We start from the raw sequence: 57671 nt of genomic DNA on the forward strand, positions 1-57671 counted from the left end.
AGCCATTTGTTGATCTGAATGCGCCAACGCCGTCCGAGTTGCGGGACGATGCTCAGTTTGCGCCAGCCGATCCTTCCAGGGTTTGCTCAGACACCTACGCTGGTCTTGAGCCATTTGTTGATCTGAATGCGCCAACGCCGTCCGAGTTGCGGGACGATGCTCACTTTGCGCCAGCTGATCCTGCCAGGGTTCGCTCAGACACCTACGCTGGTCTTGAGCCATTTGTTGATCTGAATGCGCCAACGCCGTCCGAGTTGCGCGACGATGCTCACTTTGCGCCAGCTGATCCTGCCAGGGTTCGCTCAGACACCTACGCTGGTTCTGTATCATTTGTTGGTCGGGATGCGCCCAGACCGCAGGTGATTGATCTAAATCCGCCCACGCTGCCGGAGCTGCGTGATGATGCTCGTTCTGCGCCTTTCCCGCGCACATCCGCCGATGCTCAAATCGGGGCTATGGATCCGACAGCCTCCTCCTACGGCCGCAGTAGACTAGAGCTCGGTGCCAAGGAATGGCTGGGCGACAAGCATATCAACAGGGATTACGAGCTCCTAGCGGAGGAGTTGCGGCGGAGCCGTCCGGAACTCGCCGCCCTGACGCAGTTCGTGGACCCCCTGATAGCTCACTATCGACTGCGCTTCGGCGCCGAGCCCGACATGCTCCGCGCGTTGAAGCGCATCGGCTACGATCCAAATGGTAATGGTCCCGACTTCCTGTTCCTGCCAGTGAACGACGCTATGGATCCTAATCGCCCCGGCACGCATTGGTCGCTGCTGCTCCTTGATTGCCACACGCAAGGAGAGCCGGTTGCCTATCACTACGACTCCGTCCGGGGACACAACCACGAGGCGGCAGCGCAGCTCGCACGACGGCTGCGTGCCCGCCTGGAGTCACCCAGCATGGCCCAGCAGCGGAACAGCTATGATTGCGGCGTCTTTGTGGTGGACGGCACGCGGGCGCTGGTTCGACGATTGGCCCAAGGAGAGCGGCCAGCGCACGAGCCGCTGCACCTTGACAACCTCGTCGCCAATCGGCGGTCCCTCCAGATTCGACTGGCTCATCCCGGCTTGGGCTAATGGAGCTGGCTGGAGTGGCTCTCCCGGACACTACACCGGGGGGCTCGCCCAAGCGAGCCGCCTGTTTGGCCGCGGAAGCCGAAGCCCAGGGGGCCTTGCTGATCGAGAAGCTCAAACTCACGATCAAGAAGCTCCGCCACGAGCAGTTCGGACAGTCCTCCGAGCGACGCGCATTGCTGGAGCAGCTCGAGCTAAAGCTCGCCAAGGTGGAGGAGACCGCGGCGCAAGCTAGAGCATTCGCCGATCATGTTGCAGCGTATCCTGCGGCGATGAAGTAGTTGCGGCATTCGGTTGCTGTGAAGCGATCAATGATGCCACCTTCGCGGTCCAGAGGCCTTCGACGGTTCGTTTTGCGCCCTGACGCAAGAGCGCTTTGAGCTTGGCGAAGGCATTCTCGATCGGATTGAAGTCAGACGTACGCATCCGGCGACGGCCCTGGTCAGGTCGCTTTGGGCGGATCGCCGATTGCGATTAGGCGGCGTGAGCGATGCGCGGAGGGCGCCAGTTCCAAGGCAGGAGTTCGTGGATATGCCTGGAGGGATGATCTGGCAGGCGGGCCAGTAGGGAATCGAACCTTTGACGGCGGTCTGAGGCCTCTATCAAGGTCCATCTCCCCGTGCGGAACTCACAGCCGCCTTGATCGCGCTTGCGACACGCGCCACATCGGTGCGCTTCAAGCCGGCGACGTTGATGCGGCCAGATGTCGGCATGTAGATGCCGTGCTTTTCCCTTAGTTTCAGCACCTCGGTCTGTGAGAGGGGCAGAATGGAAAACATGCCCTCTTGCGAGCCGATGGCGACGGCATTCGACCATCTTCCTCCCAATGCGTCGACGAAAGATTTTCGCAACGCGAGGAGGCGATGACGCATCGATTCCAACTCTTCACGCCAGTCCCGGCATAGTTCGGGGGAGCTGAGGATGGTCTTCACGATTGCGGCGCCGTGATCGGGCGGCATTGAGTAGCTGGCGCGGGCGATAGCAACAAGATTGGACCGAGCAGTCTCTGAAGCTGATTGCAAAGACGCGACCGCAAACACCGCACCCGTACGCTCGCGATATAGTCCAAATGATTTCGAGCAGGACACCGCGACAAGCGCCTCTGGAACGGCAGAAATTGTCGAACGAAGCGCGGCGACGTCTCCGTCGAGCCCAGCACCGAAACCCTGATAGGCAAGATCAATCAACGGCGTAAGTCCGCGCGCAGCGATCATCGCGGTGATCCGACGCCAGTCGTCCGCCGTCAGCACAGCGCCGCTCGGGTTGTGACAACAAGCATGGAGCAAAACTGCGTCGCCGGGCTCGGCCTGGTGTAGTGCATTCATCATGCTGTCAACTAGAATGGTCTGCGAGGCAACATCAAAGAATGGATAAGTCTCGACCGAGAGACCGGCACCCGAGAAAATTCCTGCATGATTTGGCCAACTCGGTTGACCTAGCCAGATCTTACCCTGTCCGGTCCCGCGAATCAGATCGGCAGCGAGCCGCAAAGCACCCGAGCCACCGGGTGTCTGCACACCAGAGGCGTGGATGGTTGCCGTATGCCCGCCAACCAACGACCACAGCAAATCAAGGAATGTTTGATCACCCTCCGGCGCCACGTACGCCTTAGTGTTCTGGGTCTCGCAAATCAGGTGCTCCGCAGCCTTTACGGCACGAAAGATCGGCGAATGACCGGCCTCGTCGCGATAGACGCCGACCCCAAGGTCGATCTTGTCTGGTCGGGGATCTGCGTCAAAGAGCCCAATCAGCGCAAGCAGGGGATCGTTGGGTTTACGGCTTAATGTTTCAAACATTGTCGGCTTTCTTGATCGAGCGGAAACCGGCCGCATTTGACCGGATGGTTGGCTGCGTTCAGAAGTCAGAGAGTCGCGGCGCAAAGTCACGCGTCATAGTCGCGCGTACTCCTTGGCGCGACGTCCGTTTTGCAGGACGAAGTTTTCGAGTTCTGGCCGCCCAGCGCCCGCGCACGACAACGGTCCCGGCTTGCGACGGGCTGGGTCGCGATGGCCCACCACGCATCAGTTCGGGTTCAAGGTGTTGCCAAATCGAATCGCTGCCGAAATCGGAAGCTTCCGCAGCTCGGGATGGCTCTGCCCGCGATGGCGCGGGTGCGATCTCCTGCCAAATCCGATCCTGGTCGTAATCGGGGGCTTCGGCCAGCGCCTGCAATGCGCTCGGCTCATGCTCAAAGCCCGCTGAATCGGAGGACCGTGGTGCGTCGGGCCGTGGGCTCGTGTTCGCTGGGTCTGTTGGGTTGAAATCCATGCTGTCTATCCTCTCAAATGACTGAGCCGCGCGAGCCCTCGTTCGACGAAGGTCGTTCGCGTTGCGACCTGCGGAAAACTATTTCAAAGGCTCGCGTTGAGCGCCGGCCTCCGAGTTACGGCCAAATGGTGCCAAGCACGCTTCCGGTCGAGCATCGAGTACCCCGAAAGGTGCACGTCCACTGCGTTCACTGGACGGCATCGCCGTCTAGGCATCCGCGCTTTCATGGTGTGGCGCTCAGCTTTCCAGAAGCTGACGGGCAGATGGATTTAGGCCGATAGGACAAGACTGATTTTCGTCGTAAACTGCGCAGTGCCACGGTGAGTAGGCCGGGGAACTCTTGCCACCGGCACCGGGTCACCGGAGGCGGTCGTCCCGCCCCCGGTTTCCAGAACGTGGCGTATGGATTTACCGTACCGACGCTCTTCGACAGTTGGGTCACAGCACTGCAAGCGCCTGCAGCTCCCCACAAGGGAGGCGTAGCCTTCCGCCACTGGCATGCACGGCGCCGATATCAGTATGCTGCACTCGATCGATTGTAAGAATCGATTTGTTGCACACTTCAATCCCTGATCGCCGCGTAACTAGCCTCGGCATCCTAGAAGAGGTGCCGTTCGCGTTTTAGATTTCATTTCGCGGAGGTTGCGCCTCCTCGTAATCACCGATCTTGCGTAGCCCAGAGTGCCTTCCAAAAGCAAAGCCGGAGTGTCAAACGCCATCCGGAACTGCTCCCTCATATTGCCTTAGATGAGAATGTTACCGAAGCGCACCCTGGTGTCTTCTGGATCGCGTGACGCGAGTCGGAGCAAGCCGCTCGCGAAGCGCGCCCTCCAGATCGCCCGGAGCGAGCGGCTTGCGGTGATTCGGCGAAAGAACCTGTCGGCATTAGATAGTAAGAGACGAAGCTTGGACCGATAGTTTGATCTCTGTGCTGCTGATGAGCTGTCGAGCGGAATTTGATCGCCAGTTCTTCACCAATCGCTGCACCGTACGCCGCTGATGGCGGCCGAACCGACCGGGCGCATGCGCTTGCAGGCGGGTGAGAAGATCGACCGCGGACAAGTGCGGAGCCGCGGTGAGCCATTCCTCAATGATGGGAATGTAGGGGTCGAGCATCGATGGCCGACGTGGCACAGGTTTGCGCCGCACGTAGCGGCGCCGATGAATACCCCGCTGCTCACCCTGTTTCCAACATCGCCGAGCTCGCGGGCAAAGCCCGCCAAGTCGCTTTGCACCGGCGCGACAGCCATCGTTAGCTTTCCAGCCCGCTGATCAACGCGCTTGCGCGGCTCATTTTGAGCATCCCGCGTCTGTGCCAGCAATGCCACCGGATCAGGCGTGCGGTAAATTTCCCGCAGCCGACGTTTGAGTGCCTCATCGAGCCGCGGGTGGACCAATGCTCCCTATGGGAGTCGAATCGGTTGATGTTGGATGACGTCGCCTCTTCAAGACCTCTTACAAATAGAATATCAAAGGCCTTCTCGAATTGCTCTTCTTGCCCGGTGGCTTGCTCGTCATACTGAATGTGAGGTGCGGGTACTTCTTTCATCTTCGCATCATCCGCTTGAAAAGATCGGCCGCGAGACGTCGGAAGATGCTAGATATGCACGAAATACCTCGCGCGAACGCGACTTGTATGATGGCTATCAGATCCTGCAGTATCATCTCAAGCAAATACGGTACAGATCGTACGTAGATCCATCTGGCTCAACGGGACCGAGTCTTCTCTGAGAAGCTCCAACGATACGCCTGCGCTATCAAGATCGACCTTTGAGCTGTCGATTCCGCGTATATTTATTTCTTGCAGGCTAAGTGGACTTCGCAGTGCCGTTGCCCTCGGCGCTGCTGCCTTGGCGGCGGCCCTGTCGTGCTCTCTACACAGCAGGCCGCTCGCCTACTCGACGCCGATGCTGAAGGGGCAGATTGGCGGGAAGTTGCGCGCGTTGTTCGCCGCGAGCCTCACAGCGGCGCGCAGCGCCCGCAGGACCGTCGCCACGCACCACTTCGGCCACGTCGTCCGGTTCGCGCTGGCGAAATTCTTCGCGATCACCACGCCACCCAATTCGATGTCGCGCTGGGCGATACGCGGAATGGAGCTGAACATCGCGGGCGCGTCGCACGGCTTTTTTGCCGCTGTCGCGCCTGGACGGACTCAAAGAAAACGGCCCCGGCGGGGCGGGCCAGGGCCGTCAACTTGGAAGGTGCGTCAGCCAAGTGGGGTCAAGGAAGACGCGAAAACAGTTGTAGCGATCAACCGACCTCATGTTCAACTATATCAAGGTTTAGAGCTGGTGTAGAGCCGTAAGCCTCCTGTGCCGGCCGGCCTGCCGTCCTTCCTCAGGCGGCGTGATGGAGAGCCCTGTCGACGTGCTTCTTGACTTGCCCGCGCATGTCTGTCGTAGCCCTCTGGCCGAGCTCCCACAATTCCTTGTTCTGGTCGAAGGCCTTGCGGGCTCGCTCGGTGGACAAGGTCAAGACCTCGGACGCCGATCCGCTGCCAAGCAGATGGGCGAACAAATCGAACGCGAAGGCGGTATTGGCGTGAGAGATTTCGAGCACCTTGAGCCCGTAATCGGTCGCGACGCCCGCGTTGCGCGAGTACGTTTCGCTCAACGCCTCGGTCATCTGTTCAGAGGCTGTGCGCGCTCGAGCAAAGCTCTCCACAGCTAGATCGCCGACCACTCCGGGCAATGCGATCTTCGAGAAACCCAACAACGGCATTCCGAAGATGTTCGTGCCGTTCACCGTGACTTTCATTTCACTTTCACTCAAGGCGCAGTCCCCTTCTCGCGCGAAAGCATTCCTCGCAACGCTTGCATGCGTCACGACAGCGCTGACGCTCCGTGTTCGATTCTGAGTTTCGGGTGAGCTTCGATCCCGCCCCGACACTACTCTGCGGGACGAAGGCGCCACTGTCGGTTCGGTTTGCGACTCTCGCGGACAATTTTTTGAAATTGTCAAATCAAGCCAACGTATATTTATGGAGAGTGTTGTGCATAACGTGCGTGCTGTGAGCAGCGGAAGGCTCCTGTATCGGCGTGAGGTTGTGCGAAGCATCATCGGCATTGGCTGCGCGACGCAGAGGACCTCGGGCAGTTTGCGCGCAAACAAAAACCCTGGCATCGCTGCCGGGGTTTTGCATTTCTTGGATCGCTTGAGCGCGGACTTTAGAAGTCCATGCCGCCCATGCCGCCGCCCGGAGGCATCGCGGGGCCGCCGGCGTTCTTCTTCGGCAGCTCGGCAACCATCGCTTCCGTGGTGATCAGGAGCGCGGCCACGGAGGCGGCGTTCTGGATCGCGGTGCGCACGACCTTGGTCGGATCGATGATGCCCTTGCTGACGAGATTGACGTACTCGCCGGTCTGACTGTCGAAGCCGAACGCGTACTGATCCTTCTCCAAGATCTTGCCGACGATGACGGAACCATCCTCGCCCGCGTTGATCGCGATCTGGCGGGCCGGAGCCGACAGCGCCTTGCGCACGATCTCGACGCCGGTCTTCTGGTCGTCGTTCTTGGTGCGGATGCCCTTGAGGTGCTCGGAGGCCCGGAGCAGCGCGACGCCGCCGCCCGGCAGGATGCCTTCCTCGACAGCCGCACGGGTCGCGTGCATCGCGTCATCAACGCGATCCTTGCGCTCCTTCACCTCGACCTCGGTCGCGCCGCCGACGCGGATCACCGCGACGCCGCCTGCGAGCTTGGCAAGACGCTCCTGCAGCTTCTCACGGTCGTAGTCCGAGGTGGTCTCCTCGATCTGCGCCTTGATCTGGGCAACGCGGGCGTCGATGTCGGCCTTCTTGCCGGCGCCGTTGACGATCGTGGTGTTCTCCTTGTCGATCATCACCTTCTTGGCGCGACCGAGCATCTGCAGCGTGACGTTCTCGAGCTTGATGCCGAGGTCTTCCGAGATGGCCTGGCCGCCGGTCAGGATCGCGATGTCCTGCAGCATGGCCTTGCGGCGATCGCCGAAGCCCGGAGCCTTGACGGCCGCGACCTTCAGGCCGCCACGCAGGCGGTTGACGACGAGGGTGGCGAGGGCTTCGCCTTCGACGTCTTCGGCGACGATGACCAGCGGCTTGCCGGTCTGCACCACGGCCTCGAGCAGCGGCAGCAGCTCGTTCAGCGACGAGAGCTTCTTCTCGTTGATGAGGATGTAGGCGTCGTCCATCTCAACGCGCATCTTGTCGGCGTTGGTCACGAAGTAGGGCGAGATGTAGCCGCGGTCGAACTGCATGCCCTCGACGACGTCGAGTTCGGTCTCGAGCGACTTGGCTTCCTCGACCGTGATCACGCCCTCATTGCCGACCTTCTTCATGGCGTCGGCGAGGAACTTGCCGATCTCGGCATCGCCGTTGGCGGAAATGGTCCCGACCTGGGCGATTTCCTCGTTCGAGGTCACCTTCTTGGAGTTTTTTTCTAGATCCGAGACAACGGCCTCGACTGCGAGATCGATACCGCGCTTCAGGTCCATCGGGTTCATGCCGGCGGCGACCGACTTGGCGCCTTCACGGACGATCGCCGCAGCCAGCACGGTCGCGGTGGTGGTGCCGTCGCCGGCAGCATCCGCCGCCTTCGACGCCACCTCCCGCACCATCTGGGCGCCCATGTTCTCGAACTTGTCCTCGAGCTCGATCTCCTTGGCGACCGCAACGCCGTCCTTGGTGATGCGGGGCGCGCCGAACGACTTCTCGAGCACCACGTTGCGGCCCTTCGGACCGAGGGTGACCTTCACCGCATTGGCAAGGATGTCTACGCCACGCAGCATGCGATCGCGGGCATCGACGCCCAGTTTGACCTCTTTAGCTGACATATTTTCCTCCTTGAGTTGAGATTCGTCTCTCACCTGCGAGGCAGGGATGAGCGTTTGTGGCGGTCAGCGTTAGGCCGCCTTCTTGGAGCCGGCGACCCCGGTGAGAACGCCCATGATGTCGCTCTCCTTCATGATCAGAAGCTCCTGGCCTCGATCTTGACCTCGGTGCCCGACCACTTGCCGAACAGGACCCGGTCGCCGACCTTGACGTCGATGGGGATCAGCTTGGCGGCTTCATCGCGGCCGCCCGGGCCAACGGCGATGACTTCGCCCTGCGAGGGCTTTTCCTTGGCACTGTCCGGAATGATGATGCCGCCACGCAGTCTTCTCTTCGGCGTCGATACGCTTGACCACGACGCGGTCGTGAAGCGGACGGAATTTCATGCGATCCTCCTTGGCTTTTGTGATTATTGTTGGATTGGCAGTCGCAATAAGCGAGTGCTCACCGCTTCTCACATAAGTCTGTGACATTCCGGCGCAAGAGCTTGGACCATGTCGCCTGTTCGCCCTTGGTGTCTGAACCGTGCCCCTCACTTTGCCGGGGCTGTTTTGGGCAGGATCGGACGTGGCTGCGGGCATACTAAATCGACGCACCAACGCGGAAGTAGGTCCTAGCCCAGCACAGGCCCAATATGCTTTGGTGCGCCGGTTGGGACTGAGACGCATGGGTGGCTGATGTACATCTTCATTCGAAAGTACACCAAGGTTCGTTCGGTTGCGGATGCTGCTCGCCGCGCCAAAAGCGGCATCGGTCAGATCCTAAGGGAATCGCACGGATTCAGATCTTATTACGTATTGGATGGGGGCGATGGCGTCGGTGTCGCTGTGATGATATTCGAGGACCGCGAAAGCGCCAATGCTGCGAACGATAAAGTGCTGGATTTCGTTCAAGCAAGCCTGCATGACCTTAATCTTGGAGACCCCGAAATCATCGCCGGGGAAGTTTTGGTGAAGATAGATGCGTAAGTCTTTCGCGTGTCGGTTGTCGCGGGAGGACCAAAAGGATCGCCGCTACGTCGGCGGCTGTCCCGGACTGCTTCACCTGTTCCAGCGCTCTTCCAACCTAGGGCGTCCTATCCATGCCCTGTTCAGGCACCGGGTTGTCCAGCCCAGCTGCGGCGTTCCCTGCAGTCGCGCTTGAGCTTCCTGGTAGGGGCCGACGTAGCGAAGCTGGGTCGGTATTTTGGATGCGACGTATTCGTGCAAGGGCACGTTCTGCGGCCTTCCTATCGCACTCGTCAAAGGCAAATCCGAAGCCGGTGCGCAATCGGTCCGGCAGCAGCTCGGCACTCAGGGTTTGATACCAGCGCGGCGGCCGCAACAATGGTCGCCCGCCGGCGAAGATCTGTCGGGCCACCTCGCGCGCGGCCGTGCTGACCGACAATGTATCCGATTGCATCACCGCCGCGGTGTAGGCGGCGAACGCGTCCCAATCCGCCGGCAAGTCGCTCGACGTCAGCCCGAACAATGCCCCAAACAGCCGGCTCTCGGCCCAATAGCGCTCGCGCTCTTCGACCGTGAACGGAGGCAGGATCAGGTCGTGGACGGCCAGAGCAGTGTCGACGAGGGTCGCGTGGACCCAGCGCAACGCTGCGACCTCGTTGGCGCGGTAGGGCGAGCCGCTCTCGAACGGACCGATTGCTTCGGGCAGGCGGCCGACGATCATCGCATCGAGCGAGCCGAACACCATCGTAAACACTACGTCAAAGGTTCGATGGAAGCGACCGATCGGATCCGCGAAGGTTCGCGAGTGCTCGGCCACGGCGGCGGCGACCCAGGGATGCGCCAGCTGAAGCAGCAAGGCACGACCGGCGCCCAAAAAGGTGATGGCTTCTCGGTCGATCCGCCAGGTCATCGACCCGGGACCAAAAATGCCCTCGACCGGTCCGGCGGCCCGAGCCCGGACGAAATCAAGAGCGAGCTCAAGGTCGCTTTCGGAGACCAAATGCGCACCTTCCGAAGCAGACGGGGGCATTCCACTGGTCCGTGCAGTCTATCGCAATTCAGCAAGCCATAGCTCTCTCAACGTTGTCGCATGATGTCCACCCGCGCGGAATACGGCGGCCTGAGATTTGGTCGAATCCCATGCGGGTAAGACTGAGCCGGATGCAGCGGCTGCTACGGCACCGTTTGCTGAAGAAACTGCCCCGCCGCCGCCGTCTTTCATACTTCCTCTCGAAAGCTTATTGTTTCGGTCGAACGAGCTCACTTGGCAGCGCTGTCGTTCAGAGTATCTTATTCTGCGATTCAAGAACTCCCGAAACGAAACGCGAGGAACGCTCATGACCGTTGCTGGTTAAAACATTACCGCGCGCTCGAGAGCGTTTTTGATCTGCTCGACGCGATTGGCGGTCAGGCCGTATAGCAGGTTGATTGCTGCGAGTGTCGCGGGAAGCTGCCGCAGGTAAGTGGCCGGCGCGCCAACTTGGCTTGCAAGCTGGCCGAAGCTCCAGTGGGTCGGGACGAGCGGCGTGTCCGAGCCGGGCAGCATCAAGGCCAGGGGCTCAGGATCAGTACCGCTCGCCTCGACATGGATGAGCGCGCTGTCGACCACGCGCGTCCGGCTGCGGTCCGGGCAATCGCGCATCGTGCAGGCCAATTCGTTGAGTGACAGATAACTCATCCGCCGGACGACAGAACCACTCCGAGGACACCCGACCAACGCGCTCGCCGCGGCTCACATCCACCCTGTAACCGAAACTGGGGGGCGGCTGGCATCAACAATCTGCGTATTCATGGGAGCAATCTCCATGACGGGCGCCGGAAGACTCTTCTCCGACCCTCAACCCGTCACGGCCAAGGCCGCTCCCCTCTGCCTCCCTGTATCGTCGGTCGGCAACGCCAACGCCCAAAACGTGCGACCAAGGCCTTCGAGCAAGACCCGCGACGGCGACTCACGATATCCGCCGCGCCGGAGTTTCCGTCAGGAATGGAAGCCGAAGGGTGAAAACCCGGCGCAAGCCGGGATTTCAGCGCCAGCCGACAGCCCGGTCCTGCAGGGAGACGGCAATAAAATCAGCCAACGCTTGACAAGACATTTAACCGGCATCGTAGAAGGCGGCTTGATAAAGCTCCTCGACTTCGTGACTTCGTCTGGCGTCAACTGGGAGAATTCGTTGCCGCGGGCGCGCTTTGACAGTCGCCCTTTATTCTGTTGCGAGAATCCAAGCAGTCTGGTGAGGGGCCGCTGCGCCATGCGATCATGTTTTCGACGCCCGAGCGGAATGAATTGAAGCTCTGCAAGAACCGGGCTTTACTCGGAAGATCCTGGTCGATGGAAGCGGCATGGCGGAGGACGAGGGGCTCTCGTTTCGAATCTGAACTGACAGCTAGCTTATATTCCGGAGCGATACGGCGGGCCGCTGATGAAGCCCGCGAATTCTTGCTGAAGTATGGCCGCGAGTATTTAGCGCTAGATGTTAACTATCGAGCCGCAAAATTCTGTGAGCGCAAAAATTGTTGGCCGTAGCTTTTCCGAAGAGACCTACTTCCGGATTCTAGGCTGCCCGGTGTCGGCCGAAATGGCTCCATCATTAGCGTAACGCATGGTTTGAATCTCAAAATGGTCTCGCCTCTCGCGCGAATTTCCTCTGTTCCTAGGCTCTTCGCCGCCGCCTTCGGGGAGACAGGCGGTCTTGACCCGCCCGATCACTGGTTTGTTGGCGTGGCAAGCGCTTGCTGAGGATCGAGCGTGAATCGGCGTGCTCGCAATGCCGGCGACCATAGGATCGACCTCCTCGCTCCGCTTGCTAGCGAGACATTAGACATACTGCTCCAATTTGAGGTAATCGTCTGTGAGGACAGGTGAGCGGATGGAAGAAGCTGCGTCTTGAAGAAAGGCATTCAGAGTCCGACTGGCGCGAATGCGGCCTTCGAAACATGGGCGCGCCGGCGCGCGAGAGCGAAGAGCTGCAAATTCCGAACTGATCAGGTCAGGGGCGGCTGCGGCACAATCTGAGGCGGAGGAGCAACCAGCAGATATGACGGCTTGTGCCAGTCCTAGTGTGGCGAGCCAGCCCGCATAGATTAGCACCGCACCGTCTGTCTCGCTGAGCCCAGAGAGTTCCTTAATTGCAGCAGCATGGACTGGCGCCGCACCAAGAGACAGAAAAAGATCGGCTATTTCGTCACGTGTGGCTCTAGAGAGAAGGCAGCGGCCGAGATGTGATAGGAGCGTCTCGGTCGGACCTTCGAAGATACGGAGAATGCGGGCATCTCGATAGATTTTAGCGACAGGCGTTCCCTCATCGTATCCACGGCCACCCAGCAGTTGGACACATTGATCAGCGACGAGGCCGCACCACTCCGACGACAAAACCTTCGTTGCCGATGCAAGGTGGACGTTAGGCGCGCCCTGCGCTGAGACAAGTCGGCAGGAAGCATCCAGCATTGCCTTCACTACTTCGCGCCGGAGTACCATCTGCCCAAATAACTGCTCGATATAGCTATTCTCAATCATGCGCAGCTTACCTAGTCGACGATGGCTCGCATAAGAGGCTGCAACCTGGATAGCGCGCTCAAGGGCTCCAAGACCCATTGCCGCCACACCGATACGCCCGCGGTTCATGCTAGATGATGCTGCTCCCCAGCCGTCTTGATCGCGAGAGAGCACGTAAGCGCTCGGCACCTCGACATCTTGGAACTCCAGAGTATTTTGGATAATGCCACGCAAACCCAGTGTGCGATGCTCGTGGGTGACCTTTAGACCCGGAGCCTGCCTATCAACTAATACACCAACGAGCCGACCTTTCGCATCTGGACCAGAGGCTCGGGCAAAGCAAACGATCCAGCGAGCCCAGTCAGCGAGGCCAATCCAGATTTTGCGGCCAGTGATGCGAACTCTATCTCCGTGTATAAAAGCCGATGCCTCTATATGCCGCGGGGCAGAGCCAGCTCCAGGCTCCGTCAAAGCGAAAGCGCAAAGGTCGCCGCGTGTTGCACCCCACATGACCTGCCTTTGTTCAGGGACGTGCGGCGCCGCTTCGATGCAGGGCAAGGCCAGGAAGTTATGGATGACGAGGGTAGAGGCAGCCGAGATATCAAAGGATGCGGTGGCGGAGATGAGGTCGATTGCCTCTTGCAAGGGAAGAGCTAATCCGCCGTGCTCTACTTGTGTAGTGAGGCCGAACAGTCCATGCCTTGCAAATATGCTGTGTAGGGTGGGAGGAAATGCCCGACGGTCATCCGCATCTGCGAAATTCAACTGACTCAGGTCATCGATTAAACTGGAATATAGGTTAGGTGCAGCACCTTCAGCTGTACGTTCCTGCGATTCCCCGAATAGCGGGTAAAATTGAGTGTACATAGCCATTAAGCCATAATGAGTGAATGCGCTCTTCGTGCCAATCATCCCCGTGGCTAGCTCGATTACACGTTGGTATATTGCGATGCGGGCTATATAAACGCATGCCTCAGATCGGGATTTTTCGCGAGCGCTACGCTGACATCACGTCGAGCTATCGTGGGGGCATGACGCCTCCACTTCCGTGTCCAAAGAGAACAATTCAACCGGGAAACGTCGACAATCAACTCACCGAAATCTTGCGCAATGGGCGCTTGCTCTGTTGGCCTTGGCGGTCGAGGCCGAGGTTGCGGACTTTCTCGGCAAGCATGCCGATTGTCCCGCGCTGCCGCCGACGCGCTACAATTCCTGCTCCTGATCACCCGCAGCAGCGTCGCCTGGAATGAGCCGGAGATCTCTCCGATTTCATCTAGAAACAGCGTCCCCCCTTGCCGGAGAGCAAACCATCCGACTACCTAACTCATCCCAGTACCACGAACTGACCATTCCGCCCTTCGAGCAGCGAGGTTGGGTTAGACTTGCCTCAGTGGCTTGTATCGCAGGGGCACACGTTAGACTGGTCCCAGTGCTCGAAGGGCAGGTACGCCGCAGATCAGCGAGCCGCCGAGCAAGGCGGTCTAGGCGTCTGGGTAGGTTCGTTCGCGGCACCGTGGCTCTATCGCGACTGCGTCCGGGCAGGTGGTAAGCAGTGAACCTCCTTCGAATTGATGGACACCTGTAGTAGGCTCGAAGAGCCAGGAGGTGTCGGATGGAAGGACGTCAACGTCGGTCGTTTAAGGACGGCTACAAGCGGCAAGCGGTTGACCTCGTAGCGTCGAGCGGGCGCTCGATCGGATCTGTGGCCAAGGAGCTTGGCCTGCGCGATTCCGTGCTACGGCGGTGGGTGGAGCAGCGAGAGGCCCGGCTGGAGCCGACGGCAGCGACGCGGCGCCCCACAACGCAGGCGTCGCTGCCGTCGGCGGACCACGCGGCAGAGATCGCGCGTTTGCAGCGAGAGAACGAGCGGCTGCGCATGGAGCGCGACATTTTAAAAAACTGTCCAGCACAGTGGCGCGCCTGTGCGGCGTAGAAACAGCCTTGTGCTACCCTCGGCGGCTGGGAGGGTAGCGGCCGTTCGATTATTGGAGGCACAATCCCCGTTAAAAAACATGGTCCATGGGTGCATGCGAACTTGAGAGTGGTGACGTCGCCCTGGCGACGATCCCGATTAGGAAGATGACGATTGGCATAGCTCAAACCCTCCTGCTCATTATTGAATGGAGGATTGCCATGCTCAAGAAGAGGACGGCCGGCGACCGCCCAGAACCTAGGCCAGTCAACGTCGCGGCCGCCGCCGTCGACATCGGATCAAAGATGCACATGGCTGCGGTGAACCCCGCTTGCACTGACGTGCCTGTGCGCTCTTTCGGCACATTCACGCGAGACCTGCATGAGCTGGCGGACTGGTTCAAAACGTGCGGCGTGACGAGTGTCGCAATGGAATCCACCGCGTCTTCACCTGCACATAGAAGCAGTCGGCCGCCCGATGCAGTTCTACGTCCTCGTCTCCTTCGACGACGATTTTGTCGACGCCAACCGAACCCGCGCCCAGCAGGCAATTCGTCAGATAGAGGTGCTGATACAGGAAGCCACGATGCACGGCCTCGATGCGCACCAACTGGCGTGGATCGAGTACGTTTGTAAGCGGCAAGGAGACCCCGTCTGGCGGAGGGGGTGAGCGATCGGTTATCGGCTGCTGAGTTTGTGAGCCGATGTGAGCTTCTATGTCTGCGCCTAGTTCTGGAACTAGAACCTTCCATATGATCGAAGCGGTTGCCGACCGTCTTGAGGGAGCGCCGCGCCAGCTTCGGCGACGCTGGTCGGACGAGTTCAAGGCACAAGTTGCGGCAGAGGCCCTGGAGCCCGGCGCGAGCGTATCGGCGATCGCCCGCCGGATCGGGATTCACCCGTCGCAGCTGTTCGCCTGGCGCCGTGATGCTCGGGCCGAGTTGCATTGTCCCTCGCGGCCTTCAAGTCGCGAGGTTGTGGTGACTTCTGTGGCAGGCGCAGTGATCGAGATTGCCATTGGCGAGGTCGTCGTGCGCGCCGGCGTGGATGTCGACGAAGCGCACTTGCAGCGGGTGATCCGCGCGGTCCGCTCGGCATGATCCCCTCTGGTGTGAAGGTGTTCCTGGCCAGCCATCCGGTCGACTTCCGCAAGGGTATCGATGGCCTTGTTGCGCTTGTGCGCGATGCTGGCTCAGATCCGTTCGACGGTGCGCTTTATGTGTTCCGGGCCAAAAGAGCCGACAGAATAAAGATCGTGTGGTGGGATGGGTCCGGCGTGTGCCTCTATTTAAAACGTCTTGAAAAGGCGAAGTTCTGCTGGCCGCGGATCGGGCATCATCGGGTGCAGCTCAACCCCGCGCAGTTGATGGCACTGGTGGATGGGATGGACTGGAAGCGGGTCCGGACCGTGGCGGTCAAGCCGCCGGAGATTGTTGGGTAAAAGCACTGCGGCGAAGTGAATCAGCGGCCTGAAAGGGCAAGAGAAGCGGGGCAAAATGTGCTCTGGTCGGGCCAATGACGCCGCCCGATCTCAACCTCCCGAATGACGTAGAGATGTTGAAGGCCATGGTGCTTGCCATGGCCGAGAAGGCGGCCCGCGCCGATGCTCTGGAGAGTGAAGTCGCCGATCTCAAGGCCCGCAACGCCGATGCCGATGAGCGCATTGCGCGGCTGTCGCAGATCCTGAAGGCCTTCGACCGCGCCCGGTTCGGCCGACGATCGGAAAAGCTCGGCTCTGCGGACGGCGACGTTGAACAGCAGGCCTTTGTCTTCGAGGAGATCGAGACCGGCGTCGCTGCGATCAAGGCCCAGGTCAACAAGGGCCGTGAGCAAGCGGATGGCAAGCGTGCACCGCGTCGGCGCAAGGGCTTTGCACCCCATCTGGAACGGATCGAAACCGTCATTGAGCCGGAAGAGCTGGCTGAGCATGCCGGCAAGCAGAAGGTGCTGATCGGCGAGGACGTGTCGGAGCGCCTGGATGTGGTGCCGGTCAAGTTCCGTGTGATCGTCACGCGCCGTCCCAAGTATGCCTTCAAGAACGCGGACGGCGTAATCCAGGCGCCGGCCCCGGCCCATATCATCGAAGGCGGCATACCGACGGAAGCGCTTCTGGCCCAGATCGCCGTCTCCAAGTACGCCGATGGCCAGCCGCTCTACCGGCAAGAGGCCATCTACGCCCGCGACCAGGTCGAACTCGACCGCCAGCTGATGGCGCAATGGATGGGCAAGCTCGGCTTCGAGCTGGAGATCGTGGCGGACTACATCTTCAGTGAGGTCAAGAAGGCCGAACGGATCTTTGCCGACGAAACCACCTTGCCCACCCTCGCTCCCGGCTCCGGATCGGCGAAGACGGCCTACTTATGGGCCTATGCCAGGGATGATCGAACCTTTGGCCGCAGCGGTCCCCCGATGGTGGCTTATCGCTTCGAAGACAGCCGCTCCGGCGAATGCGCGGTCCGGCATCTCAATGGTTATCGCGGCATCCTGCAAGTGGATGGTTATGCCGCCTATAACAAGCTCGCGCGATCCGATCGCGACAATGATGGCGTCACATTGGCTGGCTGCTGGTCACACAGCAGGCGCAAGTTCTACGAGCTGCATGTTGCAGGGAGCTCGGAAGTGGCAACAGCGACGGTCGAGCGGATGGCACGGCTCTGGCAAGTCGAGAAAACCGTGCGCGGTCAAAGCCCCGACGCTCGCGTTGCCGCGCGCCAAAAAGCCTCCGCGGCGGTCGTCGCAGATCTCTTCGATCTCTGGCAGCAGATCTTGCGGCGGATCTCCGGCAAATCAAAACTGGCCGAGGCGATCCGCTATGCCATCTCGCGCCGTGCCATCTTCGAACGCTTCCTGACCGATGGTCGCATCGAGCTCGACTCCAACATCGTCGAACGCGCAATCAGGCCACAGACAATTACCAGAAAGAATAGCCTCTTCGCTGGCAGCGACGGCGGCGGACGAACCTGGGCGACCATCGCGACGCTGCTGCAGACGGCGAAGATGAACAACGTCGATCCGTTCGCTTGGCTCACCGTAACACTTCAGCGTATCGCCAACGGCTGGTCGAGCAGCGAAATCGACGCGCTTATGCCATGGAACCACGCCGCCTGACGGCCCCAGCTTGCCGCTTACGTACGTTTGGTTTCTCTCCTCGTACTTCTGGGTCAAGGAGCGCCATCCTCCCAGCGGACGGCCCGCAAAAACTCATCGCGTGTCAGGGCACAGAGGGCGAATTCGCCGCGCTTCAGGGGCACCCAGACGGGAAGCCACGCCGGGGCCGGCAAGGTAAAAGATATAGGCGCCGGCGTTGAAGAAGACGTGGGCTGATGCACGCTTCCATTTTTCGATGAACGGCTTGCTGGGTCCCATCCATCGCATGATTGCGAACTCCTTGCCGTCGAGATTGACGACGCGGGATTTGAAATCGAGCGACACCCTCGTAGCCCTGATAGGCGGCGAGCACCTCCCCGCGCGCCGCCTGCATCCGACCTCGCCGCGGTTCGTGCTTGGCCGCGGCGATCTCATCGAAAACGTCCGTCGTATCGACGGCGAGCAGCGGGATAGAGCGCATCGCCGCTCTTGCATCGGTCGCCGTAAGGGCCCTGTGTTTTTGCCATGGGCTTGTTCCCGCTAGACCAGCCCCAAGGCCTTCAGCCAGGCCTGCACCTGTCCGAAAGCGTCCTGTTGCCATTGATCGGGGGTACGGTCTCCGAGGAGATTCGTTTCCTCGACGAACTTCCGCACCGACGTTGGGCCGTAGGCATCTTCCTTGACAAACTTTCCGGCGATGTGGGCGTAGCCTTGTTTGCCTTCCGCCAACTCGAGCAGCGGCTTGCAATCCGCGGCGAGCGCCTGCAGCCCGCCGGGGTAATTGCGGATGCAGTAATAGATATCGTAGGCGTCCTTCTGCTTATGCCGGTTTTGGATGGCATAGCCCTTCATGGCCAGAAGAGCCGAGATCGAGGCGATCGCGATCTCGACGCGGTTCTTGCCGCCCGAGGGCATCGAGCCGTCGATCGCCACCATCTGATAAAACTGGAGCGCAAGATCGGCGCCGTCTGCGCGCTGAACGGCAAAAATCTCAATGAGGGCCGGCTTGTTCTTGGTGAGCTCGACATGGCGCGGCATCAGGAAATCGACGATCACGTCGATGGGCGGGCTTCCGTCGTTGGGGACGACCTGTCGCACGAGCTGAAACTTCTTGAGCTCGGTGCGCTGGTCGTAGCCGTTCTCCATTAGGCTTTCGATGAGCGCCTTGTATTCGGCGTCGTCCTTGAGGGCTGCGGCATCGAGCGCGATGTCGATATCGAGCGTGCCGACATGGGCCATGTCCTCGTTCTCAAGCAGGAGCCAGGGCACAGCGCCGCCGATGACCGCGAACTTGCCCTTGAAGCTGCCGAGGATCTGGCCCATTTCGACCAGCACGGATTTCACGGCCGCCGTGGTGCGCTCGTCGTAGTCGGCAGCGGACTGCGGCTCGGGCTTCACTTCTTTTGCCATTGGAGCTTTTCCTCGCGGAGATGCTCGGCGGCTTCCCTTCCGCGCTCTCCGGCTACGTAGAGGTCAAGGTAGGTCTGGACGGGGCTCGTGCACCGGACATACGGCGCGGGCTCGATGGAATCCCGAAAGAGTCCCTCGTCCTCGACTTGCAGGACGCTAACATTCTCACCGCGTGCCGGGGAGGACAAATCAAGGCGCTCTTTGAGCACCGAGAGGCCCTTCTCATCGGCGTAAAAATAGTTGGTACTTATACGGGCGTATGGCGCGAGCCACTGCGCCGCCGAGAAGGAGGCCAGCATGGCCTCACCCTTGCGGCTGGCCTCTTCGAGGACGTTCGGCAGGCGCTGTTGCAAGGCGCTGCCGTGTGAGGTGGTGTAAAAGAGAAGCTGCTGGCCTGGTGGCTTTTCATAGACCGCCCGCCAGCTATCGAGCAGCGCGTCGGGACGAATAAGGCTAAGCCCTTCGCGGTCGGTGCTTGCCCATTCGCGGTCAATCAAGGCGTGGCGGACATTGCTGACATGGCCGAGGCTCACATTAGCTTGTTCGGCAAGCTCGGCGACCTTCCAGGCACGTTTGGGATCGCGTAGCAGCAGACGGAGAATCTGGGCGGACTTTGGTGCAAAGATCGATTTGATTTCGCGGCGCTCGGTCGCGGGCTTGAGAGGAACCGCGCGTTCGATGAACACGCCCCCGAAGACCAGACGGCAATTGCCTTCAAAGTCTAGGAAGCCAATATTCTCTTCACGGCAGAGGCCCTGCGCGGCGGGCGACAGGTAGGGCGCGATGACGACGCCGTACGCGCCCTTGTCGAGGCTCTTTACGTAGTGCCGGAGCTGGTCAATCGCGGCCCGCACGATGCGCGGCTGGCCATTGCTCTTGAACTCGCAAACGATCTTCTGGGGGCGTCCATTCGACTTGACTTCGACGAGCAGGTCGAGCTCCCGGCGATGATCAGGGTCAATGACGTTCTGCTTGACGGCCACCACGGAGAGGAACGGGACTTCGGCCAAAACGGCTTGCAGCCGGTGGGCGGCTTCCTTCTCGAATTTCACTGTGGAGTATGGTTTCAGCATTTGCTGAAAATAGCCATACCAGTGAAACTAGTCAAGCAATTTCACTGAAAAGATCGTCTTCAGCATTCGCTGAAATGCCTATTTCGAGTGAAAACTAGTAGTAACCAATTGACTCTGCTCGATTCCATATGCAGTCAGACCTCCCCCCGTAGCCCAAAGGTTCGAGACGACGGCTCGCGAGAGCCCGGTCCCCGCTGGCGGGACGCGCCCGAAGGCTGGGAACCCACAGAACCGGCGGAAACGGTTTCCCTTCGGCCCTTCGGGTGCCGGATCGGCAAATCCATCCCGCGCGGCCGCCGCTGCCGGCTTCGCTTCCCTTAGCTGCCTCCCGATAAGGTCGAGGTAGATGTCCGCCAATCAGCGTGCCGTTATCGAGCGAATGCTTGCGAGCGGCGAAAGCTGCAATCAAGCCTCGTCCGGACCCGCTTTTCTTTCGGTAAGCGAAGGCGAATTCGGACACCACCTGAAGGCAATTGATAACATTCTCGGAGAGCAGACGGCCATCGTTGCCGACGCATTTTCCAAGTACCTGAAGATGGGCGAAGTCCCGGCCCCGTACTATCCCTGGCGCATTGCCATCATTCTACGGCGCGAAAAGAGATTTGATTTAGAGAAGCTGTTCCTTGCCGCGTGGCGCGGGCATTTCTCCGACGGAAACGGTGTCCGGTACGCTCAACTAGCCGACCGACTCCGAAAACTGACATAATCGCATCTGCGATTAGCAGTGTGGCTCCGGAGCACCAGCTGCTGCAGTGCTATCCTAGCTTTCGCTCCAGTTCGCTGTCATTTTCCAGCAATGGCACCTCCAAACTCGGAATCTCCGGCATGGCTTTTCCAGCGATGGCCTGAAGGTCGCCGATCATTCCCACCGTGGAATCGATGACGGCCAGTATCTGGGTCTCCCGCTTGGCCCACTGGCGTCCCATAAATTTGCGTTCCTTGTCGAGATCTTCGCGCATGTCGTTGAACTTCTCGACTACGGCGTCGACACGCTGCCGAAATTTCGTTCCCGTCAGGTAGTGGTAGACCTGCTCCATTTTGGTCTGCTGACCTTGTTGGACGAGGCGCGAGGTGCTCACGTCGATCAGCGCTTGGCGGAGCGCAACCGCTACGGGCAATGCGCAACGCGGATGAGCCACCCAGATGCCGTCGACCAGGTCGAACTGCTCGATATGTTTAGGCAAGACATGGGAGATGATCAAGGCGACGTCGGCGCCGGAGCGGCGCTGGTCGTCCCGCAACTTCGCAAGCCAGCCGTCGCTCCACGCCTTGGTACGCTTCGTCTCCCAGAGAATAATGCCAGCAGGCTGGCCAATCGACCCGTTGACCTGCTGGATCACGTCGGCGCCAAGCTCGCCTTTTCCGACCGGCTCAATCGTGTCGGTCGGAAACCGGCCGCGAAGTAATTCCTCCAGCTCAAGCTCCAGCACCTCGCCCTGGGACTGCTGCGATCCTTGTTCAGCCTTGCGTTTCAGCTCCTCGATGGTGCGCGTCATTGATTCAATGGTCTGGTCCTTTTCGGCGACGCGCAGCCGTGCCGCCTCGTCGGCCTCCTGCCTGGCCTTGATCTGGATCGGGTCAATCTGCGCCTGAACGCGTTTCTCAATGGTCAGATCAAGCTCGCGCTTCTCTTCATCGAGTGCGCGTTGCTTGCGGATGAGTTCGGCCTGCGCCTGCTGCGCCTCCGCCAATTTGGCGTTGTTCGCGTCGAGCATTTGGCGAAGCTCGGCCGCCTCGTTCGTCCGGGCCTGGACTTCGGCCGCGGCTGTCTCGCGCGCCTTTTTCGCTTCTGCGGCGACGAGTTGGCTTCGCTCCGCCGCCAGTCGGCTGGCGACCTGGTCCTCGACCTGTTCACGATCCTTTTGAAGCTTCTCGCGCTCCTGTTGGATTGCTTCGGTCTTTCGTGCGACCTCGGCGTCCTTGCTGGCGAGTTGTTCCTGGAAACGCTGCCGGGTCTCCGCGAGGAGGGGAGCGGCGAGCGATTCGGTGAGCCGAATCTCGTGGTCGCAATTGGGACAGCGAAGGGTAGGTTCATGCGCGGCCCCAGCCGCGGTCGCTTTGAATGTCATGACCCCTCCCGTTCAGCAGTTGTACTAGGCCGGAATGAATGTGATCCGGCCGACCTCGCCACGCTTCCGATGTGGCTTTACCGTTATTTCGACATCCTGATCGAACGCTGTCAGCATCCGCAGCAGCTTTTCCACCGAAACCAGCTTGAAATGCCCCCGAAGCAGTTTGGACAGGTCCGGCTGCTTCATCTCGACGAGTTTGGCGGCTTCGGTCTGGGTAATCTCCCGCTCCGCCATCAACCGCTTCAGCTGGACAACGAGAGCAGCCTTGAGCTGGTGCTCCTCGGCGTTCGGCAGGCCGAGATCAGCGAAAATGTTGCCGGAGCCCCGGCTATGGGCGGGCAGCTTCTTCTTCGTGCTCATTATCGGTCTCCCTTTGTTGCCCTGTGAATGGCCTCGGCGTCGCGTAGGCGCTGCCGGACCAGGTCAATGTGTCTTTGCGGTGTGGCAATGCCGCTGGTGGACTTTTTCTGGAATGCGTGCAGGACGTACAGGACGCCCTCTAAACGCGTTGTGTAGACGGTGCGGTAGGTATCACCGTCGAAATTGTCGCGAATCTCCAAAACCCCGCCAAAGCCCTTTAGAGGCTTCGCGTTGCGCGGGTGTTCGCCAAGCTGCGCTTCGAAAGGGACTGGCCGATCTCGCTTCGGACGGCCGCGGGAAATGCCCGCAGGTCTTTCTTGCTCGAACCCACGAATACGGTGGGTTTGATCGTGCGCAGTAGATCATTCACACAATTATAGTAATATACCTATAGTCGCTTGTCAACATCCGCCTACGAAAGGAGCCATCAGGGGGGCGTGCAATTGCCGTCGCCACTATCGGCACAGCCGGCGTAGCCCAGCCAAGTGGCTGGCATCGACGATCTCCATCATGTTGATCAGCGCTGCTGCAGCTGCCCTGCGCTCTTCCAGCCTCATGGACGAAAACCCGATGAGGTCGTTATGCTAAGGACCATTCAGATGGATATCGATGAGCTGAGAGATGCAGGAATACGGCTACATGGGCTAACCAAAGCCGACAGCGCTTATACATTCTATCACGATGAAAACCGAATATATCCGCAGATTGCATATCGTCGATGATGGTCGCCTGAATGTTGCGGAGCTGAAGGTATTCGTCTTGGGCGGTGCTGTGCAGGAGGGCGAGCCGTGTCCCATAGAGATCCAGTCTCTTCGCGAAGCAATGCGCATTCAGAAATCGGCGCCAGAAATCAAGCTGGAGCATGTGGCCAGCCGAAACGTCGGCCGGAGCAATTGAGGTCTACGGCAAACCGTGCCTTTGAACCATGCATTCTCACTCTGGACAGGGGTATCCCACGCAAGATCGGTCAACCTAGCGATTTCGTTGAGCAAAAGGCGCCAGACCGCGTCGGTCTCGACAATCCCTTCCATGTGACAGGCCCAAGCAGGTTCGACCGGAACACGCGCGACATCGCGGCGTCACGCAGATCACGCGGCAGTCTCCTGGAGGAAGGAAGAAGTTCCCTTAAGCGGGTCTCGAGCAGCAACAGATCAGCAAAGCGACCGACGTCATGGGGAAGGGATGAAAGGTACGCCACACCGCATCGAGCGCCTGATGAACGGCGCGGGCATCCCCGGCAGCCTTGGGACGTTACCGAGGTCCTGGGAACTTCCGCCGGCCAATGCCGCCTGAATCGCAGGATAGAGAACTCCAGTCGTTACCGGGGCTATAAACCGCCGGCGAGACGTGCGGCGACAAGTGGAAGGGTAAGGATTTCACGTCCGATGTTTCCCTGGCGCGCCGCCGCAAGACGCTGCATTCGTGTCGCCAATGGCCCGTGTATGACGAGGGTAGATCGGACGATCATCGAGCCAGATCCTGTAACAAGTCGTCGGTCAGGCTCTCTTCGGCGATCGCAAGACCGTGGGTTCGCATCGATGCTGTCAAAGCATCGTCCCATAAGGCGTGGACCTCGAGGCCGGCTAATGCAAAGCCGGGACGCGGCCCTCGTGCCACTGCCGCCACATATTCCTTGGCGTCGAACCGCCAGGGTACGGCCCCAAACTCACGGATGACGTGATTGGCGATGCGCAAGCCTGGCCAATCAAAATCTCCATGATAGTGCAGGCGGGCGCCCGCGATTGCGGGTTGCTGCAATATGGCGCGTTGGGCGGCGGCAGGCATTCCCTCAGTGCACACCATGGGCGCACAGTTCACGCCAAGTTCGTCGGCTGCGATCGCGAGAACATTCGGGTTTTCACAAACGTAGATGTCTTGTCCTTTGACCATCCAGAGGGGATCGGACCGCAACAAAAAGCGCAGTGAGGCGTAAGTTGGCTCGCCTGACGGCAGCGGCAACAAGCGGCCGCTGCTGATCTGGAGGTTCAAAAACAGGGCAGGCCGCGCGAGTTCATTGACCAGAATTCCTGCCTTGGCCCAAATGTCACGAATCCGCTCCTCGCCATTGTCGCGAACCCTGGCGCTCTCAAGCGCTGGCGCGTCGTCGCAAATGTCCCGGTCGAGATTCACCTTGCGCCAAATCGCGAGTACCAACGTCGCTACGGCTTGTCCCGTGTCGAGCGCGTGCGCGTCGCCAAGGCTTTTCGCCGCCAGCTGTGCCCGGGTCATACCCTTGGCTGGTAGAAGCTTGAGCACAATATCTGCCTGCGAGCAAAGTCGGGTGGCGACGTCTGTGTCACCATTCGAGAGCCGCTTCACCAGGCCCATCCCGAAGGGCGTTTGGAGAAAGCTCGAAAGATCCTGATGGGTTGCGCCAGACAGCGCCTTCGACCATCCTGCTCTCAACTCGGCCCGAGCCGTCTCTGCGTGAATGATCGGACCGTCTATTGATTCCAGCGCGTCGCGCAGTGACGGTGCGACACCTGCTCGGCTCAAGGCGGCGTCGATCATTTGCACATCGACCTGCATGGAACTTGAGAAACGAGTCGGTCGACCCATCAGCCCGGCAAGTGCCGCATGCTCGGCGCTGCTGAGATTCGAAAGCCGAAACCCCTGTATCTTTCCATCCACGGGGCCTCGCTCGAAGCGCTGTCGAAGACGCTTTCTAAGTGGAGCCCGCGCATCGCCGCCGAGCAGACGCTGGAGACGGCCGTCCCCTTCAATCATGCGCCTGCAAACCTTCGATTTGGATCATTTTCACGCTGCTTGGCGCGGCCATCCCAGGTCCAACGGGAGACGTGTACTGCATCGATATTCTCAATTCTCTGAAGGTGGCAGATCGAGACGCCGGGTAGTTCAGCATAGCATCCCCACTCGCGTTCGCTTGTTACGACGAAATCGAGGTCGAACTCACGAATCAATGCCATGCAGTGGGCCCGCGCAGAATCGTCAATGCCGGCAAAAACCTCGTCGAGCAACACGAGGCGCGGAGAGTGGGGCGAGCCGCTCTGGCTATAAAAGCTGGCGACCGCCGCGAACAACGGGACCGTCAGGCCAAGCGCGCGTTCGCCGCTCGATGCAGGCCCGGACAGCTTGCGCCACTGCTTGTCCTGCCAACGTTGGACGGTGAACCGGTGCCAATGACGATAGTCGAGAGCTCGGCTCAATTGATCGAGAAGGCTACCGCCCGTCGTCGAATCCGCATTCGCCCGCTCGATATCGATTCGATCCTGCAACATGGCTCCGACCACGCTGCGGTCCTCGGGACTCCAAAGATCCGTGCTTGTGTTCAACAGCCGCTTTCGGGCAGCATCCAATCCAACGGGCGCCCCCTCGGCCCCCTCGGCCAGCGGAAGCCACTGCAGCCTGAAGCGGACTCCGGTCGACGTTGGTCGCTTGTACAGCTCCTCGTTGATGGCATCGACTTTCCGAGCTGCATCCTGCATCAATCGCTGGATCGCCGCGGCAATCTCGGCCTGGAGGTGATTTTCCAGTATCTCTCGCTCGCGTGCCGTCAGCAGCTCCCGACGCTGAGCAATTTCATGCTTGAGCCGTTCCGTAAGCCGATCCGGCCTTTCCGGCCGATTTTGATAGACGACAGTGACCACCAGTCCATAGTCGGCCGTTTGGTCCATTTGGGCCTGGTGACCGAGCGCGCTAAGGGCGCGGCTGAGTTCGGTGTAATCCACAGAGAGATGACTTTGGATCCGCTTCCACGCCTCATCATCATGCGGAACGTCTGATAGGGCCTGTTCGGCTCGGCGCGCGAGCGTCAGCGCCGGCTCAATCGTCCATGCTGCTCGAGAGTCAGGTAGGTCAATTTCAGGAAGGGCGATCGGCAGAAGGTCGGTTGCAGCAAATCCCTGCAATCGAGCAACGGCTTGTTGACGCCCTGCAATCCGCTCCTGCAATAGCTCGTCGGCTGAGGTCACTTTTTGCTCCGCCCGCGCCCGTTCCTCACTCGCGCTTCGGGCAATTGCTCCCTTTCTCTTCAAATCAGCTTCGCTGAGCTCGAGCGCGGTTCGGGCGGTCTCAAGCTTGGCTTGTAATTCGGCAACCTTCGCGCCTACGGTTTCTTGCAGCGTCTCCAGCCGTATCCTCGCCTCGCTGGCATTGCGCCCCTGCTCGATTGCGTGCGCAATATTTGCGTCCGCTTCTTGTTTGGCATCTCGTTCACGGTTCTGTTGTTTCAGCAATTCCGATTGAGCCTGGCGCAACTCGCGAGCCGCATGAGCGAGCGCAAATACCTTTTCCGTCAGCTGCGCAAGCGTGGTGTCGACGGCGTTCAATTGAGCGTAGTCGTCGGGAAGATGCAGGTCCTGAGCGTCCTTATGCAGGATCGAGCGCGCACTGCTTCGGCGCTCGACAGATTCCGCCAGTCTTTGCGCGGCTTGCTCGAGCCGACCGGAAGCCGAGGTAAATTCACGGGCAGCCGATGTTACTTCGGCGTGGCAGGCTCGCAATGAATCGTCTCCAGGGGCACCACGCCACTCCTCCGCGGCACGCTCTTGGTCGCGCGCTTGCTCCGAAAAACGATCTTCCAGAGCAGCTCGTGCTTGAGCGAGCTCCTCAAGCCTGACCGAGATAGCCTCAAGCCGGCGCGCGCGAGCCGCGGCGCGGGCAGCATAACCTATATAGATTGCAACGGGTTTGGACCAGGCGCCGGAGAGCGCGCCAATTCGGAAGCATCCGGTCGGCGATAGCCAGGTCTCCGCCTCGCCGCTATCTTGCTCCGTGCAGCTCATGCCAAGTAGCAGGCTTGTGACAATGTCCGCCGAGACTTGATCTCCCGCAGGCTGCAGCCAGTGCGCCAACGTTTCCACCTGACACGGACGTCCTACCAGTTCCGTATCATGGAGCCGTCGCGGCCCACTCGGAATGTGCACAGTTCCGTCAGGCTCGACCCATGCATCGAGAAGTCCCGATGCCTCAAGTGCGGCTTCGAGGCCGGCGCGCTCCGAGGTATCAAGACGCTCGTGGAAATCAACCAGCTGCCACAGAGGCGCGCCACGGCGGTCAACTCGAACCCCCGCCGCGCGAAATGGCGGAATGGACGGTACAGCGTCCACGCCTTTTTCAAGGCGCTCACGCTCGGCCGTTAGATCCGCCTCTTCGTTCTCGATTGCCCGTCGTTCAGCGATGAGCGCCGAACGGCGCGTGGCGAGGCGCTCGCTGGCGACCTGCTGAGCTTCTTGCAACGAACCGCGCGCCGGGTTCTCCCCCTCCAGGGTAACAACCCACGTCGCGAGCAAGTTCAGCGATCCTTGTGCATCTCGCAACGTCAATTGCTGCAGCGTACCAAAGTGCGTCGCCCAGGCATCAAGATGTGCACGTCCCTCACTTTCCACGGCCTGATCCGCTGCATCACGTCGGGCCTGGGCTGCCTTCGCTTCCTCCTGCCGCTCCTGATGTGACCGATCCTTCGCGTCATGATCCCGCTCGGCCTCGTCGACGGCTCCCCGTAGACTCCTCACATGCGCAACCTGTCCACGACGTCGCTCAATGATTTGCCGCAAATCGCTTTTTGCAGCTTCGCAAGCCAGCTCGTTCAATTCAGCGAGCTCGGCGATATCCGACCCGGTCAGAAGTCCCTGGTTCCACTGTTGGTCGGTGCCACTGAGCTGAGCGAGCGGCAAGGCGGCCTTTCTAACCTCAAGTACCTGGCCGCCTATGCTGGCGAGGCGTTCGCCCCGTTCAAATGTAGCGCTTTGTTCGCTGACAAAGCGGCTCTTCGATGCCGTTGACCTTGCGTCGGCCTGTTCGGCCTCACGCTTGCGATCGCTCGCTTCTCTTGCGGCAGAATCCAGTCGATTTGCGTCCTTGTTCGCCGGGTCAGATAGCAGCACTTCCCAGCGCGTTCGGTTTGTGGCCACGATCTCTTCTGCAGCGCTATGGGCGCCATTAGCCTCTTCCTCCGCCGCTTCTAGAGCTGCGAGCTCAGAGCGAGCCTCATTAGCTGCACGACTGGCATTGTCGAAGCCTGTTTGCGCGCTACGCAGGCCTCGCGCCTGTCGTCGTGTTTGCGTCCTAGCGTAAGTCCGATACCGATCCGTAAATTGACCGACATAACGAGCGAGCGCTTGGTAGTCCTGCAGCTGGCGACGGTCTTCCTCAAGTTGATTGAACGCATCGGCCACGTCGGTCAAAAGATCGGTGGACAGGGGAGGGAGTGCTTCCGTCAACGCGGCCGACAAACTGCCTTCATCCGGCTTCTTCGATAGCTGCGGTTGCCGAAGCTGGATCAGTGTGTCCATCAACGCCGAATAGCGCGCATGACCCAATTGGAAGAGATGTTCGTCTACCGCACGGCGATAGCTGGCCGCCGTGTCGTAGACTTGCCCATGATCGGCCAGCGTCTCTCGAAGCTTCTCCTTGGTCAGCACAACACGCTGCGGGCTCGTGAGCCACACGTCTTCACCAATGCGCTGACCGTCAAGAATGAAGAACCAGCTATCGACGTTCGGCCGTGCCGCGACCGCCAACAAACCACTGCCCAGAGTGAGATACCGTGGCTGTCCGTCCTCTGACAAGCGCCCGAATTCAATCCAGGTGTAACCCATCCGGCGCTCGTGCTTCCCGAGCAGCAGATTCCAGGCCATCTTCTTCGTCGCGTCGCCGTCCGGTTCGACTCTGGACGATTTCAGCTGGGCATCAAACAGAAATGGAAGCGACAAGGAGAGCACCTTGGACTTTCCGGTCCCGTTGTTCCCACGAAGCAGCAGGTGTCCATCGCGAAACCAGAACTCCTCGCTGTCGTAGTGAAAGAGATCGACCAATCCGAGGCGAAGCGGCTGCCACCGCTCGCGGGCGGGAGCGGGCAGGTCCGGCTGGGCTCCGTTATTGCGCATCGTGATCTTGCTGGCCGGCTGATTTGCGCGCCGTGCCGGCCTCCCGAATCTCCGCCTGTCCGACGGCGAAGCGACTTATTGCAGGCAACGGACGGACACCGTTCGCCGACATAGAGATCAGACGAAGCTTGCGCAACCGCTCCAATGCGATACGTGCCAGTTCACGCTGCGTGCCTGGTTCCCGTGCAGATTTTCGCCAATAACGGCCATAGCGTTCTCGCGCCCTCTCTATGAAATTCGTGATGTCGACTTCAGTTGAGATCTGATGTTCAGGCTCGCCTCCATCGCGGAGCGTACCCGCAAGATGCTCGGCTACCAGGAGCGTGACGTGCGCCTCGGTGCCTTCCGCCGGCATGGAAAGATCGGTGAGCGTTCCGGTCTCGTCAGCAAGCGCCAATCCCTCCGCGCGCTGTTCGGGAACGAGACCAGCAGCTTCCGCAAGGCGAGCTCCCATCGGGCCACGCTGATTCAAGAAGTACGCGCGCGTCACCGGATCGAGCGAGTCGGTGTACACGACCGGATCGTCGAGGAGGCGTCGCGACAGGTCACGCCGTGTAGCGGTCCTGCGGCCGTCGTCGCTGTCCGGCACATGTTCAGCGGTAAGGGCTTGCAACCGCTGTTCTACATCCTGCGGCGCTTCTTCTGCGGCCCATGTTGAAGGACCGCGTGCTGCGGCCAGAATCCCGGCAAGGACGCGACGCTGGATGTCATAGAGCGCATCATGCAGATGTTCGGAAGTCTCGGAAATGTGATGCACGAAGCCCTCTTCCTCACCCGCGACGCGAACGAGAACACCAATGTCTAAAAGATGGCGACAGACGGCCACAAGTTCGCGTCGTTCGTGGTGCGTCTGCAGCGTAAAACTGAAGGCAAGGGCATTCAGTGAAGGCTCCGCGGCGAATGCAAGCAGCCGATCGCCAAGAACGCGGAGCGTGATCTGCGGATCAGCGCGCTCAAGGACGGCGCACGCCAAGCAGAACAGGATATAGCGGCGTCTATCGTAATCCGGGAAGCCACGCGTGGAATCGAGAAGATCAGCAGGACGCTTGAAAAGACGAGCGCAGTCGCGCTCGACATTCAGTATCCATCCCGTTTCGCGCGCGAACCATTCTCTGAGGGTTTCGGAATGTCGACGTACAGCCGTGAAATCAGGATGCGCTGACGTCATCAGCGGTGTCATTAAGAGAGCGCGAAGCGCGGTTGAAATCTCCTCTCGCACGTAGCGTGCTTGATGCAGTCCAATGTGCTGGCTCTGGACGCGGGTCGCCTTGCCATCCGGGCGTCCGGCGTCGCCACGCCGGATTTGACCGTCCTGCTGTTCCGTCACGCTACTCATGTCGCGCTTCCATGGACGTCACGGTGAGAAGGTGGTCGCGACCGGTGAACAGCCCTGTTTCGGTTGCGATCTCTGCAGTCGAGTCTGCGTCGAGCGGCTCCAGGCGAACCCGCAACAGGCCGTCGCCAGTTTGTCGTTCGACAACCTCGTCGGGGTGCGTCTGCGCTGGAAGCGTTTCACCTAGCAGGGTGAGAAACAGCTGGAACCCGTGACGATCGAGCTCGCCGAACTCGGACAGACGCGTGGGCTCGCCGCTCGCGAGCCGCGCGCGCGCCTCCTGGATTTCACGATCTTCTTCCGTCAATTGCGCCTGGAGTCGTTCTCGCTCGGCTTGACGGTCCTGCACGCGCGGGAGCGGGCCACGCGGAGCCATCTCGCCATATTCGCGCAAGCGCGGGTGTATGCGCACGGGCGGAGCATCATTCCAAGGCGTCGTAGCCGGCAGATCGCTTGTTTCCGCGCCGATCAGGAAGTGCCGGGCCGGATTGAGTGCGAACGCAGCGCGGGCAAGCCGATGTGCCTCGTCCTCGCTGGCGCAATCCGCAAACCAATGGGCAAGGACACGAAAGTCCGCGGATCGATCGCTGCGACCGCTGCGGCGTTCGTTCAATGCAGCGATGACCGCGAGCAGATGCGGGATAGCAGATCGAGCCCTCGATCTTAACACTTCGCCTTGCGGCGGATCATTTCCCGCGCTGACAAACCATCCTCGCAGTCCCTTCCATCGCTCTGTCCAAGCATCAAGCGACTGCGTTGAAGGCTTTTCCTGTTCGTTTTCTTGTACAGGAGCCGCGTCTCGCGATTCGCGTTGTGACGCCTGCTGCAGAAGGGGGCTAATGACTGGGTCAAGCGCGACAAGATGCTGCGCAATACCACCCGAGCGGCTGACAAGGTCACCGATGAATCGATCAAGATAGTCAATCAATCTCTTCTTGTAGGCGATAATTGCGTTTGTATCCGAATGTTGAAGCTCGATGCTGCGTCCGATGCTAACCATGAACGCTTGGGCGTTTTCGGCGAGACCTTCGAAGACTCGAACCAAATCACGCAGCGTCTCATGAATTTTCGCGGCGTCGAACACCGGTTCTTGCGCGAGGTTTCGTAGAACCTGCAGCTGCTTTGCGATGTCTTCGAGCGCAACGCTCTGCAGCTCGGCTCGCCGCCTTAGTGCTTGGCTGAATACAGCAAGGGCTGACTCGACCGCCTCCCCGCCTTCAGAAAGACGATAGAGGAAACGCGCACGATAGAAATCGCTGATGCTAGCGACACGGGCCGTGTCAGGCTGCGACTCGAGATTGCCCCATTCGGTTAGTTGCGCCAATGCGCCCTGAAGATCTTCGATCCTGGGAGGTGCGGCATTCCACTGCGCTTCACCAAGAACTTCGTCGGGTCTGAGATGGAGACGGAACTGTCGCTTGGCCGCGGCGAACGCATCCATGATCTTCCGATAGAGTTCGGACTTTTCGGCGGTGACATGTTTGAATAGCTCACGTGCATCAACTCTCATGGAATGCCGCTGCAAACAGAGGGGGGACTTAGTGGTGATTTAATCAGCGAGGAACAATAAGTGAACGGCTGTGTAGGTCAACCGGGAGAGACGGAGGGTTGAATAAGTCTAGCACCGCAATTTTTTGTGCGGTGCGGCAAAAGCCGACGACATCGCTGTTTTTGAGACCTGTTCTGTCGGAACCGGGTTTAGATAGCCGTCTTGAATTTTAGACCCGCCCCGAAACGGAGTATCGAGTTCATGGCGCCCCGTGCCAACTGGAAAGGCTTTCTGCGTCCGTCTCCCGTCAAGTGTCCCGCCGCGCTTTAGGCATGGCTAGGAAGCTGAAGACTTACCAAACCGCGCTCGGCTTCTTCGACTTGGCGATCGCGGCTCCGTCGATGAAGGCTGGCTCTGAAAGCCTGGGGCTCGGACAGCAATCTTTTCCATCAGGGCGCGGCAAAGGAAAGTGAGGATCCAGACGTCATCGCAGGAACCACGGCGGCACCGGGCGTCGTTCTGAAGCGTCCCGTGGGCTCAAGCGGGAAGTTCAAGGAAAACGCACGAACTGCCTGCTGGTCTCGCCATAGACGACAGTTGGAAGAAGGCATACCGCAAGTCGCCGAGCCGCAAGGCGCAGAAGCATCTGAAGAGAACCGCCGACCGGAAGGCCGCACTCGCTTTCGAGAACGAACGAGAGTATCGCGATCGCGAACGCGCCAAGGAAGAGGCTATATCAACTCACATGTTCCGTGCGCGATTCAATTCACGATTGATGCGATCTTTGACCCGACGAACCGCAAGAAGCTCCAACCTCGTTCGGGTTCGGCCACTGATCGTCTTGCCATCGAGTTCAAAACTGTAGCGCCACTCGCCCGACAATACTTCTCGAATGCTGAATTGCACACCTCTATGCTGCATAAATAGTTTCAATCCCGATACACAATGGCCCCCAGCGCCGTCGTCGTCGAGCTCCAGATTGATCTATGATTCCCTCAATCCTGAAAGCGTTGACCCGATACCGAAGTGAGCCGCCGATCCATAGGACCGGCGGCCAAGTCAAGGGAGGAAACGCCCGTTAGGGCAGCGGTAGGAGAGTATACCGCTTAGGCACCGCCAATCTCCTGGCGGATCTCGCAAAACAAATTTGCAATTTGGCTAGAAGATGATCCCGATTCACCGAATGAAGGTGATGCGAGGTCTACGCGTGCTGGCTTCAAGTAATTCAATTCAGCCTGTAGCAAAAGCAAAAGTTGCGTACGCGGCGTACAAACCGAGCTCTTCTTTTCGGTTACACCTTCAACAGGTCGAAGCTGTTTCGTCGTTTTACAGGGCTAGATTCGAAAGGCACGCAGCCTGCCATTCGATCTTGCGGAGTAGGCGCCACTTGCGCGATAAACTCTCCGGCTTCACGCTCGGAAACTCTCCGCTAAGCGCAAGAAATTCATAAGCAGCGCGTCACCTTGATCGGTAAGTACTGACTCCGGGTGGAACTGCAGGCCGTGGGTTGGGTGATGCCGATGGGACAAAGCCATAATTTCACCTTCATTTGAACGGGCTGTCACCGCGAGAGGCGACGCGTCCGCCTCACCGAGTTCAATCGCCAGAGAATGGTAGCGTCCAACAGAAAGTGGAGACGGGAGCTCTTTGAATAATCCTCGGCCATCGTGAGCTATGTCGGAAGCCCGGCCGTGCATCGGACAACGGGCGCGCACAACCCGGCCGCCGAAAACGCTCCCAATACACTGGTGCCCAAGACAGATGCCGAGAATTGGGATGTGGCCCGAAAGTTCGCGGACAACCGCTGTGGATATCCCGGCCTCCATTGGTGTGCAGGGGCCGGGAGAGATGACGATCGCCCGTGGCTTGAACGCAACAAGATCGGCGCAGCGGATCGCGTCATTCCGGACAACTTTGGTTTCTGCACCAAGCTTGCGGAAGTAGCGCGCAATATTGAAAACGAAGGAGTCGTAATTGTCGATGATGAAGATCAAAATACACCGGACGGATCGGCATTAAAGGCATCGAACAGTCGCTGGGCCTTGGCAAGCGTCTCTTCATATTCGGCTTCCGGATCCGACATCGCCGTTATTCCGCCCCCTGCATGAAACACAGCCTGGTCGTCGTCAATCATTACGGTGCGGATCGCAATGTTGGTATCCATCTGTCCATTGAATCCGATGAAGCCAATCGCCCCGCAATAGACCTCTCGCGCCACTTGCTCAATGTCCGCAATGATTTCCATTGCTCGCACCTTCGGAGCTCCGGTCACGGAGCCGCCTGGAAAGCAGGCGCGAAGCAGACCGACGGCGTCTTGATTTGCAGCAAGTGCGCCCCTGACAACCGAGACGAGGTGGTGCACTGAAGCGTAGGATTCGAGGTTGCATAATGCCGTAACCTCGACCGAATTGTCCGTACAAACGCGAGACAGATCGTTGCGCAGCAGGTCGACGATCATGATATTCTCGGCGCGGTCCTTTTCGGATGCAAGGAGGATTTCGGCGCGGCGCCGATCTTCCTTCGGATCCACGGCGCGCGCGATTGTTCCCTTGATGGGGCGAGTTTCGACCTGTCGTCCGTCGAGCTTCAGAAACCGCTCAGGAGAGCTCGATGCAATCGTCATCTTGTCGTAGCGCAAGAGGGCAGCGAATGGTGCCGGGTTCGATAACCGCAGCTGGCAATAGAAGGTGAGGGGATCGAACAGGGGCGATATCTTGGCACTAAAGCGTTGTGCGATGTTCGCTTGGAATATATCCCCGGCCAGAATCAACTCGACGACGCGCTGGACCGCCGCGATGAAGCCTTCTCGGCCAAAGTTCGAATGCCATGCGCCCGCAGTGCTGGGAATGGTGAGCGGCGGCAACCTTGGCCTGACTAGCAGCGCCGCAAACTCGTCGGCGCGACGGCGCGCACGCTCGGTTCGCCGAGCGGAGTCCTGCTCCGGCCATCCGGTCGAGACGATCCAGCACTTGCGGTCCCGGTGATCGAAACTGACCACCACGTCATAGAAATTTAGTACCGCTTGAGGCAATTGCAGACCGACAATCGACGGCCGCGGCAGCCGCTCCAGCGTTCGGTTCAGATCGTAACCAAGGAAGCCGGCAGCGCCGCCCTGGAACGGCGGGAGATCGGGGCGATGCGCCTCTCGATATCTGGCTAGAAGGTTGCGGAGGACGGCCCATGGATCACCAGCAACGATCTTCCCGTTCCAACTAGCCTGTCCATCCGACACAAAATATGTGCTGAACGGCTCGCAGGCCAGATAGGAGTAGCGCCCAAGCACCTCATGCTCTGCCGCACTATCGAGAAAGGTAAGGTGCGGCCGCTGCGCAAAGCATCGCAACGCCTTGACTGGATCAATCCACGGCATCTCCAGGACGTGCATGAGGTTATCTGTTACCGAAGGGCAGCACGTTGTGAAGCCCGCACTAAAGGTGATGCCGTCCTGAAAATGAGCAGTTTTCGTCCCGTCGGCGGCGCGCTTAGACTACTCATCGGGTTATCCGCGGCCAGGTGGTCGCCTGGGCCGTGCTATCTGGGCTAACCCTGACATCCCGGCGAAATGCACATCTGTTGATGGCTCGTAGTCAGCGGCAAGCCGCAGCTCCCGGAGTGGTCGTACGCGCCGGATCGCTTCTCGATACAAATCGTGCGATTTGTATGCAGCCAGATCGCTCTCGCTGTCGAACTCACCATACACAACGACGTCGATATCGTTGCCGAGTTGATCGCTCTTGCGGTTGAGCGCAATCTCGAGCCGGCGCGCATAAGGTATTGAGGTGAGTATCGACAGACCTTCGACGATCTGGTCGATACCGGCCTCATCCTTGGCTGTGAAGAAGACAATGTGACGAATCATGATGATCGATAAGCGTGACGCAGTAGCCTCGGGGCGTTCCTATAGCGAGATCAAGCCCCACGCAATGCTGTGAAGGCGACAGAAAGTTTGCTTTGGCCTCGCGCGCCGTATTCTTTTGGGCGCAGGCGGGTAGCTCTTTGCGGGGACCTCCGCGGCAGCTGATTCGAGGAACCAGCGAGCCGGCTTGGCCTCTTCATAGGACAGTGCGTCGCGCAGAAGCTGAGAACGAGCAACAAATCCCTTCGTTGAGCCATTGCGAACTTGTGAATGTCAGGGCCATGCAGCACGTCTTCGCTATTAGAGCAGGCGAACTCAGCCATTTTCGCGCGGGACTTATGTCCGAAGCGTACCGTTCTGCATCTGTAAGGACACATCCTGCCTGACGTGGATGTCTTCGTACGATCGGGACAATATTTGTAGGCCGATAGCAATCTTAACCTGACACAACACAGCAAGTTCAACTCTGGGAAGAGGCGGTCTACGCGCGACAAATTTCGAAGCTCAATCTCTGTCATACGGGGAGGCCCCTTTTGGCCCAGTGCGATGGCCCTAACTCCGCGCCGCTGTGCAAATCAGTGAGGCGAGGTGAAAGGGCGACTGAGCCACCTGTGCTCCATTGGGACCGGATCACCGTACCGCGATTGTAGGCTGCCGGATCGTCACAAACGACAGGCGGCCTTCTCGATTGGCCATATTTTTGAGTTTCACCGACGCTGAATGTCATGGGGAGGAGACGTGAGGACCATACTGAATATTTTGGACGAAGGGACAAGAGGTCAGGCTCGATGAGCCCGCAGCGGATTGTGGTGGCGGGTACGGGCGCCGGGATTGGAAAGACGGTTTTCTGCGCAGGGCTCGTTAATCTCCTCGGTGCGAAGTTTTGGAAACCGATTGAGGCTCGCCTGGAAGGAGAGACCGATACTGAGTGCGTCGCTCGGCTCGGTGGTCTTTCAGCCGAACGAATCTTGCCAGAGCGTTATCGCCTGCATGCGGTCGGCTCGTCCGACGGTTTCTCAGAGGTCGACGAGGTTCGTATCGACACGGATTCGCTCGACGTGCCGGCCTCCGGTGAGCAGCCGCTGGTGATCGAGGGGACCGGCGGACTGATGGAGCCGCTGAACTGCGGTACCCTTTACATTGACGTCTTCGAGCGTTGGCGGCTCCCTGTTGTGCTCTGCGCTAGCACGGCGCTCGGGACGACCAATTCCGCGCTCTTATCCATAGAGGCTCTCCGAAGACGTCAGATCGATGTGCTCGGAATTGCCTTTGTTGGGGAAAAGAATCCGGATGCTCTGAGAGCAATTTGCGAGGTTGGCCGGGTGCGTTGGTTAGGGAGACTGCCCTGGATTTCTCCTCTGTCGGCCGAGACGCTGCAAGCTGCGTTCGCGGCTTCCTTCCGCCGCGATGATTTCATGCCACATGTCCGCAGCGCCACCTACTAGGCCTCTCGGCCGGGTTTGCAGCTTCGCCGCATGCTCTCGCCGTTGAGATCGATCCGGTGGGCCTTGTGGACCAGGCGGCCGAGGACGGTGTCGGCGTAGGTGGGATCGCCGATCAGTGCGTGCCATTGATCGACGGGAAGCTCGCCGGTCACGATGGTGGAGCGGCGGCGGTAGCGATCCTCGAGGATCTCCAGGAGGTCGTGGCGGGCTGCCGCTTGTCTCGTCGCTGCGGAAGACCCATCCAAATGCTTGTACTGGCGACGATGGAGCGGGAACGTTCTGATATCATTGATAGGTTTAAGAAGGCATCAAATGCTGCGCGCTGAATTACGCCGGTCAATCTCCAGGTCACTGACTTACTTGAGTGAAGCCAGAGCCCGACGCGGCGCATCTGTTCTTCCAGCTGGTCGGCCGTCGCCACGAAATCGGCGCCATGCTAGCGTTGCCGAAGGAGGCACCGTGTTCGCTGATCCGAGGTTGCCGTCGACTCTGGACCGGCTCTTGCACCACAGCTACAGGATCATTATCCGCTGCAACAGCTGCTCGCTCTGCGCCAAGCGAAAGAGGGGCCTCATCGGGGCGCCCGCCGCTGAGGCCGTCCGCTCGGCTCTGCCTCCCTTCGTCGAGTCAGCGGCGTAGGCATTTCCAGAACCAAACAATTCGGAGAACGTCTTGCCAATTGTGGCAGAAGAGGAAGAACAGCGCCTGCTACAAATGATCCGCGAAGCTGAACTCGCGCAGCGCGAGATCGCTCAGAAACTTGGCCGCACCGCTAGCGCTGTTGGCTCGTGTTTTGTTGGCACGTCAGCGAATGCTCAGAAATCCACTTTGTCGCGTCATGCTCCGTGACAAACCCCTTGATGACTTCAGTTTCGCCGTCGGCCCACAGAATATCGATCCTCCAGCCGGAGCCGGGGTTTTTACAAGCCATGAAAGCTGGTCGTTGCTCGATCATTGCGTGACTATGCGCCGAGGGGCGCCAGCTTCAATCAGTAATCCTGCCTTACTTTGCTCTTTTTTGGCTTTCCCGGGCCTGTCCGCGCCGCTTTCCTGCTCGGCTGCTCTTCAAACAGTCAGCGGATCCGATTGATCCCCTTCATCACCGGCAGTCAAGAAGCGCTGAGCGAGGGGGCGCGCCTCTAAAGCGCGATGTGATTAGGTTGAATCGTCATCGCGCTTTAGCTCTTTGTTTGAGCGTGATCTTTTCGGAAAACCGCTTCGCACTTTTCCGGATCATGCTTTAGCGGTCCGATCGCAGGCTTTTCGTACGCATGCACTACGCGGCTTTTTGGACCGCACTCGACCGGCCTCGGGTCGTCATCCCTCCATAATTGGGTGGCCGAGGAACGCATTGCAGGCACGTTCGGCTTCAGCAAATGCTCCGAAGGGCGATCCGGGCACCTGAGCCGCGGGCTTATTCAGAAAGTCTGGCCGATATGACGCAACAAAGCCGGGTTCTCCACGCAAGCCAGGTCCGCTTCGGCTCTCGTCGCTGATAACGAATGAATAGTCGTCACTGCTTGCGATCCATAGCTTCAGATCGCCGGTGTCGACGCGGCTGAAGTGCAGGGCCATACTACCCTCCACATTTGCTCGGCTAAGCTACAGATCAACTCAATGGGTTCATTTGTGATGCATCTCGGATCATGCGGCACCCTAACCGCCTTGCTCTCTATAGGCGGGCATGCGCGCCCCAATTTTTACGTCGTGTGTTCTCGAGGGCATGAATTTAGATGTCATTGAAAAACAAGCCGAGCAACTGCTCAGGACACTGGCTCGGCTCTAACCCGGAGGACGCTGATCAAAATCACCAAATCTAAGTCCAACGCCAGGCAGACCCCCGGTAGCCCTTCTGCTACTTGGTGGCGCGGGAGCCCGTTACTTCTTCTGCGGCTGGCGCAGCTCTTCAATCTTCGCACCGTGGCCGGCTGCATCAGTTGCGTGCGGCGCAACTGCCTCAGGCCTACATCGAGTTGCGGGCGGATTGCCGCATATGCGGCCTATCTCAGCCCATCCGACGCATTTGCCATTCGGGCCACGATAACCGGGGCCGCCCCGTTCTCCGCATTCGGCGGCTGCCGGGCCCGCAACACAAAGCAATAGGGAAATGGCGGAGATGAGCGGGATGGTCATGGCGCGGCGTTCAACTCGGCGGGTGCTCCGCGTGGGGTGTCGAAAAAACGGACTGCGTTAGGTTGTTCCCGGCGGCGGCTTATTCTGAAACTGGATATTGCACTTCTTAGCGATCGAGGCTTGTTCGATTGCGACCATCTGATCCTTCATCTGACCGAGCTCGGCTGCGGTCTGCTTGTCACGGCCAACTAGGAACGCTGCGGGCCAGAAAACGATGACTGCGGCTGTCGTCGCTATTGTATCCTTTGTGCGCTGACTGTCCTGAGCACCCGAGAGGGCAGCTGCGCGCGCAGATACGCCCTGCGCCTCCAGGGCGAGCTGTTGGCGGGTGTAGGACTGATACATCACAGGTGAAACGTAGTTCGGCGTGATATCGGCAGCCGACGACGCACAACCATCTAAGGTGGCGGCGAGCGCCACTATTCCCAAATTCCTCATTAAAAAGCCTCCCCAGCCCGTCCGTTACTAAGCGCAACTACTGGTGGAGAGCACGTCCGTGGGTCTCCGGATAGCCAAAAGTAGTGTGCACGTCGACGAGACGTCTTTGCCTGTGGCATGACTCGCGCGGCAGCGCCCGGAACGCTTGTGCGTGGAGCGGCCATCAGGGCAATAGGACGACCTCGGCGAGCTTGGCAGCGACGTCCGCCATAGGTGCTTCTGCGGTGTCTAGGCCGGTTCTCGAAGCGAGCAGAGGGCTAACCTCGCGGAGAGCTTCATACGTCGTCTGGTGCACGACGGGAACGAGACGCTCACCAGCGAGGAGCGCCGAAAGTTCTTTGTCGGCGATGCCTTCTTTTGGGAGGCGGAGCAGCAGCGCGGGGGTGACCAGCACGATCCCAATCCGCGAATTCGCCAAGCCCTTGTCGATGGCGCGGAGCAACGGCACGCCGAGGTCTACGTCCTTCTCGCTGAACCAGACCTTGACACCGCGCGCTTCGAGCAAATCGTGCAGTTCCTTGGCAGCACCCTGCCGGTCGTCCCACGCATGGCAGAGAAAGACGTCCCGACGGTCAAGGGACGCTTGTTTCTCGACGTTCTCGCGGATGGGCGTGAGTGCCCGCACTTCGGCGGGCGTGTACAACACGGACGAACCGGGGCGCGACCATCTCGCTCGTACGCGGCTGCCGGACCCGCCGCCGCCGCTGCTGCTTCGGCCGCTGCCGCTGCCTCCCGGCGAGGGGTAGGACGGGGTGTAAGTCGGAGTGGAGGGCGGGGAATACGACGGGTAACTGAAGCCGCGATAGCGGCCACTACATGCAGGGCACTCTGCTGCCGCGCTTGCTGTGCGATGACCTCGTACCGGTGCTGTGCATCTAGCCATGGGCCGATTTCCTTAGAGAGAAGTTCAAGGCTCGCGAATCAACGCAAGCAGGTTGCCTTGAAATATTCGCACCCACGGCTTCGCACCTCGTCAATGGCATTTGGGACAGGAGAGCGCCCCTATATCAACTCATATGTTCCGTGCTGCGATTCAATTCACGTTTGATGCGATCCTTGACCGGACGGACCGCGAGAGGTTGAGGCTTGGTTCGGCTCTTGCCACTGATCATCTTGCCATCGACTTCAAAACTGTAGCGCCACTGGCCCGGCAACACTTCTCGAATGCTGAAATGCACGCCTCTATGTCGCATAAATAGTTGTCAACCCACGATGCACAATTTCCCCTCCGTCGTCGTCGAGTTGCAGATTGATCTATGATTCCTCAGTCATGAAAGCGTTGATCCGATACCGAAGAGAGCAGCCGATCCATGGGACCGGCGGCAAGGGAGGAAACGCCCGTTAGGGCAGCGGTAGTGAGAGCATAGCGGTTAAAGCACCGCCAATCTCTTGGCGGCTCTCGCTAAACATATTTGCGATTTGGATAAAAGATGATCCCGATTCACGAAATGAGGGTGATGCGAAGAGGTCTACGCGTGCTGGCTTCAAGTAGTTCAATTCAGCCTGCAGCTAAAGAAAAAGTTGCGTACGCAGCGTACCAACTCAGCTCTTTCCGCTTTTCGATTGCGTCTTCAACATGTCGGAGCCGTTTCATCGCTGTACAGAGCGACCTTCAAAAGACGCGCAGCCTGCCATTCGCTCTTGTGGAGAAGGGGTGCACTTGCGCGATAAACTCGCCGACTTCACGCTCGGAACCTGCCACAACGGACTGCTTTTGCCGCGCCACTGTCGAGGGATGCAGCAAGGCATCGAGTGCCGCCTTCACAAACGCCGCTCTGAAGCGGTGGGAAGTTAGGCAAGTGCAAGGGCGGACATAATGGGTTCGAAAAGCAAGAAACGGCTGTCGCCGAGCGTCCGTGATGCAGTTCCCCGACAAGCGCTTGCGACCATCAACGAATCCGCGAGTAGCCATTCGATCCTAGGCGCACTGATTGTTTCAACATCCGCTTTGTGCGCAACGCGCGGTGCTGTGTCGGGCACGCAACAGGGGTTGCACCAAATCGTGAAGGTTTACTTTTGCGAGTTGCACTCTCAGGTCGAATGGCGTTCGATAACAACCAATTTTGGTCAGGTTGACCGGAGGGACCCTCGCTCCTCTAGAAACCTGCGCAGCTAATTTTTGAACCCGGGGATTTGGCATGTTGAGGCCGGGAATCAATTTGATCGCACTTGTCGCTGGTTGTGCGCTTGCAGGATGTGGGTTGCGCGTCCCAGAAATTCGCGATTTTCCTAATGGTGGATCATACGCCTCCAACAATGCTTTGGTGCAGGCAATCGTTCGAAGCGTTCATTGCGAACTTGAGGATGCAGTTACCAGAGTTATCAATGCAAGAGCCGGTTCGTCCGATGCTCTATTCTTGCGTAAGTGGGGAGCTCAAGTGGCCCTCACTATCCAGCTTGAAGAGAAGTCCACGGCTAATCCGACGGCTGTTTGGTTTCCTCCCTCGCCACCTTCGTCAATAAGTCGGATCGTAGCCATGTCGTTCTGTGAGCCAAGGAGTTGCCAGACATATTTGTCTTCCTAAGACCGCTTGGCCTCCGACTTGTAAGCGAGCTCTATCTTGGGCCAAACGGAAGGTGTGAGCGTGACACCGCGGCGCCGACCGACTCATTACTGATTCAGAGCGACTTGAAACTGGCGGAATGGCTCGACGCTATGGTCAACGGCGTCGCGACAGGGCAAATCACAAGCGTCGCGAAGCAAAATGTGCTTTCGCATCAAGTAACTTTCGAAATCGATACTAGCGGAAGCATTACTCCTGCATGGAAGCTCGTGAGAGCAACATTCAATCAAAGTGGCAACTTGCTGTCCGCCTTGCGCAATCGCAAGCATGACCTCGTGGTTACCTTCGCGCCGCTCGACAAAACGCAGAGCGGAAACTTCCTCATCCCAATCGGCGAAAGTACGCATATTGCTTCGCAGCTGACCAGCGGCATTACGACCGGCTTCAAGAGCGCCCTGGGGCAATAGATTCTCTAAAGGTTGTTTGAGTGGAGGACAATGATGACCAAGAAGACGAAAAGGCGCCCTGCGAAGGGCGGAACGAAGGCTGGCGCGAATGTTCTGTTCGCAACTCTGTCGGATGATCCAGCGACGAACGCTATCGCTGACCGAGTTGCGCGTTGTAATAAGCCGCCGCTCAAATGGCTAAGGCAGGCTGATGGGTCGTGGCTGGAATGCTCCCTTCGTTCAGATTGCACGTACGGTAACTGCCATGAGGTAAGTGCCAATGAGGTGCCAGCTGAAATCCGCAATGCCTGAACCACACGGCGCGATCGGATTTTGAGAGGCGCGATCAGTTCGCAAACCGAGCGAGCTCACGGCCCGGTGATGTTCGTGATCTCAAGGGCCGCTTGGGAAGCCATCGATCAGACTTTAGCGAAGAGATCCTCCCATTTTAGTCCCGAGCGGATGCTGGCCGTCGCTCCTGAAACCAACTCCTCCTTGGAGCATAACGTCACCTGACTTCTAGCCCATGCAGAATGCCTTTATTGAGAGCTTCAAAGGCCGGCTGCGGGATGAACTGTTGAAGAGACGCTATTTACCTCGCTGGCCCAGGCCCGCGTCGCGCTCAGATGCTGGCGCGCCGATTACAACGATGCACGGCCACACTCGCGGATCGGATGGCAGACGCCATCCGAGTTCGCTATCACCTGCCATCCCGCGCCGGGATCTGGCGCTGCGCTGTGTCGAGGGCCCCGCGCCAGCTCCGTCGCTACCACCGCCCAACCGGGCAAATCCAACAGCCGGGACGAACTCAGGACTGGATAAAACTTGGGGGCAAGGTCACCTCGACCGGCTCTTGCACCACAACTACGTGCTGACCATCCGCAGCGGCAGCTACCGGCTCCGCACCAACCAAAAGAGCGGCCTCATCGAGGTGCCCGCTGCTGACGCAGTCTGTTCGGCTCCGCCACTCTCTATCACGTTCGCGGCGGAGCAAATCTGCAACCAACATCATGAGCCCGAGAATGCGGGTGGTTCTCCATGACGGGGGCAGTTCCGGATGGCGTTTGACAAAGCGGGTGTCATCGCCATCTGTCGCTACGCTGTACGTTAGCACATGTGTCGGCGAGTGGCGCGATCCGATGCAAAATTGTGATCGAGGTGATTTCGTGCGCGTTGACGGCGAGTTTTCTGGCGCTCGAGTGGCGGACTGATATTATGTGGCGCGGTGACTTGGTCCGTAGACGTGTCGTTGCTGCTGCTGCAGGCGGAGGCGTACAGGGTGTACGGGATGATTTGCTATGGTCGCCTTCGACAGTCATGCGGTAGAAAGGCGCGGCGACATGCGCCGCCGCGCAGAATCATCTACCTACCGATCCTTTGGCTCGGCATTGATCCATAGTCTGTGCTGCGTGGAAAATTCGCGACTTAGCCGAGCTTCTTGCAATCATCGCAACGCGGCCTATTACCTTGACCGGCTTTGCGGTGCCATTGCTTGATCTGTTTTCCGGCCGGGCAGTTGTCGTGGTCGTGATAGACGTTGCGATGAGATGGCGGATATTCGAGCGAATCCGTGTGGTAGGCAGCAACCCTTGACATAATTTCCTCATTTGTCGGTGGTTGAGTGTAATTGTATCAATCAAAAGTTGATATTCGCAATTGGTATTCTGTAATTGGTATGCGGGCAGACGCAGTCGTAGTCCCGTGAGGCGCGCGAGCGAACGCAAGGGATCGCCGCCGCCAGCGATGCCGCGGCAGCGCTCGAAATTGACCAATGCAAACGTGCGGCGCGCGGCGATCAACACAGATCCCATTGCTCCCGGAAAGAGTTGCGAGGGTTACCGACACGGTAGGCGGCGTGGATCGCCAGGAGCGGGCGCCGAAGCGAGTGAAGTGCAAGCTACAGCTGCGCGCCGCCAGCAGTCACGCGGCATCACCTGAAAACTGATCTGCTGTTTGACGTCAGGTCTGCGTGCATTGTTGCAACCAGCCTCGATCCGCCAAGTGTGGCGCGCTGGCACAAGACGCCCCGCCAGCCGTGTTCCCCGTATACCGCGCTCGTCGCCGCAAACTGCGTCGCCCGGTCCCGATGATGGCTTCCAAATGTCTTCCAAGGTACGCGCCAGCTTCATCGATTTAAGATGGCCTCTACCTCGCACAACGACGCTGGTGAAATTCGTCGAAAAACGCGCTCGACCGAGGAATTTGAGCGTTAACGTGACGATCCCGTGCGCTCTGTCGATGGCATGTGTTGCTTGAGTTCAGCCACCCTGCGAAACACCATTTCGGTTTGAGTGACCGCAGCCAATTTCGCTGCCGCCATTGTTTCGGCGTGAGGCCATTCAAAAGCTTGAAAGCCAAGCAGAACAGCGCGAACCCTGACGATTGGGGTCAACGATTCTTGGATGCATATAGTTGGACTCGAATTGACCTCAATTAATGCTCTTGTTGTTGATGGGCAATTGCTCTTGTGGATGTCAGGGCTCCGTTGGATTCGGCATTACACCCCGGCCGGTGGATTCCCGACGTCCGCTCTCGGGGGTGTAAGGATCACATATGAAGACCGCGGCTATCGTTCTGCCCACTATCAATGCGCCTCACAGCAAACAGCTGGACGCGCAGGCGATCGTTTCTTGTCTTTCCGGCTGCCGCTAAGACTGTGCCCGGACACATGGCAGCTTTCTTCGGCGGAAAGTTGAGCCGTCCATGCGGAAAAGAGTTCGCACATCAGTTCGGCATCAGCGATGCGGAGCTTGCTGCTTCTGCAAAAAGCCTTTTCCTGCTATTCCGGTGAGCATTATCCGTTGGCAGCATGATATCTTCGATATCGCTGCCGCAAGCGATGGTCATTCCGCTGCCCTGATCCGCGCATGTCGACCGAACGTGATCGAAACCGTCGTTCAGATCGATAAGCCAAATCCCGAATTTGTGCGCGACGCAATAGAAAGTCTAATTATAAGGGATAGCTATCAAGGAGTTGCCGCAGAAGCTCTCGACCGCGCGAAAGAGATACTTCGGGCCGTGTGATCGTCGCCGGTATCTACAAGATTATTTCCTTTAGGCTGCGGCTGGTTTCTTACAGATTCTTAATTGTGACGGTTGAGTGGTCGTGCTCGATATAATCTTTCGGCATCAGCCGCTTCGTGGCTTGCACCCGGATCAGAGACGATCTTCAGGGGGAATTGACCGGCCGGCCTTGCGAATTCCATCGCAACGTTCCCGCCGGCTTTCGCGACCAACGTCCTCAGTCGATCGAACTCGCCGCACCAGATCGTTTCCATGTCGCGGTCACGATTCTCATCGTGAACTTCGGCCGAACTGCCGATACCGACGACTCGGACCTGGAGGAGATCAGATCTCGATCCGCCCAACAGTTCTACCCCGTAGCCAGCATTGGCCGCCTTACGCAGGACGATCTGGCCGTTCTGGACCCAGGCGGTCGCCATTCCCTCCGATACCTCGTATCCCAGGCTGGCAAGACCTTCGAGCACCGCACGCCTGCGTTCCTCGGCGGCCATCGCCTTGAATTCTTCCTCGATGAGAAAGTCTGCGCGCTTGACGAGTTCTTGCCCGTTGCTGCTAGCTGGCGAGGTGAGGGTCTGGTCGATTTCGCTCAGCAGCGAGGCCGCCTGCGGTGACTTCATCACAGAAAGTTCGGCGCGTCGCGCACGAAGCTCGTCTGCTAGTTTCGCACGGGCGCGGCCATCCTTCACGGCCGCTGCCAGGTCCAGCAAAAGGCTATCCGCGACAAGCGGTCTTCTCGTCGGCGGCTCTGCTTCCAGGAGCGCGACACGGTCTGCGAACGGGGAAGAATCGATGCCAAGGCCGCGCAACTCGCCCAGGACCGCATCGACGCGCGCCAAAGCGGGATCCTCCATCTCCTCAGGTTGTCGAGAAATCCATTCTCGCAACGTATCACGACGTTCGCCGGCGCCAAGCTGACTGGCAAGCTCGCGTTGGCGGTCTGTCGCGGTATCCGGCGCCGCCTGAGAAGGCAGCAGCAACAACGCTCTTGCCATAGCCGCTTCCAGGCGCTCGGAAGATGCACTCGAACCACTGAGCTCGCTTCGAATGTCGGCGGGAATCTCGACTTTCAGAGCCTGCAGCCTCTGCAGCAGCGCCTCGGCTGCCGCTCTCGAGCGTCTCAAATCACGCTTCGAGCGCGCCGCTATTTCAGCAGCTCTTTCGACGCGGCGCTCGGAGTCCACCTGAAGGAAGCCGATCTCAGCTGCGACCTGCTTCTGTAGTTCGACGAAACGATCGGCGTCGAGTAGGCGGCGAAGCTCGTCTCGCCGGGCTATGACCTTTTCGATATCGTTCTGCTCAATCGTCCCGTTGCGTCTACCCGCGGAGGTCCAGCTTTCGACCGCGGCGTCGAGCCGCGCCAGGTTGCGACGACAGATGGCGATGATCTCGGCTCGGGTAACGATCCTGAATGCTTTGGGCCCGCTCATTGTAATCCTCCCCCACGGAGCGCGTATTCTACAGCGTTCTTGAGCCGCAGGCGTTCGGCGTCTCCCGCATGAGTCCAAGCATATGACGAAACTCTGTGAACGTATGGGACGGCCCTCCCTAATACCTTCGGACGCCAGATCTCACGAGCACGCGCTCTCTGAAGCAATCGATGTCGCGGCGCGTCGCATTCGACGCCGATCGCGTAGAGGCCGGTCCGCGGATCGGTTACGGCGAAATCAAGGCTGAATGCGCCGCCATCGCGAGCCCGGCTGGCCTTGTAGCCATTCGCCTCCAGGAAGGCTTCGACGGACCTGGTGAAGCCGTCGTCCTCGTGATGTCCGGCTTCGTTGTGGGGACGCTGTTGGGTGACCATCCGCTCCAACAGAGTCTTGCCGGAGTCTGCAAGGCCGTCGGAGACGGTCCTGGCATATTCAAGGTAGCCTTGCAGATAGTCGCGCGGCACCCTGGGACCGCTCCGTCTCGTCAGCAGGTCCGATATCTCAACCGTCGGCATCGATGTGGCGATGACCACCTTTTCTCTTGCGCGCGTCACCGCGACGTTCAGGCGGCGCTCGCCGCCTGCGTGTCCGAGCGCGCCGAAGCTCTTGCGGAAGACGCCGTGCTCGTTGCGGCCGAAGGTCGTAGAGAAAACGATGATGTCACGCTCATCGCCTTGTACGTTCTCCACGTTCTTAACGAAAAAGCCCATATCCTCGCCATGCTCCATACGTTCGCGCTCGCGCATCAGTGCCTCACGGAATGCTGCATCGTTTTCGGCGCGGTCTTCCAGAGCATCTTCTATGGCGTCGGCCTGCTTGCGGTTGAACGTGACGACACCGACCGACGGCGGCGATGAATCCTCCCAAAGCTCGGATAGGTATGCCACGACATCGCTGGCTTCCTTTTGGTTCGTCTGGGCCTTGTAAGTGCCGTCCGAGCGCACCACTTCGATTGGTTTGAGTCTACGGATTGTTTCTTCGGGATGGCGAACGGGGACGCTAAGACCGTTGCTGTAGAATGAGGCGTTCGAGAATGAAATCAGTTCCCGATACTTCGAACGATAGTGCACCTGCAAAGTACGGGTGCGGAGTGCGGAGCGGGCGAGTTGGAGGAGGTCGGGACAATCCTTGATCTCTCGGCGGTTCCATGTCTCTGCGAAGGCCTCGCGCTCCTCCTCGCTCGCTCCTTCTTCTGGTTCTTCACCGTCGAATATCGCCGCTTCGTCGTTCTCGACCTTGCTCGCAAAGAATGAGGTCGGCGGCATCTGCTTTTCGTCGCCGCTGACGACAACAAGCCTGCTTCGGAATAAAGAGGGCAAGGCATATTCAACGGGCATCTGCGAAGCCTCGTCAAAGATGACGGTATCGAACAATCCGGCGCGAGGTTGCAGCACGCGGCTGGCGACATCGGGTGTCATGAGCCAGACGGGGCGGAGCGCGAACAGACCGAGCGGAGCGGCGCGATCGATGAATTCGCGCAATCTTAGTGCTCGCGGGCCGCGCAGCTTGGTGATCGCATCCCACTCGACCGTCGCACGCACTTTGCTGGCGTCGATACCTTGGACGAGAAGGTCCCTGTTGTATTGCCGGATCTGCGCGTCGGCTTCCGCAAGCGATTTGACCTTGGCTTCGACCTCATCGCCATCGAACAACACGTCAGGACTCGCACCCTCCATACCGGCCTTCCATGCCAAATGCGCCTCGCGGCGTATGGTGGCGCGAACGCAGCCGTCGAGATCTTCGGAAGCCAGTTTCGACAGCTCGGACTCCGTGGACCTGAGTGTTGCGAAGATGGCACGCTCCTTGTCACCAAGCCGCGAAGATCGAAGTCGATATTCCTGGTAACTGCTTAGCATCGGCAGAGCCTGCACGATCTGGTCAATGGCATTCGTATTGGAGCGACCATTCTCGATCGCCGAGCGTCTCGATCCGAGCCACAGTTCGTCGAAATATGTCCTAAGCCGGTCCAAAGCGGCGCGGCTCTGCTCTCTTATGTCATGCCTTTTGAGCGCGAGATCAGCCCGCTCAAAGAACGATCCGAGCTCTTCGGTGTTTCCGGCCGAGAGCGCCTTATCGAGCTCAAGCCGGCTCGGGCACCGATCGATGAGCGAATTGTGGCCCCCCAGACCCTCGAGGAACGAGCCAAGGCGCTCGGCGAAATCGGCGAGCTTACCAGGCGACAGATCCAGATTGGGGGCTCGCCCGAACAGGGTCGTGAAATAGTGCTCGAGTTCGCGCCTCGGCTGGCGCATGGCCAATTCGAGCTCGACCGCATAATACAGTGAGCTGATAGCGTCGTTATCCTGCGGGAGTTGCAGCGACGCAAGAAACTGGCGTACACGACGCGTTCGCAGCCAATGTAGCGGGTTGATCCATTGTAGGGCACTTGCCGGCAGGCGAACCTGGCCCGCGAGCTCTCCAGCGGAGCGCAGCTCATCCTCATTCAAGGCGATCAGCTTGGAGCAAAAGTTCGGCTTGTAGGCTGGGCCATTGAGCGATGAGAAGATTTCCTTAATCGCCGATAGGCCCTCGAGAATACGCGCAGCTTCCGATGCCCCATCCTCGACGCTGCGAAACAGCGGCCGCAATCGAGCGAGATTTGCGCACACCGAATCGCTGATCGAACGCAGCTCGCCCGCTTCGACGAGCCAGGATCTAAATTCCGCCGCATCCGGTATTGTCAGGCAGTTCGAGGTCTCAGCATCGGTCTGTTCGCGCCGGGCATCGGCTTGCAAAAATGCTTGCAGAAGCGAGGCGAGTGCAGCCGCGGTTCCTCGGTCGGGATTGAACGGCTTGAGGGCGGACAGGGGATTGTCTTCGAATTTCGACGACAGCCAGAACTTCGCGAGCGGAGCGCAATTCTCCTCGATCGTTGCCACATCTGCGGGATGTAGATCCGACAGCAAAGGCCGGAGCTCAGGAGCCTCGATCGGCTTGGCTCTGCCTTCTTCGATCGCGAGCAGTTCGCCGAGCAGCGCTCGATAGGACAATCCGGTCCGATCATCCACGGAATGGAGCGCGATTTGCCGGCGGTCCAGCTCCATCTCGAGCGTCTCGATGCGCGCCGCGAGGCGCTCTCGCTCTCGCTTCCAGGCCGGAGACCCTCCGGGGGGCAGATTGTGCAACGCCTGGACCTGCGAACGGACCGCACCCACGATCGCCTCGCGGTCGCGATTGGCGTCGGTGATCATGACGAAGCGATCGCTCAGGCGCTCCTTGTCCAAACGTTTGCGCACGACTTCGAGAGCGGCTTGCTTCTGACAGATCACCAGGAGTGATTTTCCCGTGCCGATGGCGTCCGCGACCATATTGACGATGGTTTGGCTCTTGCCAGTTCCGGGAGGTCCTTCGATGACCAGTCCCGGGGCCTGACGCGCTTCCAAGACGGCCGCCTCCTGCGAAGGATCGCTGTCGGCCGTGAAGTATCGCTCGACCTCCTTCACTTACGGCGATGCAGAAGGCTCCGGCTGCTGTTCGTTCAGACGGAGCGCGGCCTCGAGCGCTGTCGCCGTCGGAGGTAGGCCCCGGAGGGTCTCGAGATCCTTCATGACGGCCTGACCCATGAAGGCCAGATGGAAGAGCACGGCTGCAGGTACCAATTGGCGTTCCTGCGCTGCGACCTCGACGTCCTTGCCCGGAAGCGCCGTCAATTCGTTGCCGACTGGCTGGGCCAATCGGCTGAAGGCGTCCATCACCGCCTGGACGGACAAGCTTGCATGGGTAAGAAGCTCGTTGGCCGCTTCTTGCCAACGTCTCGCCTCCGGGATGCCAACCATTCCTTCGAGAGCCGGATTGACGAGAACGTGCTCGATCTCCGTGTCTGGGTTTCTGTCACGTCCGTATCCCAACGTGACATGACCGCGATTTCCGACCTCGGGACTGACGCGCACCGGCCACAGCAGTACCGGCGCAATCCGCGGTCTCGCATTCGGCCGATGATCGCGCATGATCAGGAATGGAAATCCCAGATACAGGCCATCGATGCCGGTATCGCGCTTGTAGAGCAGCGCGTGGGAGTGCAACGAGCGCAACCGTCGCTCAAGGCTATCATCATCGGCAAAAGCCGCCGGATCGAGGTTCACGATCCGGTTCGTGCGGCCAAGCAGCTGATCGAGAATCTCGCCCGCCGGCACCCTGGACGTATCGAGTTCGGTGAGATCGATCCTGGCCGATTTGCCAATCAGCATCCGCGTCAGCGGCCCGCGCAATACTCCGCCCGAAATCCGCTTGGCGAAAAAGTCCAAGATCGTCGAGACGTAGCCTTGCTTTGGAAGCGGTTTCCACGTCTCGGGGGGCACACAGAGAAGGGCGAGCGCGCGCCCAAGAGGCATCCGTCTGTCCAGACGGAACTGGTCCGCCCACTCGTCGACTTCCTTGATGCCGCATCTGGCAAAGTTCTGAATACGCTCGTCGATCGCCTGATAGATCTCGCGACGTGGCCGGCCAAGGAGGGTCGTCGTTTCCTCGGCGGAAAAGTTGCTAAGACCGGCCGCCGACGCTTCCTTTTCGGCTTCTTCGATGACCTCGGCAACCGAGCGGAACTGGTTCGAGGTCGCGCTGAGCAGGATGAGGAGATCTTCTTCCGCCGAAATGCGGCGCTCAGTGAGCGCGGCCACGCCGGCGTGATCGGTGTCGGGGAAAAGCTTTCGCCGTTCTTCCCAAAGCGCGGCCAGGCGGGCCATAGAGGTCGACAGAAGGTGGACGCGCAGAGCATCTTCGTCGACCGCGATTTCCAGCTGGTCCAACCGCTTTCGCACCGTGTCGGAGCGGACCTTCAGGCGCCAGAGCCAATCGTCCGGATCAATCTTCCGGAGCAGATCGGGTGCCGGGCCGGTGATCAGACTGTAGCCGTCGCCCGGGTGATCGAGCAGCCAACCCGGTGTGACGATATTACCTCTGACGATCAGAGGCATCGACGGGTTGAGCGTCTTAAGAGAGATGGAAAGCTTCAAATCCTCCTGAAGATCTTCGGTGCGCAGGATTTGCCTCAGACCCGCCGCTATCGCCGCTTCGAAGCCGGCTTCGGCAGCCCAACTTGCAACCGCGCCTCTGAGGACGAGGGTCTTGGCTTGGTCCCAGTTCGTAGCTTCAGCCGCTGCCAATGCGAATGTGTTTGCAGATCGATATTGCTTGCCACCCAGCGAAATCGAGGCGTGGCCCTCTGTGTCGCCCGCTCGGTCGGCCGCTGGAGCCGAGATGGTCTCTCCGCGCAACCAGGCTTGAACTTCCTTCCACTGCCAGCGCTGGCGCCTGTCACGGGCCAACAAGCCGCGAAGCAAGGTGTTGATCCGCTCATCCAGACTTTCAGGCAGGTGTACGCCGTTGGTCAGAACGTGGATCAGAAAGGCCTGCTCGTTGATACCTGCGAAGCACGCGCCTTGGGTGATCTTTTCCAGCAAGATCATCCCCATGCTCCACCAGTCGGAAGCCGGCGCGACGCCGCCGGCTATCGCCTCGGGCGCCATATAGCGGGTGGTTTCGAGCGGAGACACGATATCGAGGTCGAATTCGGAGAGCCGTGCCGATCCGAAGCCACTGATGACGAGGTCAAGCGGGTCCCTTGAGCGCACGAAGATGACGGAAGGGCGGAGATCCCTGTGTCGCAATCCAGCTTCAGTGAGGGCGTGAACGGCCTGCGCTAGCTCGCCGACCAGCTTCGCTACGGCCGCCGGATCTGTCGGATCGACGGCGAGATCCGTCAGCGTGCCGCCCTTGAATTCCTCCGCGACCTCATAGGCGCGCTCTTGCCAGCGACCGGTGGCGAAGAATTCCGGGACGTGATCTCGAGGGAGCTTTAAGAGCAAATCATAGATCGCTTGATCCGGCTCCGCGCCTATCGCGTAAAGCGTGAGTATTCCCCGTTGACCGTCCGAGCCGCGCGTGGCGACGAAGCGTTCGCGGACTGCACTGGATGAGGCGATCCGGTCCTGCAGGCGCCAGCCGTCCACGATGGTTTCGCCCTCGGGCGCGAGCTCCGGCCCTGGCATGGGTTCGGCCGCTGAGGGCGCTTCCTGCCGTTCGATGATCGGCTCAAGTCGGATCGTAGCCATGTCGTTCTGTGAGCCAAGGAGTTGCCAGACATATTTGTCTTCCTAAGACCGCTTGGCCTCCGACTTTTTACAGGTGGATTCGGCTTCAGTCTCGTCGCACCACGCGGCGTGATATCGACCGTCGACAGGTCCCAGCCGCAGGTTAGGCCATTCAACGTGCCTTCGCAGAAGATCTCGGTGACGGGACGTTCGGTGGTGCAGTTCGGACAAAGTCTGATCATCATTAAATTCTAAAGAGAGGGGAAACGGGTATCTTCCGAAATTCCAAGCGTCGATCCGCTGCCTTCGAGCATATGTTGCAGGCGCCGGAAGTCGCCGCGCGCGGGAATGCCCGCAAGCCAGACGTCTCCGTTATCGTCGAACATCACGTCGAACGCGCGATCTTTTTCGCCGATGGGGCGGTCGAAGCTCTCGAACCGAGCGCGGCCTAAGGGAGTCAATAGATGCAGCTCCTGATTGTCGCTGCCACGAAGCGCCATGGTCTGCGCCTCTTCGATCTCGAACGGTCCGGAAACGATCGCGTCGATGAGCGATGGTGAGGCCGCGAGCGCATCGCAGATCGTGGGCCAAGAATACCCGGTAAAGACCAGGATATCGGCGTCCGTTCGAGTTCGCAGGCCTGTCAAAAGATCGAACAAGGCCTCGCGCTGGTCGAAAGGCTCTCCACCCGAAATCGTAATGCCATCGGCTATCGAAAGCCATGGGGAAACCGCCTCGACGACCGCCTCTACGACCGTCGTTCCGCGTCCGTGCACCCAAGTGTCCATGGAGATGCACCCTGGGCAGCGGATCGAACAACCTTGAAACCAGATCCCGATCCGTCGGCCGGGACCCAACGTCGTGACCGGGAAATGGATGCGCGACAGATTGACCATCTTTTTCATGGGGGCGGCTCGCTTACGAGCTCGATCGTCGTCGATGGGCCAGGGCGGACGCTTTCGATCCTGTATCTGCGGCCGGCTCCTGCTCCGTTATCGAACAGAGCCCGCGAGAGCGGGTTGATGAGATGAGATTCCACCTGGTTGCGGATACCTCGGCCGCCATTCGAAAGATCAGCCACGCACAGGCCGCGAAGCACCTCCCGGGCAGCGCTGCTCAACGTGACATCATAGCCGAGCGAATTGACGTCCTTGAGCAAATTGTCGACCATCTGATCGAATATCTCGTTTGCGACCTCGGGACGAATGAAGTCGAAAACGATGACGTTCTCTCCGATGCGGTTCAATATCTCGGGCCGGTTGAGAACCTGTTTGAAGTGCCTTTCGATCTCGCCTCGGACCTTGCTGCGCACCGCTTCGAACGTCTCGTCGGGCGTGACGTTGGCAATTCTTTCGCCGGACGGTCCCGGTACGTAGATGCCTAAATTAGACGTGAAGACAATGAAGGCTTCTGAAAAATAGACGCGATCGCCTCGTCCGGAGGTCAGGACGCCGTCATCGAGGACCTGGAGGAATTTGTCGAGAATCCTCGGATGAGCCTTCTCGATCTCGTCGAACAGGACGACGCTGAAGGGCTTTTCGCGGATCGCGTTCGTAAGCTCGCCTCCGACGTCATATCCGATATAGCCGGGCGGTGCGCCGATCAGCCGCTGATCGGAGTGCTCGGCGCTAAACTCCGACATGTCGAAGCGGATATATGCAGATTCGTCGCCGAACAGCAGGCTCGTGATCGTTTTCGCCAGTTCCGTTTTGCCGACGCCGGTGGGCCCAGCAAGGAAGACCACGCCCCTTGGCCGGCCGCCCCGCGGCGATTGGCCGATCCCGGTCACCGCGCGCTTGACGATATCAAGCATATGCGTGACTGCGTGAGACTGTCCCTTGACGCGTCGCCTGACGAATTCTTCGCCCGAGCTGATCTTATCGCGGCTGATCTTGCGCCAGGGATCCTCGGTCACGCCCACTTTGAAGCGCCGCACGGCATCGCCGATCCGATCGAATTGGACGCCCTCGCTGCGGGCGAGCTGCGCGACCGCGCTCACGTCCAGTAACAGAAGGCCTTCGGTCTCATCCACGAATGCTTGAGTGCACTTCTCTAATTCCGATTGTTCCGCGTCCTGCGCACCCGGAAGACCGCGGACAAGAGAGCGGATCATGCTTCTTCTCGCAAGATGATCCGGTCGTCCGATCGGGATGTGTCTGATCTTCGGGTTTCCGATCAGGAACCAGTCGGACAGATCGCCCTCCTTGTCGACGATCCAGACCACCGTATTGAAGAAGGGCAGGCGCTTGTCGCCCGCCGGACGCGCACGCGCCGCATGAGAGAGGATCAGCGCCCGGGAGAAAAGCTGGTGCTCGGCAGGTGATAAGGCGTCGTTTCGGGCGACCAGTCTGGAGGCAAAGTCGACGATCAGGGCCGAGGGTTGTCCTTCAGCGGTGACGTGCCGCTCAAGCGTCGTCGATAGAAGGTCGATCCCGCCTGCCGCAGCGCCACCCGTCGGCATCAGACCCAATCGCGTGAGGCAGCTTCCGTCCCCCGGCTCGATATCTCTAAATCCGTTCAGAACATCGAACCATGCGATCTGGGCGTAACCAGCTGCCTTCAAGACGTCCGGCAAGACCCTGGATAGGGGCGCTGCGGTCACCTCGCCCGGAACAATTTCGTGCATCTGAAGGTCGCGGGTATTGCCCGAGAGCACGAATTGGCTGCGCAGAGGCAGAAAGCGCCGCAAATCGCGGAGCCATCTGGCTTTTTCGACCGATCTGTCGTGCAACGAGAACGCCCCCTTGTACCCGTGTTACGCGATTATAAGCTATCCTACTCGCCGATTTCGAGAGGATTTCCCAGGAGTCCATAGGGAATTGGGATAAGCCGGTAAGAGGAAATAGGCAGAGCGGCCGAGATCCCGCGGCTCGTAAATGGGGAGCATCGAAGCGGAGCATTCGTCAGATGCCGGCGATTTGGCCAAGTGATTTAAGCATCTATACCCGGCAAAAACGCGATTTGAATGTCGCTGCTGCCGACCTCGAAGATCATTCAAGGAGATCTGGCTCCATTCGATGCGCGCTGACTGCTGTGAGGCAGCATCGTTGGCGACGGCGAACGACCGATCGGTGGGAGCTGAGGACACAGATTTCGGCCCAAGATGCAGGTTTCGCAGGCATCGGCTCGATCGCGAACTGATCGCACCTGTCGATCATCTTGAAGTCACCTAGCGCGCGCAAATGACCGAACCGGCTATGGCTCCGCGGCGGAAAGAATTCGCGACGGCAGGCAGCACATCGTTACCCTCAGAAGAGATGAGGGACGCGCTGCGGTACGGCTGAGGAGATGCGCCCGACGGTCCAGCGCGTCCAAGTTCGTTTCGACCTGACCTTGAAATACGCTTAAGGGATCTTCAGGCGTTCATGAACAGCAAAAAGAAGCGCGCCTCCGGCACGGACATCACGCTCTCCTCGATGGTGGAGTTTATTACCGAAAGGGTTCTGGAACCTAGCCGCGTCATCGTCGATAGGAATCTTCTGCGGCTCTATCTATCAGCCGATGGAATGATGCACGATGAGTTTTGGTCGGCATGGGTGGAAGGGCGCTCCATTGGTCTAAGGCGGCCCGCGACGTCCCAGATACGGCGCGACTTCACAACACGGTCTACGAACGGCTTGCTATGAAATCTGTACGCAACTACACGAGCTTCGGCCCGTATCGACCGGTTGCCTTGCAGAACCATCTCAAAGCGAAAAAATACTTCGAAGATGACGTGAGCCATCAGGAAAAATCCCCTGACGCAACCCTGTAAGCCGGACCCGTAGTCATGCGACCTTCAATGTTGATGAACCTTAGGCGCGTTTCGTGAAGACTCACCAGGATCTCGCACAAGCCTCCTGGGGCTGGTGCCAACGCCACTGCGCTCTTATTTCAAGCGGGCGCGTTGCTGTTTGCAACTGAGCCGGCCGAGTCCCTGCTAGCTGTTGAGTGTTTCCGAGCGGTTCTTCGAGAGCTCGCGTGGCAGCGGTGCCATCCGGGATCGCGAGCTATCGGCCAATTGCTATTCTTTTTGGCTGTCATCTGGACGCCGTCGTCGCCTCTTTGCGATCAGGCCGAGAAGCACGAGTACGGACCCAGCAGCTATCATGAGAACCGCGATGATTTTCTCCCAATCCACGGTTAAGGCGTTCACAGCTATTGCTCTCCTCCGATAAGCGCACGCTGTTTCATGGCGCCAACCAGTGCCAGAGCTTGAT

The 57671-nt window shown here is 59.4% G+C and carries 41 protein-coding genes and 10 pseudogenes; 17 read left to right on the plus strand and 34 right to left on the minus strand.

All coding sequences use genetic code 11. The features are described 5' to 3' along the window. Both QJT82_RS30930 and QJT82_RS30935 read left to right on the plus strand, forming a co-directional pair. A partial coding sequence (locus QJT82_RS30930; protein ID WP_281446668.1) for a Ulp1 family isopeptidase occupies positions 1–1076 on the plus strand: 1076 nt, incomplete at its 5' end. A gap of 98 nt (positions 1077–1174) precedes the next feature. Further along, a pseudogene (locus QJT82_RS30935) lies at positions 1175–1300 on the plus strand (hypothetical protein); the annotation flags it as partial. A gap of 20 nt (positions 1301–1320) precedes the next feature. On the opposite strand, the pseudogene QJT82_RS30940 reads toward QJT82_RS30935, so the two are convergent. From QJT82_RS30940 to QJT82_RS30970, 7 genes and pseudogenes are all read right to left on the minus strand, one after another. Beyond that, positions 1321–1493 (minus strand): annotated as a pseudogene (locus tag QJT82_RS30940) (IS630 family transposase); the annotation flags it as partial. Between the two features lie 182 nt (positions 1494–1675). Beyond that, positions 1676–2869: an amino acid aminotransferase gene (locus tag QJT82_RS30945; RefSeq protein WP_028344434.1), complete on the minus strand. Its 1194-nt coding sequence runs from the start codon at positions 2867–2869 to the stop codon at positions 1676–1678. 1724 nt (positions 2870–4593) lie between these two features. Further along, positions 4594–4890, minus strand: a complete 297-nt coding sequence (locus QJT82_RS30950; protein WP_028344433.1) for a hypothetical protein — start codon at positions 4888–4890, stop codon at positions 4594–4596. Between the two features lie 345 nt (positions 4891–5235). Beyond that, positions 5236–5445 (minus strand): hypothetical protein, encoded by a 210-nt coding sequence (locus tag QJT82_RS30955; protein ID WP_028344432.1) that lies wholly within the window; start codon positions 5443–5445, stop codon positions 5236–5238. 233 nt (positions 5446–5678) lie between these two features. Next, positions 5679–6098 carry a phasin family protein gene (locus tag QJT82_RS30960; protein WP_244436076.1) on the minus strand — a complete coding sequence of 140 codons (420 nt, stop codon included), beginning with the start codon at positions 6096–6098 and terminating at the stop codon, positions 5679–5681. A gap of 410 nt (positions 6099–6508) precedes the next feature. Beyond that, complete coding sequence (groL, locus tag QJT82_RS30965; RefSeq protein ID WP_253592542.1) at positions 6509–8149, minus strand: chaperonin GroEL; 1641 nt, start codon at positions 8147–8149, stop codon at positions 6509–6511. 69 nt (positions 8150–8218) lie between these two features. Continuing rightward, positions 8219–8533, minus strand: a pseudogene (locus QJT82_RS30970) (co-chaperone GroES). Positions 8534–8824: 291 nt separating this feature from the next. Here QJT82_RS30970 and QJT82_RS30975 point away from each other — a divergent pair. Next, a complete protein-coding gene (locus QJT82_RS30975) occupies positions 8825–9115 on the plus strand; it encodes a hypothetical protein (protein ID WP_028345408.1) in 291 nt (96 codons plus the stop codon). 72 nt (positions 9116–9187) lie between these two features. Here the strand turns inward: QJT82_RS30975 and QJT82_RS30980 are convergent. From QJT82_RS30980 to QJT82_RS30990, 3 genes and pseudogenes are all read right to left on the minus strand, one after another. Further along, a pseudogene (locus QJT82_RS30980) lies at positions 9188–10094 on the minus strand (oxygenase MpaB family protein). A gap of 381 nt (positions 10095–10475) precedes the next feature. Continuing rightward, a pseudogene (locus tag QJT82_RS30985) lies at positions 10476–10886 on the minus strand (DUF932 domain-containing protein); the annotation flags it as partial. 1023 nt (positions 10887–11909) lie between these two features. Then, entirely contained in the window at positions 11910–13499 is a 1590-nt protein-coding gene (locus QJT82_RS30990; RefSeq protein ID WP_080583664.1) for an acyl-CoA dehydrogenase family protein, read from the minus strand. A gap of 700 nt (positions 13500–14199) precedes the next feature. On the opposite strand from QJT82_RS30990, the pseudogene QJT82_RS30995 reads away from it, so the two are divergent. Together QJT82_RS30995 and QJT82_RS31000 are read left to right on the plus strand one after the other, a co-directional pair. Further along, positions 14200–14484: pseudogene (locus QJT82_RS30995) on the plus strand (transposase); the annotation flags it as partial. A 182-nt stretch (positions 14485–14666) separates the two neighbouring features. Then, a pseudogene (locus QJT82_RS31000) lies at positions 14667–14939 on the plus strand (IS110 family transposase); the annotation flags it as partial. Here QJT82_RS31000 and QJT82_RS31005 read toward each other — a convergent pair. Beyond that, a complete protein-coding gene (locus QJT82_RS31005) occupies positions 14899–15108 on the minus strand; it encodes a hypothetical protein (RefSeq protein ID WP_155258913.1) in 210 nt (69 codons plus the stop codon). The pseudogene QJT82_RS31000 and the gene QJT82_RS31005 overlap by 41 nt on opposite strands. Before the next feature lie 142 nt (positions 15109–15250). Here QJT82_RS31005 and QJT82_RS31010 point away from each other — a divergent pair, with 142 nt between their 5' ends. The 3 genes from QJT82_RS31010 to QJT82_RS31020 all read left to right on the plus strand — a co-directional run bounded on the left by QJT82_RS31010 (position 15251) and on the right by QJT82_RS31020 (position 17606). After that, the gene (locus tag QJT82_RS31010) at positions 15251–15598 is read left to right on the plus strand and encodes a transposase (RefSeq protein WP_028345404.1); all 348 of its coding nucleotides are present in this window, start codon (positions 15251–15253) and stop codon (positions 15596–15598) included. Between the two features lie 11 nt (positions 15599–15609). Further along, the gene (gene tnpB / locus QJT82_RS31015; RefSeq protein ID WP_259266178.1) at positions 15610–15939 is read left to right on the plus strand and encodes an IS66 family insertion sequence element accessory protein TnpB; all 330 of its coding nucleotides are present in this window, start codon (positions 15610–15612) and stop codon (positions 15937–15939) included. Positions 15940–16013: 74 nt separating this feature from the next. Continuing rightward, on the plus strand, positions 16014–17606 hold the full coding sequence (locus tag QJT82_RS31020; protein ID WP_259245110.1) for an IS66 family transposase: 1593 nt from the start codon (positions 16014–16016) through the stop codon (positions 17604–17606). A gap of 93 nt (positions 17607–17699) precedes the next feature. On the opposite strand, the gene QJT82_RS31025 is transcribed toward QJT82_RS31020, so the two are convergent. The 3 genes from QJT82_RS31025 to QJT82_RS31035 form a co-directional block, all read right to left on the minus strand. Continuing rightward, entirely contained in the window at positions 17700–17930 is a 231-nt protein-coding gene (locus tag QJT82_RS31025; protein WP_245288980.1) for a hypothetical protein, read from the minus strand. A 195-nt stretch (positions 17931–18125) separates the two neighbouring features. After that, positions 18126–18983, minus strand: a complete 858-nt coding sequence (locus QJT82_RS31030) for a hypothetical protein (protein WP_210199806.1) — start codon at positions 18981–18983, stop codon at positions 18126–18128. Then, positions 18980–20068 carry a type IV toxin-antitoxin system AbiEi family antitoxin gene (locus tag QJT82_RS31035; RefSeq protein ID WP_028345400.1) on the minus strand — a complete coding sequence of 363 codons (1089 nt, stop codon included), beginning with the start codon at positions 20066–20068 and terminating at the stop codon, positions 18980–18982. Before QJT82_RS31035 ends, QJT82_RS31030 begins: the two co-directional genes overlap by 4 nt. A gap of 346 nt (positions 20069–20414) precedes the next feature. On the opposite strand from QJT82_RS31035, the gene QJT82_RS31040 reads away from it, so the two are divergent. Then, entirely contained in the window at positions 20415–20774 is a 360-nt protein-coding gene (locus tag QJT82_RS31040) for a hypothetical protein (protein ID WP_028345399.1), read from the plus strand. Positions 20775–20823: 49 nt separating this feature from the next. Here QJT82_RS31040 and QJT82_RS31045 read toward each other — a convergent pair whose 3' ends face one another. Genes QJT82_RS31045 through QJT82_RS31055 form a run of 3 tightly spaced genes read right to left on the minus strand, consistent with a single transcriptional unit; the run spans position 20824 to position 22700 of the window. Beyond that, a complete protein-coding gene (locus tag QJT82_RS31045; protein ID WP_028345398.1) occupies positions 20824–22137 on the minus strand; it encodes a DUF2130 domain-containing protein in 1314 nt (437 codons plus the stop codon). 24 nt (positions 22138–22161) lie between these two features. Next, positions 22162–22500, minus strand: coding sequence for a helix-turn-helix transcriptional regulator (locus tag QJT82_RS31050; RefSeq protein ID WP_035634480.1), 339 nt, complete (start codon positions 22498–22500; stop codon positions 22162–22164). Further along, positions 22500–22700 (minus strand): type II toxin-antitoxin system RelE/ParE family toxin, encoded by a 201-nt coding sequence (locus QJT82_RS31055; RefSeq protein ID WP_018270031.1) that lies wholly within the window; start codon positions 22698–22700, stop codon positions 22500–22502. Before QJT82_RS31055 ends, QJT82_RS31050 begins: the two co-directional genes overlap by 1 nt. 481 nt (positions 22701–23181) lie before the next feature. Here QJT82_RS31055 and QJT82_RS31060 point away from each other — a divergent pair, with 481 nt between their 5' ends. After that, positions 23182–23397: a hypothetical protein gene (locus tag QJT82_RS31060; RefSeq protein ID WP_028345397.1), complete on the plus strand. Its 216-nt coding sequence runs from the start codon at positions 23182–23184 to the stop codon at positions 23395–23397. Positions 23398–23964: 567 nt separating this feature from the next. On the opposite strand, the gene QJT82_RS31065 is transcribed toward QJT82_RS31060, so the two are convergent. Genes QJT82_RS31065 through QJT82_RS31080 form a run of 4 tightly spaced genes read right to left on the minus strand, consistent with a single transcriptional unit; the run spans position 23965 to position 32191 of the window. Beyond that, entirely contained in the window at positions 23965–25227 is a 1263-nt protein-coding gene (locus tag QJT82_RS31065) for a TIGR02679 family protein (RefSeq protein WP_264641766.1), read from the minus strand. After that, entirely contained in the window at positions 25224–29348 is a 4125-nt protein-coding gene (locus QJT82_RS31070) for a TIGR02680 family protein (protein WP_028345395.1), read from the minus strand. Before QJT82_RS31070 ends, QJT82_RS31065 begins: the two co-directional genes overlap by 4 nt. Further along, a complete protein-coding gene (locus tag QJT82_RS31075; protein WP_080687061.1) occupies positions 29338–30684 on the minus strand; it encodes a TIGR02678 family protein in 1347 nt (448 codons plus the stop codon). The genes QJT82_RS31070 and QJT82_RS31075 overlap by 11 nt, the downstream gene beginning before the upstream one ends. Beyond that, on the minus strand, positions 30677–32191 hold the full coding sequence (locus tag QJT82_RS31080; protein ID WP_018270039.1) for a TIGR02677 family protein: 1515 nt from the start codon (positions 32189–32191) through the stop codon (positions 30677–30679). The genes QJT82_RS31075 and QJT82_RS31080 overlap by 8 nt, the downstream gene beginning before the upstream one ends. A 311-nt stretch (positions 32192–32502) precedes the next feature. Here QJT82_RS31080 and QJT82_RS31085 point away from each other — a divergent pair. After that, positions 32503–32903, plus strand: a pseudogene (locus QJT82_RS31085) (cell envelope biogenesis protein TolA); the annotation flags it as partial. Between the two features lie 676 nt (positions 32904–33579). Here the strand turns inward: QJT82_RS31085 and QJT82_RS31090 are convergent. The 3 genes from QJT82_RS31090 to QJT82_RS31100 form a co-directional block, all read right to left on the minus strand. Then, positions 33580–34164: an aminodeoxychorismate/anthranilate synthase component II gene (locus QJT82_RS31090; RefSeq protein WP_018270040.1), complete on the minus strand. Its 585-nt coding sequence runs from the start codon at positions 34162–34164 to the stop codon at positions 33580–33582. Then, a complete protein-coding gene (pabB, locus tag QJT82_RS31095; protein WP_028345393.1) occupies positions 34161–35555 on the minus strand; it encodes an aminodeoxychorismate synthase component I in 1395 nt (464 codons plus the stop codon). Before pabB ends, QJT82_RS31090 begins: the two co-directional genes overlap by 4 nt. A 114-nt stretch (positions 35556–35669) precedes the next feature. Then, positions 35670–36029: a Dabb family protein gene (locus tag QJT82_RS31100; protein WP_018270042.1), complete on the minus strand. Its 360-nt coding sequence runs from the start codon at positions 36027–36029 to the stop codon at positions 35670–35672. A 785-nt stretch (positions 36030–36814) separates the two neighbouring features. Here QJT82_RS31100 and QJT82_RS31105 point away from each other — a divergent pair. Then, the gene (locus tag QJT82_RS31105; protein ID WP_026192348.1) at positions 36815–37471 is read left to right on the plus strand and encodes a dethiobiotin synthase; all 657 of its coding nucleotides are present in this window, start codon (positions 36815–36817) and stop codon (positions 37469–37471) included. Here the strand turns inward: QJT82_RS31105 and QJT82_RS31110 are convergent. After that, positions 37468–37677 (minus strand): annotated as a pseudogene (locus QJT82_RS31110) (ATP-binding protein); the annotation flags it as partial. The gene QJT82_RS31105 and the pseudogene QJT82_RS31110 sit on opposite strands and share 4 nt — an antisense overlap. A gap of 466 nt (positions 37678–38143) precedes the next feature. Here QJT82_RS31110 and QJT82_RS31115 point away from each other — a divergent pair. Further along, entirely contained in the window at positions 38144–38320 is a 177-nt protein-coding gene (locus QJT82_RS31115) for a hypothetical protein (protein ID WP_155258911.1), read from the plus strand. A 468-nt stretch (positions 38321–38788) separates the two neighbouring features. Here the strand turns inward: QJT82_RS31115 and QJT82_RS31120 are convergent, their stop codons facing one another. The 4 genes from QJT82_RS31120 to QJT82_RS31135 all read right to left on the minus strand — a co-directional run bounded on the left by QJT82_RS31120 (position 38789) and on the right by QJT82_RS31135 (position 41220). Further along, complete coding sequence (locus tag QJT82_RS31120) at positions 38789–39046, minus strand: hypothetical protein (protein WP_080586171.1); 258 nt, start codon at positions 39044–39046, stop codon at positions 38789–38791. A gap of 615 nt (positions 39047–39661) precedes the next feature. Continuing rightward, positions 39662–40042, minus strand: a complete 381-nt coding sequence (locus QJT82_RS31125) for a hypothetical protein (protein WP_018270047.1) — start codon at positions 40040–40042, stop codon at positions 39662–39664. Between the two features lie 163 nt (positions 40043–40205). Beyond that, positions 40206–40925, minus strand: a complete 720-nt coding sequence (locus tag QJT82_RS31130) for a toll/interleukin-1 receptor domain-containing protein (RefSeq protein ID WP_026192349.1) — start codon at positions 40923–40925, stop codon at positions 40206–40208. Between the two features lie 124 nt (positions 40926–41049). Beyond that, the gene (locus QJT82_RS31135; protein WP_155258910.1) at positions 41050–41220 is read right to left on the minus strand and encodes a hypothetical protein; all 171 of its coding nucleotides are present in this window, start codon (positions 41218–41220) and stop codon (positions 41050–41052) included. 1451 nt (positions 41221–42671) lie between these two features. Between QJT82_RS31135 and QJT82_RS31140 the strand changes: the two genes are divergently transcribed. The 3 genes and pseudogenes from QJT82_RS31140 to QJT82_RS31150 all read left to right on the plus strand — a co-directional run bounded on the left by QJT82_RS31140 (position 42672) and on the right by QJT82_RS31150 (position 46016). Next, a complete protein-coding gene (locus tag QJT82_RS31140; RefSeq protein ID WP_281446669.1) occupies positions 42672–43013 on the plus strand; it encodes a hypothetical protein in 342 nt (113 codons plus the stop codon). Positions 43014–43515: 502 nt separating this feature from the next. Further along, positions 43516–43706: pseudogene (locus QJT82_RS31145) on the plus strand (transposase); the annotation flags it as partial. A gap of 2073 nt (positions 43707–45779) precedes the next feature. Continuing rightward, entirely contained in the window at positions 45780–46016 is a 237-nt protein-coding gene (locus QJT82_RS31150) for a hypothetical protein (protein WP_155258909.1), read from the plus strand. A 59-nt stretch (positions 46017–46075) separates the two neighbouring features. Here the strand turns inward: QJT82_RS31150 and QJT82_RS31155 are convergent, their stop codons facing one another. The 5 genes from QJT82_RS31155 to QJT82_RS31175 form a co-directional block, all read right to left on the minus strand. Then, the gene (locus QJT82_RS31155; RefSeq protein WP_018270052.1) at positions 46076–47443 is read right to left on the minus strand and encodes a hypothetical protein; all 1368 of its coding nucleotides are present in this window, start codon (positions 47441–47443) and stop codon (positions 46076–46078) included. After that, positions 47440–50886, minus strand: a complete 3447-nt coding sequence (locus QJT82_RS31160; RefSeq protein ID WP_245288979.1) for an AAA domain-containing protein — start codon at positions 50884–50886, stop codon at positions 47440–47442. The genes QJT82_RS31155 and QJT82_RS31160 overlap by 4 nt, the downstream gene beginning before the upstream one ends. After that, complete coding sequence (locus QJT82_RS31165; protein ID WP_281446670.1) at positions 50887–53493, minus strand: DUF4011 domain-containing protein; 2607 nt, start codon at positions 53491–53493, stop codon at positions 50887–50889. Positions 53494–53723: 230 nt separating this feature from the next. Beyond that, positions 53724–54377, minus strand: a complete 654-nt coding sequence (locus QJT82_RS31170; RefSeq protein ID WP_018270054.1) for a 4Fe-4S cluster-binding domain-containing protein — start codon at positions 54375–54377, stop codon at positions 53724–53726. Continuing rightward, positions 54374–56203 (minus strand): AAA family ATPase, encoded by a 1830-nt coding sequence (locus QJT82_RS31175; protein ID WP_028345390.1) that lies wholly within the window; start codon positions 56201–56203, stop codon positions 54374–54376. The genes QJT82_RS31170 and QJT82_RS31175 overlap by 4 nt, the downstream gene beginning before the upstream one ends. A gap of 634 nt (positions 56204–56837) precedes the next feature. On the opposite strand from QJT82_RS31175, the gene QJT82_RS31180 reads away from it, so the two are divergent. Beyond that, positions 56838–57098 carry a hypothetical protein gene (locus tag QJT82_RS31180; RefSeq protein WP_018270056.1) on the plus strand — a complete coding sequence of 87 codons (261 nt, stop codon included), beginning with the start codon at positions 56838–56840 and terminating at the stop codon, positions 57096–57098. Positions 57099–57671: the final 573 nt, after the last annotated feature.

The organism is Bradyrhizobium sp. Mp19 (genome assembly GCF_029952935.1).
Taxonomy (GTDB): Bacteria; Pseudomonadota; Alphaproteobacteria; order Rhizobiales; family Xanthobacteraceae; genus Bradyrhizobium; species Bradyrhizobium elkanii.

Excerpts from the sequence above, each read along its gene's own strand:
- QJT82_RS30960 (WP_244436076.1), bottom strand. The coding sequence starts at position 6,098 with ATGAAAGTCACGGTGAACGGCACGAACATCTTCGGAATGCCGTTGTTG.
- QJT82_RS31180 (WP_018270056.1), top strand. The coding sequence starts at position 56,838 with ATGAACAGCAAAAAGAAGCGCGCCTCCGGCACGGACATCACGCTCTCC.
- QJT82_RS31165 (WP_281446670.1), bottom strand. The coding sequence starts at position 53,493 with ATGGCTACGATCCGACTTGAGCCGATCATCGAACGGCAGGAAGCGCCC.
- QJT82_RS30945 (WP_028344434.1), bottom strand. The coding sequence starts at position 2,869 with ATGTTTGAAACATTAAGCCGTAAACCCAACGATCCCCTGCTTGCGCTG.
- groL (WP_253592542.1), bottom strand. The coding sequence starts at position 8,149 with ATGTCAGCTAAAGAGGTCAAACTGGGCGTCGATGCCCGCGATCGCATG.
- pabB (WP_028345393.1), bottom strand. The coding sequence starts at position 35,555 with ATGCACGTCCTGGAGATGCCGTGGATTGATCCAGTCAAGGCGTTGCGA.
- QJT82_RS31155 (WP_018270052.1), bottom strand. The coding sequence starts at position 47,443 with ATGAGCGGGCCCAAAGCATTCAGGATCGTTACCCGAGCCGAGATCATC.
- QJT82_RS31020 (WP_259245110.1), top strand. The coding sequence starts at position 16,014 with ATGACGCCGCCCGATCTCAACCTCCCGAATGACGTAGAGATGTTGAAG.
- QJT82_RS31100 (WP_018270042.1), bottom strand. The coding sequence starts at position 36,029 with ATGATTCGTCACATTGTCTTCTTCACAGCCAAGGATGAGGCCGGTATC.
- QJT82_RS31040 (WP_028345399.1), top strand. The coding sequence starts at position 20,415 with ATGTCCGCCAATCAGCGTGCCGTTATCGAGCGAATGCTTGCGAGCGGC.
- QJT82_RS31065 (WP_264641766.1), bottom strand. The coding sequence starts at position 25,227 with ATGATTGAAGGGGACGGCCGTCTCCAGCGTCTGCTCGGCGGCGATGCG.
- QJT82_RS31075 (WP_080687061.1), bottom strand. The coding sequence starts at position 30,684 with ATGAGTAGCGTGACGGAACAGCAGGACGGTCAAATCCGGCGTGGCGAC.
- QJT82_RS31105 (WP_026192348.1), top strand. The coding sequence starts at position 36,815 with ATGAGCCCGCAGCGGATTGTGGTGGCGGGTACGGGCGCCGGGATTGGA.
- QJT82_RS31120 (WP_080586171.1), bottom strand. The coding sequence starts at position 39,046 with ATGGCCCTGCACTTCAGCCGCGTCGACACCGGCGATCTGAAGCTATGG.
- QJT82_RS31130 (WP_026192349.1), bottom strand. The coding sequence starts at position 40,925 with ATGGCTAGATGCACAGCACCGGTACGAGGTCATCGCACAGCAAGCGCG.
- QJT82_RS31045 (WP_028345398.1), bottom strand. The coding sequence starts at position 22,137 with ATGACATTCAAAGCGACCGCGGCTGGGGCCGCGCATGAACCTACCCTT.
- QJT82_RS31060 (WP_028345397.1), top strand. The coding sequence starts at position 23,182 with ATGAAAACCGAATATATCCGCAGATTGCATATCGTCGATGATGGTCGC.
- QJT82_RS31010 (WP_028345404.1), top strand. The coding sequence starts at position 15,251 with ATGATCGAAGCGGTTGCCGACCGTCTTGAGGGAGCGCCGCGCCAGCTT.
- QJT82_RS31170 (WP_018270054.1), bottom strand. The coding sequence starts at position 54,377 with ATGAAAAAGATGGTCAATCTGTCGCGCATCCATTTCCCGGTCACGACG.
- QJT82_RS31080 (WP_018270039.1), bottom strand. The coding sequence starts at position 32,191 with ATGAGAGTTGATGCACGTGAGCTATTCAAACATGTCACCGCCGAAAAG.
- QJT82_RS30950 (WP_028344433.1), bottom strand. The coding sequence starts at position 4,890 with ATGAAAGAAGTACCCGCACCTCACATTCAGTATGACGAGCAAGCCACC.
- QJT82_RS30990 (WP_080583664.1), bottom strand. The coding sequence starts at position 13,499 with ATGATTGGCACGAAGAGCGCATTCACTCATTATGGCTTAATGGCTATG.
- QJT82_RS31050 (WP_035634480.1), bottom strand. The coding sequence starts at position 22,500 with ATGAGCACGAAGAAGAAGCTGCCCGCCCATAGCCGGGGCTCCGGCAAC.
- QJT82_RS31035 (WP_028345400.1), bottom strand. The coding sequence starts at position 20,068 with ATGCTGAAACCATACTCCACAGTGAAATTCGAGAAGGAAGCCGCCCAC.
- QJT82_RS31070 (WP_028345395.1), bottom strand. The coding sequence starts at position 29,348 with ATGCGCAATAACGGAGCCCAGCCGGACCTGCCCGCTCCCGCCCGCGAG.
- QJT82_RS31125 (WP_018270047.1), bottom strand. The coding sequence starts at position 40,042 with ATGAGGAATTTGGGAATAGTGGCGCTCGCCGCCACCTTAGATGGTTGT.
- QJT82_RS30975 (WP_028345408.1), top strand. The coding sequence starts at position 8,825 with ATGTACATCTTCATTCGAAAGTACACCAAGGTTCGTTCGGTTGCGGAT.
- QJT82_RS30955 (WP_028344432.1), bottom strand. The coding sequence starts at position 5,445 with ATGTTCAGCTCCATTCCGCGTATCGCCCAGCGCGACATCGAATTGGGT.